We start from the raw sequence: 57,671 nt of genomic DNA, 5'->3' as shown, positions 1-57,671 counted from the left end.
ATAATACTGGTAAGTATTCCTAATAAAAGGGTCAGTAAAGAAAAATAAGTAATGAGTTTCCCTTTAGTATAATTCATGATATGCAAAATAGTTTTCGCAAATAAACAATAAAAAAAGAAATTATATTACTCTCCTTCTTCAAATCTACATACTCCTTATGAAAAAACCGTCAATTCTAAAGACTCAAAAAGTACAACAGAAGAATAAAAACAGGAATAAAGCTCACGGCTCCTCCAATTAAAAAGATATTTCTATAATAAGATTTACTTTTAGGCAATGTTTTCGGAATCATTATATAGGCAATCAATGCAGTAATACCACCTCCAATGATATAGCTCAATACTCCAAATAAAGCAGCCCCCATTACAATATCTGAAGTTTGTATAAATACCTGTAAGAAGTTCATTTTTTATTACAATATACAGTAAAAATTAAGAATAGCAAAGGATAAAAATAGTCACTGAAATAGAAAATCAGACTCCGAATTGTCTCAAATGATGATCCATGTGCTTGTATGCTGCTATGCCCCATTCGTGGGTTGAAATATTTCCAAAAGCAGGGTGAGAAAGGGTTAAAGAGCGAGTATTGCCAGGGAATTTATTAATTAAATTAACAAACTCATTTCTATACTTTTCAAAATCAAGATCATTTGTTTTGCCTTTGGCATTATGTTCCGGTTCACCTTGGATATTCTTTTTAAAATCGGGAGCGATATAAAGAGCGAGAATTCTCAACAGGTACTGTTTTATTTGAGTCTTTTTATTACCTCTGCTCTCTTCCAAGATTTGCCGGTTGCAGGAATTGCAATGATGAAGCATTTCACTGGCTGTCATGGTCCCCCATTGAGGTTGGTGAATTGCTGATAAATTCTTAACTCTTGCAATAATAAGATCAGCAGCTTCCTTTTTTAAAAGATTTTTTTTCATGGTAATGATGGCTATATACTATTAAAATTGATGTGTATCCATTAAAAAGGAGGGCTTCTTTTTCCACATTCTTTCCTCTTTTAAACAATGTAATATTAATATAAATAATTGCAATTTTATTTTTCTAATATAACACACATACGATAAATCAACAAGTTATATTTTAATAATAAAGATATATTACAAATAACATCAATAACTATATACCTGAAAATATCAATGATAAAAATTACTATATTTCGGACTGCTTTTCTTTTTTCAATTTTTACATCAATATTAATTGCCGGACTTCCTGCACTTATTTTCTCCCAATTGCTGTAAAAAGTTCTTTCAAAAACAGTTCTAAATAATGTTGCACTAAAACCAAAATCACCTGTAAATCCACTCATAACCTGTACGGAAACGTAAAAATCTTCTTTATCAATTCAAATAGAATAATCATTTAAATCAACTCTCCTGGTTGTTTATTTTTAATGTTTTATTTTGAGTTACCAATTAATAGTTTTGAATTGGTTGACTTATTGATGAATATCAAATAATCAAAAGAATTAGCAACATTTGTTTTTTTGAATTCATTTTTATCTGTCCCCGATCCCGTTTTGCGAAATAGAATATCTTTCAATACCCAATGGCCAAGTTTGTTGTCATCCTTTCTAATTGCTTTTAAATCCAAAATAAAAATTGGAATGTCGAGTGAATTAAGCTTATATTCTAATGTTCCCGGTCTTGCTTTTTCTGAGTTATAAGTACCTAGTTTGCCATCAATACTTGCAGAATAAGTACCTTCATAAAAGGCAAATCCAAAATTCACAAAATCTTTATTGTACATTTCATTTATCCAATACCCCATTCTATCTGATTTTAACTTGGCAATATGATAATTATGAGCCGAGACAATTACTTTAGAATTCTGATAGTTTTCTTTCATCCATTTAACATTCTCCGCCATAAATTGGTCCCTCTTAATAAAACTGAGTTCAATATATTGCCTGATAATATCTACATTTTGCAGGAAGCGCGATTTCTCTTCTGGATTTTTTATTGAGATAGATTTTTGTTTTATTAAAAACAGATACTCAGATATAGTGTTTTGACCTTTTTTAGAATAAGTTCTAAAGCCTCTATTGTTTTCTTTTAAAGCTTTTTCAAGGTCATTAATCTCTTGTTCAGACCAGTGATTTTCCTGATATATTTTTCTTATCTGATCTATCGCTCCTTTTGCATACTGCATATCAAAACCATCAAAAAATACTTTTGAATCAAGATTTTCATTATATTTTTTTAACCATTCAACAAAATTTAAAGTTTCTTCGGTTTGCCACAGCCAAAAATACATCCCTTTTAGAATATCTTTTGGATTCCCTTTTCCTTCCTGAATATATTGATTCATTAAAAAGCTTTCAGGCATATTGGCTTCGAGCGAAAAGACATTGAAATTTTTATGAGCTATCAAATATTTGCTTATCCTATATTTCATTTGATACACTTCACTCGAACCGTGAGTAGATTCTCCTAATCCTACTATTGTAGAATTTCCAATTAATTTGTTTAAGATCAGCAAATCATTATTGTCGCTTTCTTCCGGATTAAAAGTGTTTATTGGATATATAAACTTTGAAATATATTCTTTTTCTTCAGAATTTAAATCATTTTTTGATTGTGCTCTGATCGCTATAAAAAATATAATCAAAATAAAAGATAATTTCAATTTCATTTGCAACTATAATTAATATGATTTATTGTTTGGAATACAAATGTATATAACTTTTTGACGATATCAATTTATATACATTCTTAAGTTTACCATTATGCTGATACAAATAACTCATCAAAAACACAAAAAAAATAAAATCAGCAAATATCAAAAAACAAAACCGTCTTAGATAGTTATCTAAGACGGTTTTTCTATATTTTATTAACTGTTATTAATCAGTAATTATTTCACTTCTTCAAAAATAACATATACTGAAAGTCAAATAGTTAGAATTTTATGGTACAAATAAGGTGCTGATAATAGACCATTAACATACTCTTCTGTTCAGTAAAAATTAGTGTTCAGTGACAATGAACGTGTGGATCTATTGAACATCACTCACTTCTGGCAACTATTGATTATTCAATTTCTTCATTATCTCTTTCATTGTTTCAATTAAAATCGCAAAACTTGGACTTTCACCTACAATCATGTTACTTTGCATAATCTTATAATCATTTTCCCAGTCGCCAATAACTTTTTCAGGTGGAATAATATTGACAAATCCTTTTTTGTGATTTTCATAATTAATCCATTTGGAACGATTCATCCTCTCTCTAAAAACAACAATCTTCTCAAAAAGTTCATCATCATCCAAAGCGTTTCTACCATATCCTGTATGATAAAGCTGGTACAAGTCGAACAAATGACGACTCATTCTTCCACTTCTGATTCGGTCTTCAGGTTTTGAAAACTCTTCGTGTAGCAAAAGAATTTTCTCCAAAAAAGTTTTTGTTGGTACTGTAACCAAAACTTCAAATTGTGGCAATGAAAAAGGGGCATCTTTATAATAATTTTCAATAAATGATTGAACTTCTCTTTTTTCAGAAGGCTCTGTCATTGCTCTTGCTCCCATTTCAATTAGTACTTTTTGCTGCACATAACTTTCTTGTGGAATCACACTTTTGTAAACCAGCTCCAAATGATTTGGGTCGCTAAGATCGTCAACAATTTCAGAATATTTGATTTCATATTCATTCTCAGAAATCCCTAATTCTCCCAATTGTTTAACCAATTCGTCTCTAAATTCGGAGATTACAAATTTTCCTGCGGTCTTCCGAAGTTTCTTCATTTGCGTTTTGGTTTCTGGATCTTCTGCAAATCCTAATAAATTTTTATCAATAATTAAATCGACATCCTCCGAAAACCGTTCGATAATTTGATAAGCTTTGCTTAAAGAAGTTCCACCTTTGAAAATAATTTGGTCTTTATATTTTGATTGAAAAACAGCGCGTAATACCACACAAACCCACCAATCTTTCTCTATCGCAAAAGGCGCATAACCTGTTGATAGGGCGAGTTGGTTTAAGGTTTCAATTCTTTGTTCTTTAGTAAGCTGCTGATGCCACATTTTTATGAAAGGTATCTGTTTTTTATTCTTTTTTGAATCCAAACTGGTGCATATTTCAATTGAGACATTAATACTTTTTCGTCTATTTTCTTAATATAGACTGTGAGTTTTTCCTCAAAATCTTCTGAAATATTTTTCTCGCCGGTTATTTTATATGTTTGAATGATGAGCTGAAGCAATTCATCCTTAACCGCTAAATTTCTTGGGGCAGTTTTCTTAAATTTAATGATGCTTTTTCTTATTTTAATTTCTCTTTGCGCACCATCTGTAAGATAAACTGCGTGTAGCGGAATTTGGGTAGAAAGTCCCAACAAATACATTGCCATCGCTCCCGTAGGCGCAATTCTGGCTTTATCTCTTTTCGCAATTTCCTTTGCAATTTCCTCAATGCTTGGATAGACCGTTCCTAAAAGCTCATCTTTCTTAGGCACCAAATAAATTCCGTGAGCCAACCGAACCAAAACTCCCTGCTCTTCCAACCGCCTTAGAACCTGCCGAATATTCTCAGCTGAGCCAAATTTCAAAAAATCTTCTGCGAAAAATATTTTCCCCTTAGATGATTTCTTAATCTTATTTTCTATATGATTATGAGTGGTTTGCACAGTTTTTATGAATTAAAATTGTCACAAATTTAGTAAATATTTGTGACAAAATATGGCTTATAAATCTTTAATCATAATACATTAGCGCAACACCTCGTCTTTTGGCAAATTCCTGCAGTTTGATTATTCAAAACAAACCTTATTTATTCAAATGCTTAGCAATAGCGGTGTTTAGCAAATGTTCTTTTTTCCGAAGCTGTTTAGAAAAAATTTTGCTATCGAAAATTTTTTCACACCTTTTAATATAGCTAAAATAGTTTGATTTATTTTTATTTACAGATGGTTTAACGATCATTGAAAACTCATTTCTTTCATTTTCCACAAGAAATGTTCTATTCCGAAAAGTCTGTTTAATTTCTCCATTTTCCCCATCTAAATCCCGTAGCGGTTTTTTGTATAATTTTTTAATTTGATTTTTAAACACTGCTTTTTGAATATTCGGGTTTTTGTTTCTTTTTGCTCGATTAGATCTTCGTCGAACGATAGAAATTAGTCTTCTATAAAATTTAGCAATATTTGTTGATTTTACACAAGTATTGTATCCTCGGAATTCAAATCCAAGGTATATTAAAGGTGCGTCTTTCCTTTCATTACCTTCAACCTGCTTAAAGGAAGTTAGTCTACTTTTTTGTTCTTGATTGTATATTGATTTTCTAAAAATGAAAGATTCGGTTTTTGAAGAACTAATTTTTAGATTACTTTGTTTAATAAGATTTTCAATATAATTCTTTATTTCTCCTAGATCATCTACATTTGCTACTATAATAATATCATCTGAATATCTTCTATAAAATCCACCCTTATCTTTTACGACAGTATCAATAATATGTTTATCAAAATCCAACAAATATAAATTTGCGAGTACGGCACTTATCGGTAATCCTTGAGGAATACCTGCTTGTATTTTTTCTTCACCAATCTGTCTATAGAAAGAATTTTTATAGATTCTTAACTTACCTTGTTTAATAGTATCTCGAAAATCTGCGTTTGACTCAAAAAAACTTTTAAAACCTTTTTCTCTTCTAATTTTTGCTAATTTCTTTTCATTAAAACCAGATCTTTTACCACTTTTTTGCACCCTAATTCGCAAATCATCTCTTAAAACATAACTGAACTTTGTACATGATTTGAATACATTTTTATGGTCTGGAGGTAATTGTTCCTCATTCAACAGATCACTCCACTTTTTCTCTAATAATTGATGGTCTAAGCTAGAAAAAAAACTTTCTATATCGAAAGTTAGCACGCCAACTTCCTCTTGGTCGCCGCTACGATTTTTAATTTCATCAAAAACGTCTTTAGCAAAATGAATTGTACTCTTCCCCTTTCCTGTATCTTCTAAAATAATTTTCCTGTAAGCATTGACACAACCATCAAGTTCCAGGTCTTTTTTTAATTCCGTTTCATACAATTCATTTAGTATTGAGGCGTAATATCCATAAATTAAAGCGTCAAAATGTGTAGCATAATGAAGAGGTCTTTTTTTTGCTGTTTTTTCAAATTTGAAATCATTGAGTTTGAAATTATGCGTCCTCTCTTTTTCATTTAAATGTTTTTCCGAATTTACTTTTTTATATTTCCTTTCTTTAATGATCGAATGGATTAAAGGATAAAAAGCATATTTCTGTATGAAAGAAGGATCTTGGATTTTCTTTTGATAACTTTTCCAATTTTCATTGATGCGTAAACTCGGGGACAAATGCAAATATCCCTTCGTTTTCATCCAATTTGGTTTGTCTGTATTATTTCTCATAAAAACCCCGTAGAAAGTTCTAGCAATAATGATTATTAAATTTACATACCTCCGAAGAGCAGACTAGTACCCATTGACTGAGTCATTGTAATGTTCGTAAACTAGGCGAAGATTTAACTTCAACTGCAAATTATTATCTAATGAAAACAATTATTACAATCCTATTAGCTATCTTTACAGGTGGATGCTCCTTGGTTGGAGATTACCTGCTTGATAAACTTTAATCCTGCAAAAGCAGTAAGACCGAAGTCCTGTAGTCCTGACTAGATGTAAAAAATCAACTTCCTACGAGTACATCAAATATAGGAAAATAAAAAACTAAATAACTACTATGAGTAACTTTCAAATTGGTGATCTTATTTCTTTAAAAAACCACCCTTATTCTTTAAATCAAAAGACGAAAATTGGAGCAAATGCTTTAATGACCCCACCACTTATGGTAGTTACTGAAATATTAAAGCAAAATAAATTCAATCCAGATTCTGAGAATGAAGAAAAACTTTTAGGACAAGTTTTGGGCACTTTCTATAACTCTAAAAATTGTAATTACGAAAAATTTTGGTTTAATATTGACGAAATAATTCCTATTACTAGTGCAGAAAAAGAGAATATAGAAGAGGACATTGCGGGTAAAAAAACAGTTCCAACCGAATTAACTACTGTAAAAAAAGAATATAAAGGAAAACAAGTGATTTTAAGTACTGCTGATGCAGAATTGGGGAAAAAGAAAATCAGTTGGAGTGAAGAAGGTGATAAAGAAAAATTTCGTACTGAGTCCTATATGGATTTCTTACCGCCAGTAATGACCGTAATTGACGTTGTTGAAAATTCTAAATTTTTAAAAGATAGAAGAGATCCAAAAGATGGTACTTTGAAAAAAGATTCTTGCAAATTCTTATTAAAATGCAAATGGTTTAACCCTTCTAAACAATCATTTTCCGAGGATTTTATCCCTTTTAACATTGTAGAGGAAGTTATCTTTGATCAAGAAAAAATTGATATTATACAATTGGGTATGAGTGGAAGTAAATTATTTAAAATTCCAAAAATCACTCCATTTGAAGGACATCCTAAAAGTCAAATTAATAATACGTTAGTTGAAATCATCAACATAATTCTTTTAAATCATAAAGTACGAATCGTATATTCTGACTATTTTTCAAAAAAAGTGAAATCAGCTTATTTACAAGATTTCGATTTTGAATCCACGAAGTTTCAAATTACAGATTTAGCTAAAAATAAATTTCCAGATTATTCGTCGAGCGTCTTTAATGATATAAAAAAATTATCTTGGGAGCAAGATAAGTTTTATGAAATCAACTATACCGACAGAAAAGGAAGATTTACACAAAGAATAATAACCAATTGCTCTACTAGCACATTTGAAAACGAAGATGAAATTGAAGAAACTTTTATCATTGCAAATTGCTTATTAAGAAAAGGAGACATTCGTCATTTTCGTTTAAAAAACATTATTGAACGATCGACTTTAACTAAAGATTTCGAAAACTTAATAATGTAACTTTAAACTAAAAAGTTTAATTCACAAGTAAATTAATTTCTTGTAAATACATTTTTTTATATGAAGAAGAAACTCTGAATGAACTTTCGAAAAGGGGAATTTCTTCAGTTTCTTCTTTTACTTTGAAATCTTCTTGAGTATGCTGATCTTTTTCTGTGAAATTTAAGTTTCCGGGATAAATGAAATATGCAGAAATCACGTCATCATTCTCGATTCCTAACTCTTTATAAACACTATTTAATCTGGTATAGCCAGCCAATTGTCGTGCATCCTCCATCGTAGGATTTCCGTTTGAATAACGTGGTTTGTACTTCGCATCTACAACAGCTTTTATTCCACATTTTGTATCTAGAATAAAATCTGGTTCTTGTTTATTGAATTTTTTATGATATTGCACTTCTCCATCCAAAGAGTATCTGTCACGAAGTTTTCCAAATACAAACAATTCAAATAACTTACTCATATCTATCCAAAATGGAGGATGCAATGTTTTTGCTTTGCTGGAGTTTTTAGAAATATTGTAGTCATTTAACGCCAAAATTTGATTTCCTAATTGAATTGCACGATTATAGTTTTTATAAAATGGATTACTCTCTTTAAAATCTAGTTTCCTGAAAGTTTTATCGCTTACCTGATGGAAACCACCATTGCAGTATCTTTGAATTTCAACTAAGTTTTTATAAATGTCTGAATTTTTCGAATAATCTTCCAAATGGATTGAAACACGAGATAAAACAAATTTCAAAAATTGGTTTAATTCAATATCAAAGCCAAATTCCTGAAATTTACAAATTGTTTTTGTATAACGATTTTTAAGTATATTTTGTTTGATTTGTTGTCCTACCAATACTTTTCCTTTAACTCTATTGTTTAAATTTTCAACTTTTTCGTAATATGATTTTTTCAAACCCTTCTTTACTAAATCTTTTACAACAGATAAAAATTGGGCAATTAAAAAAGGTGTTAAAAGTGGTTGTAAGTGATTGTCAATTTCAATCCAATCTTCATTAAATTTAGTAGAAATTAATCCATCTAAATGTTCAAAGTTTTCTGGTTCTTTCAATGATTCCAAAAGCATTTGAACATAATTTACTTGTTTTTCTTCATTATTAATTTTTGGTTCGACATAGATGTTTGCACCTAAATTTGGAAATCTATCTAAACCAATATAATATGACGAAGAAATGCTACAGAAGTATTTGTTTTCCTCAGAATTTCTATTTAGTGAAATGGAAACACAGTTTTTTTCTTTATCATTTTCAAAATTGATTTTATCTTCTAAAGTTGATAAAGCAAAATAGTTTTCCCAATTTTCAATTTTTTGAAAAATAGAAATATGATCATTATGATAATATTCAAAATGTTCTGAAATTCTTAACATTCTAATGTATGATTAAAGAGAATTAATTATACTTCTTGCCGATTCTTTCAAAATACCATCTTTTATATATTCTTCTAGGATTGGTTTTATTTCGTATTTAATTCTAAAAATAAAATCAACAGGTTTTTCTTTAATATCTTCACCTTTTTCACTTTTTTCATAGTGTTGAATAAAATAAGAATGTCCCAACCAAACATCTTTAGGATCGAAATCTCCAGTCATATATTCTGACTTTTTCATCACCACATTCTCATCCGAATAATCGATAGATGAATCATAATTTTCAATAAATAATGAAGCAACTTTAGCAAAAACATCATCTTTAAAATCATCTTTTAATTCTGATTTTAAATTTTTTGGTAATATATCTACGAAAGCAAAACGTCTTCTGATAGCGTAGTCAATATGACCGACACTTCTGTCTGCGGTGTTCATCGTTCCGATAATACAGAGATTTGGAGGGAGGATCAATTTGTTTGAATTTCCAACTTTGTACATAGATTCTACGTTTTCGCCACGGTATTCTAAAGCATAAATGAGTTCTCCTAAAACAGATGAAAGATTAGCTCGGTTGATTTCATCGATTATTAGGACGTAGTTTTTCCGAGTTTCTGAATAAGTTTCCCCATTATAAGAATAATTTTCAAAGAATTTTTTCAGTAAAGCATTGTAATAAGTATAACGATAATGTGCGTGAACAGAAAGTTCTTTTGGAATCTTTTGTAATGAAATCACTAATTGATTTTCCAGAACTGCTTTTATTAATATTTTGAAATCCGAAAAATTAATTCTAGAAGGTGAAGCCCAATCTTTACCATATCTAAAATTATCAACCTCTACTTTAAACAAATTAATATTTCCAGATAAGTTAATTTCGCTTTCTTCTACATCTTTTTCTATTTCATTTTTAAAATCTTCAAATTTTTCATCAATCCAAATATCTAAATTATTTACAATGGAGTTTTGAGAGCTGATACGATAATTTTTCAATGCTTCTTCTGCAAATAAGCCTAAAGTTTTATTCACATTTTTATATTCAATTTTATCTCCTTTAGACTCCGCTACAATTCCTCGTACAAAATCTTCATAGGTGTAACTTGGGTGGAATTGAATAAGTTTGAATTGTTCGTTGTCTTGTAATTCATTCACATTATTAAGACCCAACATTCCTAATGCTATGTTTTTTGCTAATCTGGTTTTTCCTGTTCCGGGTGGACCTTGGAGGATGATTTGTTTTTTGTATTGAAGTAAGGTATTTATATTTTCCATTTTCTGTATCTCATTTATTCTGGCATTCGAAATATATTCCTGAATAGGAGTTAAATTATCCTGTGTTGGATAGGAATATGATTTGTAAATTTTAAACTGATTAATTGGAATTGGACCAACTTTATAAAACTTATCAATCAAGAAAGTAATTTTTGCAACTTTATTATCGTCCTGCAGTTGGTCATATTTCGGACAATTTTCCTGATTTGTATAATTTTGCTTCCAATTCGCTTTCTCATACTCTTTTTCATTTTCAACAAAATCAATTACTTCTGCAATATAATTAACATTGTAATACGACGTGTAGAATAGCTTAAAATGTCCATTCTCATCAATGCATTCTCGTAACAACTTCAACGTTTTATTAGTTCCAGATGGTCTTTTTGAATTCCAAAACACATCGTATGAATCTTTCATTTGGTGGTTAGAAAGCCAACCTGTACTATCTGATGCCATAATACCAACTAAACTTTCCTTCCATTCTTTTTCTAAAAAGTATGCAATTCTTGTTATAAGATGTGTCTTATTTTTTAAATTGCTTACATCAATTCTAAATTCGTCAAAATATTCTAAAAAACTGTCTTTAAACGTAGTGTTTTTATAAGCTTTAAAAAAAAGATTCTCCGAAATTTGTTGTCTATGATTCTCACTCAACATTGTGAAATTATCTAGAGGATTCAGCATATAGTTAATCGCATTTTTAACAGATCCATCAGGAATATCTTCTCCAAACTTATAAGAGATTAATTGCTCAACCCAATTATTCATTCTAACAAATGCAAATGCTAAAACTCTATTATCATCATACTGATTCAACTCCTTTTTTCTATGTGCATTTGAATCACAATACGACACAATTGTCAGCAACAGCTTCCCAAACTCTGAGAGTTCTGCTGTATCATCAAAAAGTAATTTAAGTTCAGAATATTTTTTTTTATTTAAACGAAGAAAATTTTCAGTTTCTGCATTTACCTCAAATACCAAAAAATCTTGTAAAGCGTCAGTAGCTTTCTGAAAGTAAAATTCATTTGATCTAATAATATCTTGAGCCCAATTTGAAGTGAGCATTTCTGCAACTTTGCTTCGTAATGAATCCTCCATATTTTTCATAGATTATTAAGTTCCACAAAAATACGTTTTTGAATTTAAAAAAAATACGGGAATCCATAGTGGCTTGATTTTAATCGGATAAATGATAATTTAGAGCAGATGGCAAAAACGCTTTATGATTATTGGTTTGTGCAATTTGATTTTCCAAATGCTAACGGAAAGCCTTATAAATCAAATGGTGGAAAGATGGTTTGGAATGAGGTTGTGAAAAGAGAAATTCCGATTAGCTGGGAAGTACGAAAAATTTCACAGATTGCAAAAACGGGTTCTGGTGGAACACCTAAATCTACAGAAAAAGACTATTATGAAAATGGTGATATTCCATGGGTAAATAGTGGTGAGCTAAATAATTCTTTCATTATTTCTACTAATAATTTTATCACTGAAGTAGGAATGAAAAATTCAAGCGCAAAATTATTTCCAAGAAATACAATTTTAATGGCAATGTATGGAGCAACAGCAGGAAAGACAAGTATAATTTCATTTGAAGCAACAACTAATCAAGCGATTTGTGCCGTAATGCCACTAGAAAAAGAAATGTTTCATTATACAAAATTCGTTTTAGATGATATGTACAGATATCTAATCAATTTAAGTACAGGATCAGCACGAGATAATTTATCGCAAGACAAAATTCGAGAATTAAACATTATAGTTCCTAATAATTTTGTTTTAAATCAGCATTCCAAAATGACAATTAAATATTTTGACAAAATAAGAAACAATCTGCAACAAAACCAACAACTTAGCTCTTTACGTGACTGGCTTTTACCTATGCTGATGAATGGACAGGTAAAAGTGGAATGATTTTGTAAAATAAATTATCATTTAGTTTAGTAAAAGATGAACTTTAGCTATTTTTGTTTTTCATTCCTTTGCGGATTTTTAAATTTTAAATAAAGTATAGCAATGAAGGAATTAGTGAAACTAGAGATTATGAATGCAATGAATGCCACTTTAAACTTTCAACAGATGACGATGTTAGAAAAGGTAATTCACCAGAGTTTTCATAATGTAGAAATAACCAATCAAAACAAAGAAAATCAACACTTTATAGATAACAACGAATCGATTCTCAATCTATTTATTTCTTCCAAAAAAGTAGAAGGATGTTCGGAGAAATCTCTAAAATATTATTTTTCAACAATAGATACGCTTTTCAAAAAATTAAGTAAAAAAGTGACCGAAATTTCCACTAACGATCTACGAATTTACCTTTCTGATTATCAAGAAACGAAGAATTCCAGCAAGGTTACTATCGATAATATTCGGAGGATATTTTCAAGCTTTTTCTCATTTCTTGAAGATGAAGATTATATATTAAAAAGTCCGGTAAGACGAATTCATAAAGTTAAAACAGGAAAGATTATCAAAGAAGTTCTCAGTGATGAAGAAATAGAAGTTTTGAGAGATAATTGCAAGGAAATTAGGGATTTAACCCTTATCGAAATTCTCTGCTCGACAGGAATAAGAGTTGGGGAGCTCGTAAAAATCAACCGAAAAGATATTGATTTCCACGAGCGATCGTGTATTGTAACAGGAAAAGGAAATAAGGAACGTGAAGTTTATTTTGATGCCCGAACCAAAATTCACTTAAAGCACTATCTTGAAACCCGAACCGATGATAACGAGGCTTTATTTGTTTCTTTATCTAAACCGCATCAGCGACTGTCGATTGGTGGCATAGAAAATATTCTGCGTAAACTGGGTCAAAAAACACAAATCAACAAAGTTCATCCGCATAAATTTAGAAGAACATTGGCTACAATGGCTATTGATAAAGGAATGCCGATTGAACAAGTACAAAAATTATTAGGTCACGTAAAAATTGATACGACTTTGCATTATGCAATGGTGAATCAATCGAATGTGAAAATTGCACATCGAAAATTTATAAGTTAATGGTGAAAGAATATTTTCTAAGAGATTTAGTTAAGATAAAAAATGGAAAAGACCATAAAACCGTTTCAAATGGAACGATTCCGATTTATGGAAGTGGTGGAATTATGCGTTATGGTAATCAATTTTTATATGATAAACCAAGTATTTTGCTCCCAAGAAAAGGAACTTTAGATAACATCCAATTTTCGAAAATTCCCTTTTGGACAGTTGACACCATTTATTACACTGAAATAAATGAGGATGTAGCAGAACCGTATCTTCTTTATAACTATCTGAAAATATTAAATTTAGAAAATCTAAATACCGGAACTGGTGTACCGAGTATGACATTTGACAGTTACTATAATTTAAAAATACTGTTGCCAAATCTCAATGTTCAAAAGAAAATTGCCAACATCCTAATGGATATTGACAATAAAATTGAATTAAACAATAAACTAAATGATAATTTAGAGCAGATGGCAAAGACGCTATATGACTATTGGTTTGTACAGTTTGATTTCCCAAATGAAAACGGAAAGCCTTATAAATCAAGCGGTGGCAAGATGGTTTATAATGAACTTTTGAAAAGGGAAATCCCGATTGATTGGGAGGTTAAAAAATTAGGCAAGGTTCTTTTAACTTATTTGGGAGGAACGCCTTCTACAGAAAACAAAGATTACTGGAATGGAGATATTCCGTGGATGAATTCTGGAGAGGTTGCGAATTTTCCATTACTCTCAACAGAGCAAAAAATAACAAAAGAAGCTATCACAAATTCATCAACTAGATTTTTACCTAAAGGAAGTGTTATATTATCAATAACTAGACATTTACGTGTGAACATTTTATGTATTGATGCTTGTATTAATCAGTCTATTGCAGGAATTAAGGAAAATGAGAAATTCAAAAATTCTTATATTTATTTTTCTATATTAAATGACATAGAAAGATTAATGACTTTGAGAACCGGTGCACAGCAACCTCACATTAACAAACAAATTGTAGATAATTCCAATTTTGTTTTACCCGTAAATCAAGTTTTAAGTAGATATTATACAGTTGCCAAACCTATTATTGAAAAAATAATCAATAATAGCATTCAAAACCAGGAACTTAGTAATTTACGCGATTGGCTTTTGCCAATGCTGATGAACGGGCAAGTAAAAGTGGAGTGATTTTGTAAAATAAATTATCATTTAGCTTATTATTTAGCTCAATTTTTTCATCTAAGATAGAAAGTACTTTTGCTATTTCTTGTTGCACATTCAAGCTTTCTGGTAAATGAATATCTAAATTGTTTAAATCTGATATAAAGAAGCATTTTTGTACAGCTCCTTTTGATAAATCGTTGATTCTTTTACGTACAAATTTTGTGTTTAAATAGTAATACAGATATTCATTATTTAAAAGTTTTAGGTTAGGCTTTATAATCCCTACACTTCTTTGAAAATCATAATTCACAAAATCTTTAATAATTGCAGATTTTCCCAGTATTCCGACTGTTGAAATAACGATATCTCCTTTTGACAACTTTGTTCGTTTATTAATTTTTTCGAAAGATTCTTTTGATATTATCCTATCTTTATTATCTATTTTAATATTTCCGCTTACAATATTTTTGTTACTTAACAAATAATATTCTCCATTAGGATCATCAATAACAGATCCGTGTTCACCGTCCGTAATATGAAGTGATAAATTTTTCAATTTAAAACTTTCCATACCTCAACTTTTTCAAATTTTCCTGTATCTTCTTCTCCAGCTCTGCACTTTCTGCAAACATTGCTGTCAAATTGTTTTCAAAAGCAGTCATCTTATTTTGAAATTCTTCTGCAGTGATTTCCACATACTCAATTTTTACTTCAAAATATTGTCCTGCACTAAAACTGTAATTCTTTTCTTTAATTTGTTCTGCGGAGATAACCACCGAGAAATCTTCTTCCTGCAGCTTTTGATTCATTGCGTTGATGATTCGCTCCTCCTCTTCTCTTGTTAAAACTGTTCTTTGGTTTTTTCCTTCTTTTATCGTTTTTCCCAATTTAGAAGAATCTACCAAAACTATATGTTCATTGTCGGCTTCTTTGTCAATGAAAATTACAGACACGTTGGTTCCGGTACTTGCAAAAATATTACTTGGCATACTTACCACACCTCGCAACCAACCTCGATTGATTAACGCTTCCCGTATACTCTTTTCGATTCCGCTTTGCGCCGTAATAAATCCGGTAGGAACAACAATCGCGGCTTTCCCAGTCGCACTTAAGCTGTGCATAATATGCTGAATGAAAAGCAAATAAATCGACATCGAATCTTTTTTTGCTTTCGGAACATTGGGAATTCCTGCAAAAAATCTTTCCTTGAAACTATCCTTATCCAAATCGTTTCTAAAATCTGAAAAATCTAATTTGAAAGGCGGATTGGAAACAATGTAATCAAACTTTTCTTTTAAATAGGAAGGTTCAGAAATCGTATTTCCTTTAATAATATTTGGGATAGAATGCGAAAGATTGTTAAGAATCAAATTCAACCTCAACATATTACTCGACTTTTGAGAAATATCTTCGGAATAAATCGAACAGTTTTTTTCTCCAATTGCGTGAGCAATATTCATCAAAAGTGTTCCAGAACCCGCACTCGGGTCATACACTTTCACATTTGTTACAGCATCTTTTACCAAAATAGCTGCCATAATTCTGGCAACTGCGTGAGGTGTATAATATTCGGCATATTTTCCGCCACTGTCGCTGTTGTAATCTTTGATCAAATATTCGAAAATGGTCGCAAAGAAATCATATTTTTCTTGGAACATTTTCTCAAAACTGAAATTCACTAATTTATTAACCAACGCTCTTGCAAAAGCATCTCTTTGGGAAGAATCTGTAATGAATTGGCTGAGATCATCAAACATCTTATCTTTTACACCACTTGCGGTTTTAATCGAATATAGATTGGAATTATCAAGACTGATATTCCGCAATGTTCCATCAAAATAAGTTTCTGCAAAGTTAGCTTTGGTAGAGTTGTTGAAAAGATAAGAAATCAAATGTTCAGGTTGAAGCTTAGGAGCTTTGTTCCCGATTCGCGCGATTAAAAATTTTCTTTCCTCGTCTGACAGTGTTTCGTATGCTTTCTGAAAATCTTTGGCTTCAGCTAGGGATTCATTAATTTTCTTTGCTTCATAACTGAACTTATCGTTCATATATTTATAAAGGAATGTTTGTGAAATAATTTTAAATTCGTTTCCGTCGTTTCCTAAACCATAATTGGCACAAACACTTTTAAGGTCATCAATAAGTTTTTTTGTGTTCGATATAAATTCTAAATCTGTCATTAGTTGATATAAGATTGTTGTCTGTATTCGTTTACAACCAACTGGTTAATATTTTGGGTCGTTTCGAAGTCAAGTTTCATTTTTTTGTTGTCTATAAATTTTTGTATAATGATGCTCAATACTTCATCACTAAAATAATCATTCCCATCTTTCAGGATATTGGTATTGCTTAGAACGAGAAGATCAACCATTATTTTGGTATCCATCAATGCTTCGTGGATTTGGGTTTCCTGAGCAGAAATACTTCCTTTTTCCATTATTCTTTTGTGGATTCTGGTAAATTTGTCGTCGTTGTTATATTTTGAATTGATATTGGAGTTTTTATTATTAAGCTCATTTACTCGAGCATAAACAGATTTTAGCAACGTAATATTGCTTCTCATATCTTCTTGTGAAACTTCGTCTAGGTTTTTATTTTTAAAAATCCTTTCTAGTTCTTCTCTTAATGTTATAAATTCAGGATCTTTCTGGTCAATGTTTCTTTGTAATTCCTCTCTGGTCTTGCGAAGGTCATTTCTAAGTTGATCTGCGATAATCATTTCTTCTTCAGAAACTTTTACGAATTGAAAATAGATGTCTTCCAGAGCTACATTCAGCAGATTATTGTTCTCGTCTTCATTGTCAAGGTTTTCTACAAAATTAATACTTGCCAACCTGTCTTGTACAACTTTCAGAAGTTGATTTAATTTAAAGAAATCTATTCCGTTTAATAAATCATCATCACCTTGTAACCGAATGATGTTTCTTAATTCTTTTGCAGAACTGAGAATATTAATAATATCCTGTAATCTTTTTTTATCTGAAATCTGAATGATTTGGTCAGAAAAATTCTCAGCATTCCTGGTATCGTATTGAAAAAGAAATTCTTTTATTCTTGATTTGTCTTCTTGTATTTCTTCCCGTGTTTTAAAGAGATTGCTGTAATTCTGCATTTCATCTCCCAACTCACTTTGTAATTCCTGAAAATAATTATCGTTGGTAATTTTGAATTCTTTAGAAATATCCGCAAAATCGACTACATATCCGAATTTATAGTTTTTATAAGGTCGATTGACACGAGTCAGAGTTTGCAGTAAATTTTGATGCTTGACCACTCTCGCCAAATATAATTTCTTTAATCTTTTCGCATCAAAACCAGTTAACAGCATATTGTAAACAAAAAGAATATCAATATCTCCTGCCTTAAAAGACTTTACATCTTTTTTCCTATACTCTTTATCATTGATGTCGTGCAGAATCAACGAGGCTTTCAAAGAATCATTGTTGCCATATTTCGCTTTTTCTTCTGCTACACTCAGATAATCTTGAGTTTGTGTTCCGTATATTTTTTCAAATTCTGCAAAGAGTGCTTTTGCCTGATCAGAACTATCGCAAACCACCATTGCTCCTAGCGAATCATCTTGGTGGGTTTTTCTGAATGCTTTTAAATCTGTCAGAATATATTCTAACATTGGTTCTGCAAATTTTGGATGTGCAAAAATATCACTTTTGCTAATCGTTCCTTTTTTCAAAATCTCATCCATAATATCCTGCATCTGTAACTTATACTGCGTATTGATACCTTCTCGTATCAATCGCAAAGTATAACCATCTGCAATAGATTTGTTGTAATAATATTTATGAATGTAATCGCCGAAAATTGCTTTAGAATCGTAATCTTTGGCAACCTCTTTCAAAAGCGGAGTTCCTGTTAAAGCAATTTTTATAGCATTTTCATCTGATTTTAAAAGATTTATAAGGTAATTTCCTTTCGGATTATAACTTCGGTGTGCTTCATCAATAAAATAGATTCGTTGGATATTAAGGTCGTAATCCAACACTTTTTCAACCGTACTTTCTTCCGTGAATTTCTGGATATTAATTACAGAAATCTCTGGTTCGCCTGTGCTATTTTGTAATGCACTTATGGTTTTTATATCTTTTAAAAATTCAATTCTGGAGTTTACTCTTTTTACAATTAATCCTCTCATTCCAAATTCAGATGCTGCCTGATTGGCTAAATCTAATCGGTCGACCACAAAATAAAACTTAGGAATAATATTTTTCTTCTGATAATAATCAGTCAGAAATTTCACATTGTAGTATGCTAAAGCCGTTTTACCACTTCCTTGCGTATGCCAAATAATTCCTTTTTTAATAGATTTATCTAAACTTGCTTTAATTGCCTTAGTCGCAAATATCTGGGGATAACGCATAATGTGTTTCTGAATCACATTCACACCATCAATTTCTTCTTCTACATAAGCCAAACCAAATTGTAAAATAAAAGCCAATCTATCTTTAGAAAGAAGTGAGGTTAAAATTCTATTGGTCGGTTTGTTGTAATCTTTATTCGTCAGAAACTCATCTGTATTTTTAATTGCAACAATATTATTATCTTTTAAGATTGAGTTTTCCAAATCCTCATTCTCAGGTTTTAATAAATGGGTAAGATTAAGATTTTCTTCTTCTCTAAAATAATTAAAATGTAAATTTCCATTAGCAGAAGTAGCATAAAAAGCGCCATAAACAGGGTCAATAACGCCATCTTCATATTCCATATTATTGGAAAAAATCATTAATTGCGTAATGTTCGTAAATGTTTTAAAAGCTGCATTGGTAAAGCGTCTGTTGATACGATTTCTTTCATCAATTACGCCTTGTTTATTATTAGGTTTTTTAACTTCAATAAAAACCAACGGCATTCCATTAATTAAAACAGTAATATCCGGACGAAATTCTTCTTCTCCATTTTTATAAGTCAATTCTGTAGTAATATGAAAAGAATTATTCTCGAAATCATCAAAATCAATAAGTTTTATTCCTGAAGTATTAGTCAATTGCTTAAAAAAGTCTCTGCCTAAATCGTCATTTTTTAATTTAAAACTGACATCTTCTAAAAGTTTAGTTACCTCTCCCGAAGAAAGTTCCGGATTTATATTTGAAATGCTTTCTTTAAAAATATCAGAAAATATATTGTTTTCTTCCAACCGAAATTGCTTTGACCTTGAGATATAAGTATAGCCTAGTCTTGCCAAATGCAATAAAGCTGGTATTTTAACTCGTGAGTCTTCGTTGAATTTCATAGTAAATCTTAGGTTTCTGTAAATATAACAAAATCAAATAAAGGAAACTAAAGGAAAACCGTAAAAGAACTAAAATCGAAAAGCTCCTACCATCAATTCCTGCTCTCCTCTCGAAATCCCGATTTCAGTTGCAATATCTTTCCAGTTACTGACTGCATCTTGAATTTTGACAATGATAGCATCCATTTCAGAATCATTTAATCGGAAATAAATACCTACACTTTTGGCTAATTTGAGATCCAAAGAATTATCGTCCATATCAATATTTAAAGACAATCCATCTTTCTCAACAGAAGGATTTAAATCATAAGCCGGAGATAAAATCCAGCCGTTTTCGGTTAAAATAAAACCGTGATTCCGAAGATGGTCGTCAGTATTGGAAATACAAATGTTGAAAACAATTCTTCGCCATAGTTGATGAAGATTTTCGTTGACATTTGCGCCATTATTCATTACAAATTCGGCTATATCGAGATAACTTGCAGTGTGAAATCTCAAATTTTCTTCACTATTTCCCGTCATCGTCATTGCTGAAGCAAAGTGAATCCTACTCTCGCCTTCTCTATCGAATCTTTTCGTGAAAAAAGTATGGTATTTTCCTGTGATTTTTTCAATTTTACATTCAGTCATTTCTATACCACTTTTCAACGCTAATTGGTACGCTAAAAATTCCCAAGCTCCTTTGTCGATGGTATCATTTTTAGAAGGAAATTTTGCAATCCACAAATCTCCGTTTTCATCTACAATATTGGCTTTTGGTCTTGCTCCACCCAACGAAGAACCTGGAGCCATAAGAATCGCCAACCATTTTTTGACATCGACATTCTCATCATCTTCCAAATTTTTCGCAGCGGCTTGAAGCTCTCGAATAGACGACCAAGGCGGTGTAGAATGTTCGTGATCATCATCAAGAAACTCGCCATCAAAAGAAGTTTTGAACCTCAAAGCGCCCATTCTGGTTTTGTCGTAAACGCCCAAAAGATAATTAATATCATAAAGTGTTTGCTGCTTTTCAGCGTTTTCTCTGGCTTGTTGTGCGGCTTTTCTTTTCATTAAAGTTCGTCCCCAAGTATCGGGCATACTGTCTAAAAAAACGCCAAAATTTTCTTTATTATTAGGAAATTGCGCACCCGAAAAAAACTGAATATCTGGATCAATTAATCTTTGTGATTCCGTTTTAATCCAATTTTTATCGTATTCAAAACCAAACGCTTTTTTTCCTTTTCCGTAATGTGCGGAAAGAATTCCCATCATTTTTGGTTCTAGCATTCCTTTCCAATGTGCAAAAACGTAGATGTCAAATTTTCCTTGTTTCATAATATTAGCCGTTTATTTCAGCAATTCCAAATCCTGTAATTTTCTACCGAACTCGTCATCTGCAGCTAATTTCAGGAAATCATTTTGCAATCCTAAAACTCTTAAGACATTAAAATATGCACCCATCGAAACACTAGAATCGCCTTTTTCAATCAAATATAATGTTGAACGAGCAATTCCAGCTCTTTCCGCAACTTGTACTGCAGTGAGTTTTCTTCGCTTCCTCGCGAGTTTTATGTTTTCTCCCATTTGTTCTAATAATTGATTGAATTTGGGAAGGATTATTTGTTGTTTCATTCTATTAATGATTGTTATTTCATACAAATATAATTATTTTGAATGAAATAACGAACATTTAAAAAATAAAGAATGATTATTTTGATTTCAAACTCGCTTCAAACCCATCCTTAAATCTCAAAAAATCTTCCCCTTTTTTAGGATTATTCTTAATCCAAAGCTGCATAATTTCAGTATTTTCACTCAATATTTTTATCTCCTTTTCATCATAGATTTTTTTTCCTTCACCAGCAATTTCATTTAGAATATCTTGGCGCAGTTCGCTTTTTGCTTTGATGCTTTCTTTGTACCATTTGGTTGCGAAATTGATGGAAATTATCAGCAATAAAACCGAAAAAACAGTAACTCCAATTCCACTCCAGATAAATTTTTCTAGTCTTTTAACTTTGTTTTCAAAATTATCATAAAAATCAATGGTTTCTTGCGAAAGAACTGTTTCTATTTTGGTGGGAATATTGGCAAGAAATTCAGTTCTTTTCACTTGCTCCAATTCATACAATTTCTCGACATCATCATACTTTGCACTTACATCACGCAAACCAGTCTGGATATGTTTTGACGAATTGATAAAGTCTTCCACAACAAATTCAACTTTTACAAATTGTTCGATATTTGCTTCGTTTGAAGCAATATTTTTCTCGTTAGATTTTATCACGTTTTCCAGCAATTCCATTCCGTTGCTTTTCGTTCCGTCGTTTTGTTTTTGATTTTCCATTTTTTTTGATTTATTTTTTTAATTATTATCTCGATTTCCACTTCTTTTTCTTTAACAATTCATCATCCGAATTGGAGGTGTACGTTGGTTTTAAAAACTGCTCAATTGCTTTTCCAACTTCGCTGATTACGGAGTTGTTTTTTTGTATATTTCCATTGTTTTCTTGGTTTGAATTTTCAGAAAAAACAGTTTCATCATCCAATTTTCTCTCTTTATTTTCATTGAGAATTACTTTGATTTCTGCAATTTTTAACTTGTTGGTAATTTCAGAAAGTTTGTAGCCTGCTTTATAAATTCTGTCTGTATTGGGGTTTTTATCTTTCTCCATCACGATTCGCATTCCCGAAACGCCGTCTTTCACATTCTTGGATAATTGAATTTCAAAACCTCTTTCTTTCATTTTAAAAATAAGTTCATCAAAATTTTTCGCTGTTTTTAGGCTTTCTTTTAAATTTTTCAGCATTTCTGCTTTTTTCTGAATTCCAATTTCCACATCGGTCAACAACCCTTTTTCTTTACAAACTTCCCGAACTGCTTCTCCAAATCTTCTTCCTACATCGTGTGATTTTACCGTACATTTTCCCGAAATATCAATCCTATTGACGATAAAATGAATGTGTTTTTGTTTCGTACTGTTATGAATATCCAATCGAAATTGATTCTTATCGCTCACTCCAATTTTTTCTAAAGCTTTGGTAGCGATTTCTGTAAATTCTTCATCCGTCAACTTTCTTCCGATTTCGTCGGGTTGAGAAATATAGCCTGTCAAAGCCCATTTTTTCACATTCGTGTTTCGGTCTGCAACGGTTTTCATTTCCAGAAACTGACCTTCAGAAGTTGAACTCAAAAGACAATTTGAAGCCACCATTTCTGCAGTTCCTTTGTCGTTTCCATTGTATTCTAAAGCAATTTTGGTGATGGTTCTTGTGGTTGCAGAATTATTCATTTTTCTGAGTTTTTGAATATAAATATTGATGAATCAAATCAACCGTCATTTCAATTTTTGCTAAAATTTCTTTCTTATTTTCAAAAACAGTCCATTCTCGATTTCGCAAAAGATTGGTTATTTTTTTGAAATGAGTTCCAAATTGAAGCAAGGTTTCATCAGTTTTAAATTCATTGATTTTTAATTCTTTTTCGAACAAAACATTTCGGATATAGGTCGATAATTTGAGCGGATATTTTTCTTGTTTTTGAATCAATAATTCATATTCAGCATTGGTCATTCTTATCGAAATCACTTTATCCAGTTTTTTGTTTTCTTTAGTTTTTAAACCACCTTTTCTGCCTAATTCTTGAAAATGTTTTTTCCTTTTTTCCTGAGCAATTTTGGCTTCATTTTCTCTGGTGGCTTGGTTTATAAATTCTTGTAAAAAGTCGTTTTCCATTTCATTAAATTTTGTGTATTTAAAAACATTTCTGACGATAGGAAGAAATCAAAAATCCCAATTTTACGATCAGCGACCACGCTTATTGTAAACTTTGGGTACTTTTTGCACTAGCATCCCATCATATTTACCTGTGTTTATTTCACTCACCTTCTCCTTTGCTGCACTTGTCTTTCATTTGATGGATTTTTGTGAATTAACCAATCATTTAAGTCTTTAAAACCTGAATACAAAATCCGACAATCTTCTACATTTTTGTTTTCACTTTTCAGTATTTCAACTGCCCTATTTCCGGCTTCATCATTATCTAAATAAAGCTCAATATTTTCATAATTCCCGAGTGAATTTTTAATATTATGAATCATCGAAACGGAATTCAAAATGATATAATCAGAAGGTTCTTTTTCTAAAAAATTTTCTACATTTTTAAAGGAAAGAAAATCAAAAAAACCTTCGAAAATCCTAACTGAATTTGAACTGTTTTTAATTGTAGAAACATCTTTTTTACCCAAACAAATTTTGGAGTATTTATTGCGAATTTCGTAACCGCCAGAATCATTTTTAAAACCAATTCCGAAGTAATTTTTATCATTCATTCGATAATGAATTTCTTGTAAAAATTGAGTTTGATTTCCAACATTTCTTTCCTTTAAATATTCTAAAAGTGCAGGATGCTGAACATTTTTAATTTCAATGATTTCATAGTTTTTAGAAAGATTTTCCAATTTACCATTGGAAGTTTCTTGCTGTTGAAAAGAAGAAAAACTCTGATTTTCTGCCCATTCTAAAACTTCTTTTACAGAAGCATTTAGATATTTCTTCATAAAATCGATATTGTTTCCGCCAATTCCTTCTGAAAAGAGATACCAAATATTTTGATTTTTATTAATTTTAAAAGAGGCGTGGTTTTCTTTGGCAAATGGATTGAGAAACCACGCTTCTTTTTCCGTTTGTTTTGTCGGAAGGTGTCCGAGAATTTGGAGGACTTCTTCCAACTTTATGCTGTTAAATTGTTTGCAATTCATCTTGTAGATTTTTCGGGTATTAATTATTGTTATTTGTTGTGTAATTGTTGAGAAAATGTATTAAATAATTGATTTTTAAACAGTTAATTACTCAACAAAAGCTCAACAATTCAACAAACTTGATTTTATTTGCTCAACAAACATTCAACAAAAAAGTGGGTTTAAAAGTTTGTTGAGGATTTTGTAGAGAACTAATTGATTGATTTTCTTTTCATTATCAATTAATTCAACGTTTCAACATATTTTTGAAGAATGAAATCTTTTTTAACGGTGAAAAATCGCCCAACGGAATTGTTTTGATAGAATGTTCCTGCAAAATCAATGTCGTATCTAATGTAGGTTAAGCCGTTATTTTGGGGATTTAGTTTCCACATTTCCTTTAAAATATTTCGAATATCGTTTCTCGTCCAATAAGTTGGTCGAAACATCCTGTTCATCATATTGAGAATATCTTGCGGGACGACATTGATTTCTTCATCGTTGTTACTTTCAAAAAACTCGTACAGCAACTCAATCATTTTAGATTCTAGCTTATTGTTATTCTTGAAAACCAGTTTTTGGAGTGCTTTTGTCCTGATTTCATCGGCAGAAAACCACATTCTTGTTTTCTTTTCTGTTGAAAAAGGTCTCTCGATTAAAAACCGAAGAAAATGAGGGATTTCTGAAATGAGATTGTCGAGAAACTCTGTATTTTCAACTTTTATCGGATTTATTTTTAGAATCCAAAACCGAATTTCGTTTTCATCAATTTGAATAAAATTTTCTTCGTTATTGGAACACAAAATAAACTTGGCGAAAAAATCAATTTCTTCTCGGTCTTTTCCTTTGGCTTCCAACTTGTCTTTGTTGGTGGTCGATAGATATTTTAATCTTTCTGTAATCTCTTTTTTATCAAAAAACACTTCATCAATCGCCACAACCAACATTGCTGCCCAATCAGAATTAAATTGACTTCCGAATGAATCTCCTTTAATGTAAGTCATATTTAACCCGAAAATTTCTTTCAACCATTTGATGAACGTTGATTTTCCCGTTGCTCTTTCTTTGCTTACCAAACAAAGAATCGGTAAAATTTGGGTGGGATACTGCAATAGAATTTTCAAATAATCTAAACCCAATTCGAACTGTTCGCCGAAAATATGCTTCACAAAATTCAGAGAAAAAGGAACTTCATTTTTGAAATTTTCGTTTTCAGATGAAGGCGAAAATGGGATTTCATTGTAAATATTATAGAAACCTCTAACGATTTGTTGATAATCTAAATGTTCCGGAATACAACAAAAACCATCATATTTTGGAATCGAGGAAAGAAAAGCTTTGCCGTGGTCACTAATGATTGTTTCGCGATTCCAACGAACCAAAACTGTGGTTGTGTCGCCAGAGATTAATGGTTTTTCTATTATTTTGTAATAGGTTGTGCCGACTCGGATGTAGGGGATTTTTTGGCTCATCGTTGTGAATTTTGATTAAACTCACCATTCGATTTCCTGAAATTTTTCTTGAAATTGGCGTCGGCTTCAGATTGAATTTCTTGTAAGGTTTTCTTTTTTCCTTGGGAAATCCACTCTAATAATTCATCTTCAAAAAAATAGAGTTTTTTACCATTTTTGTAACACGGAATTTTTCGAGTTCTTACTAAAGTGTAAACCGTTGGTTTGGCTTTTCCAATTAATTCGCACGCAGCTTCAATGTCGATTGGAATTCTTTTTGGAGGAATTGTAGTTGTTTCTTTTCTTTCCACAAGAAATTTAATTTCGGCTATTTCGTTAGCCAAATGTGCCACTGCTCTCGGCAGGTTTTCGAATGAAATTTCATTGCTGTCCATAAGTATCGTTTTTGATTGTTATGGTGCAAAGAAAAAAAGTGATTTCTCTGTGACGCCTATAAACACGCAATCACAGAGAAATCACTTAACTTACACTTCGTTTTGTAATTTTTTATGTCTTTTGTTAGTCTGCCAAGTTTTCTTGAATTGTGATAATACCTTTTTTAGGTTCATCTTTCAAATGTGATTTGATACTATCTAAATCAATATCATCAAGCGAAACAAAAACAGTTTTTAATAATTTTGAAATTTCTTCCTGTTTTATTGGTCTAAAATGATTCCAAATATTCCATCCGAAATGATAGAGGTCTAGATTAGAAAGTCCAGCTGTTTCTATCAATTTTGAATTTGAAATTTCTTCCTTCTTCGAGTAAGAAATAACAGTATTGCAAAGCAAACCCAAATCTTCATCCGAAACGTACAAGGCAAAATGATTTCTTGTGTAGTGAAGGGCGATTTGTAATTTTTCGTTTTCTTGTTGAACTTTTTTCTGATGTTGAAATGTACGGATTGCATTTGTATCGATATTATTTTCAACCAAAATCTCTACATTTTCAGCTGAGTTAATCTTCGCCGTATTGTCTATCTGAACAACTTTTTCATTAGCCTCAGTATAATTATTAAGTTTTTTTGAATTTTTCTTATTTCTTAATTGCTTGTATAATTCAAATAATGAAACACCTAATAAAACTAAACTTGTGTAAAACACCAATCCTATAAGTATGACAATCCAAAATATACTATTTGCAGTAAATTGATCTGCGCCTTTTTCAAGCATCACAAATCTTATTACTAAACCTGTAATTGCGCTCCCAATGACAACAGAAACATTCTGAATAATTATATCTTGGTAATTATGTTTCATTTTTTAATCTTTGAGAGTGTATTTAACTGAATGGCTTCTGCCGCAACATTTTTCTTTTCATCAACCACTTTTGCGTAAACTTGTGTAGTTTTTACGTTCGTATGACCGAGCATTTTACTTACTGTATAAATATCAGTTCCGCTGGAAAGTTGCAGCGTTGCAAAAGTATGTCTGAAATTGTGAAAAGTTATTTTTTTGGTAATTCCTGCACTTTCAATCCATTTTTTAAGTGGTCGAGAAATCCAAGCTGGGTTCGTTAAATCTTTAAAAACCAAATCAGTTGGAAGACCTGCTTCACCACAAAGTTGTAATGCTTGTTTAGAAATCGGCATATATTCTACGCCTTTTGTCTTTTTTTGAGTAAAATTTATTCTGGCTTGATCGTTTTCAATATTGATTTCATTCCACGTCAATTTTTGAATATCGGAATGTCGCAAACCTGTCAATGCCGAAAATAGTGCTGCTCGTTTTAAAACATCAAGTTCGCAAGGTGTTTCAACCAAAGTATTGAGTTCCTCTAGCGTCAAATATTCTCTTCTCGATTCTTCGTGTGGAATTGATTTTATTTTAGCCGAAATATCAGTTGTAAAATATCCATCAATAAAAGCTTGTTTTAATGCAGCTTTGAAAACAGAAAAATAAGTTGAAGCTGTATTTTGAGAAATAATCTCTTGCTTATTGCTACCACTTTTTGCCGTCAACAAATACGATTTGAAATTTTCACAGAATTTTGTGTTGATCTGCGAAAACATAATTTTTTCGCCTCCAAAATCTTTTAGAAATTCTATCGAACGATACCAATTTATTTGAATAGATTCGGAATTGTTTTTATGTCTTTTATTAACCAACAAATCAAAATATCTCACAAAATTTTCCTGCGATTTTTCTTTTTGTTCTACTTGAATTTTGTCGAGTTCGCTGTAAAGTTCAATATTGTCATATTCTCTCTGACGTAATTTACGCATAGAATCTGCATATAACATTGTTTCCCGATCATTTTCGCTTTTGCAAACGATGATACCATTGTCATCTCTTTTAGGTTTAAATGAAACAGATTCTTGGGTTGTTCTTGCAGGTCTTTTCTTATCAAAATCTACAGTTGTGATACTTCGGTTTAAATATTCCCGGATTCTTTGAACTTTATCTTTACCAGGAATCATCACAGGATAACTTTCCAAATAAATAAACCATTCTTTTCGGAATTCGGCTTTTCGTAATCGTACGGTAACTTTGGTTTTTAGTAACTCTTTCATTTTCCTGCAAAAATTTTATCAATTAAATTTTTAGGTACATAAACGAAACTTCCAACTTTTTTTGTCGGAATTTTGTTTCTTTTAATTAGGTTTGTTACAGTTCCTGGATCAGCGTGGAATTTTGAACTAATTTCGGAAATTGTATAACAATTACCAACTTCAAAATTGGGTTTCTCAGGTTTTTCTTTAGATTTATCTGGTATTTCAACTATTGTAAACATTTTTTCTATATCTACTTTGCTTACACGAGTAAGTCGCTCTCCTAAATTGATTGAAGGTATTTTTTTATTTTTAATTAATCTATGAATCGTATTTTTTGAAATTCCAAAAAGCATTTCAGCTTCGCTCACAGATATATAAGGTCGTGTTTGCAATTCAGCAATTTTAGAAACTGAGTTTTCTAACAGTGTTTTTTTTGCCTCGATTTCTTTTGCCAATTGTTTTTGCCTTTTCCCCAATTTTTCCGAGCAATACTTACTGCAAAATCTGGTGGCAACTGTTTTTGCTTCAAATGGTTTCTCACAAAATTCACAAAGTTTCGGGATTTTAAGATTACTGAAGCCCATAATTCAACTATTTTTAAATTTAAAAATACTCATTAGCACATTTAAGATACAATAAGAGCCACATTGTCCGTCATTAAGATGCGGTACAAATAAGATACAAAAATACAACAAAAATCCATTAAAATCAACTATTGTTTAAAAATGTAAAAACAAAAAAATCGCTGTAAACATAATGTTTACAGCGATTTACTAATTTATTTCAATCGATGTTAATCGATGATAATTGCTACTTACTTCACTTCTTCGAAGTCTGCATCCTGTACATCTTCACCTCCAGCATTATTTCCACCAGGGTTTTGAGCACCTGCATCAGCACCTGGCTGTTGACCAGCTGCATATAATTCTTCAGAAGCTGCCATCCATGCTGCATCTAACGCTTCAGTTTTAGCTTTCACGTCATCAGAATTTTTAGCTTCGAAAGCCGTTTTTAATTCTCCGTGAGCTGCTTCAATTGCTGCTTTTTTATCAGCAGAAAGTTTTTCACCGAATTCTTTTAATTGCTTTTCAGTTTGGAAAATCAATCCATCAGCTTTGTTGAAGATTTCAACTTCTTCTTTTCTCTTAGCATCTGCTGCAGAGTTTTCCTGAGCTTCTTTCTTCATTCTTTCGATTTCTTCGTCAGAAAGACCTGAAGAAGCCTGAATTTTAATAGACTGCTCTTTACCAGTTCCTTTATCTTTAGCAGATACACTTAGGATACCATTCGCATCAATATCGAAAGTTACTTCAATTTGAGGAACTCCTCTTGGTGATGGTGGAATATCTGTAAGGTCGAATCTACCGATTTCTTTGTTATCGTTGAACATAGATCTCTCCCCTTGTCCTACTCTGATGCTTACTGCTGGCTGGTTATCAGAAGCTGTAGAGAATACTTCAGATTTTTTAGTTGGGATGGTAGTGTTCGCTTCAATTAATTTAGTGAATACAGAACCCATCGTTTCAATACCTAAAGAAAGTGGAGTAACGTCAAGAAGTAATACGTCTTTTACATCTCCTGTTAATACACCTCCCTGGATCGCTGCACCAATTGCTACAACCTCATCCGGGTTTACTCCTTTAGATGGTTTTTTACCGAAGAATTTTTCTACTTCTTCCTGGATAATTGGGATTCTTGTAGAACCTCCTACCAAGATTACCTCATCGATATCAGAAGTTGATAAACCTGCATCTTTTAATGCTTTAGCAACCGGCTCCATAGATCTTCTTACAAGATCAGCAGATAATTGCTCGAATTTAGCTTTAGTTAAAGTCTTCACTAAGTGTTTAGGACCTGTAGCTGTAGCTGTGATATAAGGTAAGTTGATTTCAGTCTGTGCAGAAGAAGATAATTCGATTTTTGCTTTTTCAGCTGCTTCTTTTAATCTTTGAAGAGCAATAGCATCTGATTTCAAATCTACCCCTTCTTCAGCTTTGAACTCGTCAGCCATCCAGTTGATGATCACATCATCGAAGTCATCACCTCCCAGGTGAGTATCACCGTTTGTAGCCAATACTTCAAATACACCATCTCCTAAATCAAGGATAGAGATATCGAAAGTACCTCCTCCAAGGTCATATACTGCGATTTTCTGATCTTTATGGCTTTTATCAAGACCGTAAGCTAATGCTGCCGCTGTAGGTTCGTTGATAATTCTTTCTACTTTAAGACCTGCAATTTCACCAGCTTCTTTAGTCGCTTGTCTTTGGGCATCGTTGAAGTATGCAGGAACAGTAATTACCGCTCTTGTTACTTCCTGACCAAGGTAATCTTCAGCTGTTTTCTTCATTTTCTGAAGTGTCATTGCAGAAATTTCCTGTGGTGTATATTCTCTGTCGTCGATTTTTACTTTTACGGTATCGTTTGGTCCAGCAACAACCTTATAAGGTACTCTTGAGATTTCGGCAGCATCTTCTTTGAAGTGTGTACCAATAAATCTTTTGATAGAGTAAACGGTCTTTGTTGGATTCGTTACAGCCTGTCTTTTTGCAGGATCACCCACTTTTCTTTCTCCATCTTCTGTAAATGCTACAATAGAAGGAGTCGTTCTTTTACCTTCTGCGTTAGGAATAACAACAGGGTCTTTACCCTCCATTACAGCAACACAAGAGTTGGTTGTTCCTAAGTCAATTCCAATTATTTTACTCATAATATTTTATTTTTTTCTAATTTTTATATTTAATTTACACTCACTATTTCACAACATTTGTACCATATCCCTTTTTGTGACAAAATGACACAATCAAGACAAAAACCCTGAAATAATCAAGGTTTCATTTTATTTAATGTGGAAATTTTTTCTCTTATGTTCCGAAAAAGGTTTAAAAAGGGAGTGTTCTGACAGATGCTTTAAAAGAAAAACTGATCGAAAGACTTACCTATAACTTTCCTTATAATCCCCTGACCATTGGTAAATACGAATACTGTCTGTTGCCAAAGGCTTACCATTGAGTAAAATTTCTATAGAATCATTATCCGGAGCAATTTTCACCTGCATATCGATCTTATTTCCTGCTTGTTTGAAGGCTTCATTGGTCTTTTCCCAGTTGAAAAAAGCACGTGCGTTTCGCTGTTCCTGCTTTTCTTTTCCGGTCTCCCATGTAAATACCATTTCTTGTGGAATAGCCCTTTCTTTGTAAGGTATATTTAAAACCCAGGGTCTCAATGCCCCTTCTTTCTCTCCATTATAAGTATAATTGAGTACTTCAAACAACCTGAATTTAGGATTTGTAGAAGTTACCACCGGACGCCAATGATAACGCTGTCTGTAATCATCCCATTCTTTAGGACTGGCATCAGGAATAGATAATTCATTCTTGGCTTCTTCGTAACGTTCCGGACTTATGCGATACATTGCCATGTATTTTTCTTTTGCTTTGGCAATTTCTGCTGAATCTGTAACAGGCTGTGCCTGGTAACGCCCCAGTTCAATACGGGTATTTCCAAAATTAAGCCATACAACGACCATCCCTTTAGGAGCAAAACCAAAAACCAATGTAGAAAAGCTATCATAAGCCTTTCCTCCTCCAGATTCAAAGCCTCTTCCCAGTCTTTTATACTCCTGAGTTTCTCCTTCTTTATCTTCTACTCTGGAATAAGCCCGCTCCATATAATCCTTTATAGTATCCATCGGAAAGTCTACATCCAAATGATAATAGAGATTTTCATATCTGGAATAGTAAGTAATATCTGCTCCAATAGGAGTTCCATATTGTTCTGTCCAAGTTGAGCCTGAATCACCCCATCTTCCCGATGAGCTCCCATAAGGCAAGCCTGCACGATTTCCTTCCAATGTTTTTATTTTATCAAATACAGGGGTAACTTCATATTTATTATCAGGCTGCGATATTTCCACATGGAAAGCCATTTTTTTATCATTCATCTTTTGACAGTGTGTTAAATTGAAGCATAATACAGTATATAATATGCTTTGTATGAGGTATTGTATTTTACGATTTATCTTATCCATCTTGTATATTTCTTGTACGCTCTTTAGCATTAGTTATTTTTCCTACTCTTGGCCCATATCCCATTTTAGTAGCACTGGCAGACCAGTGAAGGTATTTATTTCTCAATATTTTAAGCTGATCTAAATCTACAAAATCTTCATAATGTATAGCTTTTAATTTCTCAAGATAATCTCCTGATGAGTGACTTTTATTGAATTCTTCTACATAAGTATTTCGTAATGTACTACAAGCATTTATATAATTTCTTAACTGATTATGTATTTCAATTAGGAAAGGATCTGCTATTTGATTATCATTTATTCCATTTGTCTTATACTTCACCCCAAATTGCTCTTGTCTTGAGTAAAAAAACATTGTATTAAGAGAGACTTTATCATAGGTATTAAAAGGTCTTCTCGTTCCTACCAATATATATTTGGTATTAACTCCATATTTATAAGCCGAGATAATTTTTTTCACTATAATTTCTTCCGGAGTATACCAGCCTTCTTCTATCAGTATTTTTCTAAATTGTTCACATCTTCTGCCTTCATTTTCTCTTTCTTCATACAATTCTACTTTTTCTTCAGCCTGATTCACATAGCATCCTCCGATATCAGAATGTACACCGGGGAGTGTAAATTGTAATCCCGCGGCTTCTGCACTGTCAATGTTCGTTAAATCGAAATTATCACGATATTCGTTATCAGCAGCAATCTGCAAAGTGAAATAGGATTTTTTCACAGCCTTCAGCCCAAGTTGTTCAGTATCTCCAGGAATTATAGTAATATCTCCTATGTTCTTTGGACGGTGATCCAGCCCATAGGACGCTACCGTATCATATAGCCCGGCAAAATTGAATGATATTTTTTTAGGCGCAACATTCCAATATCTTAAACAGGCTCCAAAATACCCATGATTCAGGATAAGCGGATCATCCTGACTGACTTCTATTAACCCTCCTTCAGCCGGATGTGGGGGAACAGCCATTCCTTTATTCCTTGATCCTTTTAGAACGGTAGCCGGATTAGTTGCAATATGCAGAAAATGCCTTGCTGCGGTCGCCCCACGGCTAAAACCAAACACGTTTACTTTCAGATGAATGTCTTTCTGGGTATATTTTGCCAGTTTCTTTCCTGCTTCTACACATCCTTTGGTTACTTTTGCCTTTACCCCACGTCCGTTAGTCCCAAATAAAATTCCTCTATTTGGAACGTTCCCCCATAAATGCATTTCACTTTCCCCGTCTTTCGTTCCAATTCCTTCTATATAAATCCTGTATTGATGTTCAGCGTTGGGATCTATAGCATCAAAGCCCCTGGCTACATTAGAATAATCATTGGTATAGCTGTCATCATCGTGATTAGATTTCTCATAATCCTTTCCAAGATCGGTATTGGTTTTATTGTTCTGGGTGCCATCAAAAAAAAGATTGAGACTCACTTCCAGCAAATTAACGGGCTTATCATTAGGATGTAGTGTTTTGGCTTTATTATAGCTAACTCCGGATTCTTTCCCGGATTGTTCCAGAGAGTTTTCGCTATTGTGGGTGATATTTTCCTTAGAAAATACCAGATAATCTCCTTTTACCTGAGTTTTTATCTTCCCTTCTACTATATATTCTATACTCATGATAGCGGTATTAAAAATTCTTCCTTACTAAATTGATTAGTGGTTTTTAGACTGCTCATTGCTATTGTTGTTGATTTCCTTTTCAGCATGATGCTCTATTTTGTTTCCACTGCTTACTTCCATCCCTTTTAAGGAAATGGTTTTATGTCCTTTTTCACCATAGGTTTCCATATCTCCTTTTACGTAATGCGTAAGTTTTCCAATGACATTGGTGACAAAATCTTTTCCTACAGTAAGCATATTCATCATTCCTACACTGGAAGATTTATTAATTCCTATAGATTCATTTGAGCTCATTTGAACTGTAGTATTCATATTCTGTCCAACATTCATTGATAAATTTCCACCTGCATTGAAGGTAATATCATTAGGTGCTGTAATAATAATATTTCCCTGTCCGTCCATCAGGTAATTATTTCCGCTAGGATCTATAATATTCACGCTCTTTTCATCATCATTCATCAGAATTTTTATTCCGGATTTGGTCTGTATGGATCTCATGTGATTATTAGCACCGCCTCCAAGACCTGTTCCGCCATGAAACATTCCTCCCATCACAAAAGGTCTGTCAGGATGTCCATGTTGGAAGTTAACCATTACCTGATCTCCTACTTCAGGGATCGCTACATATCCTCGATTTTGTGTAATCTGGTCTGTTCCTCCTGCATCAGGGCTCATCATCCTGATAAAATCAGTGGTTTCATTAAGCTGCCAGTCAAATCTTACGCTGATTCTCCCTTGTCCTGAAGGATCAGTATTGGAAACTACCGTTGCAATCTGTGGCTCTGGTCTTGGAATATAAAATTCCGGTTTTGGCATATAGCCTGTTCCTTCAGATATAGCTTCGAAGCTTCCGGTATAATATCCTCGGGCATTTACCTCATGAACCGTTTCGGTAATCATAAGGGTCGTAAGGTGGTTCGTTTTGTTGGAATCCTGCTCTCGTATTTTTATATCTGCCACACATCCCGGATGAAGGAAAGGAATGGAAGTTGAGCCTGAAACATTCATGACCTCTACGGCTTTACTTCCAGAAGCACTTTTTTGGGAATATTCTACATCAAGATGCGTAACGGCCCTTATGGGAGCTACTCTTAAAGAAGGAGTCTTATAAATTCTTTTATTATTTTTATAAGCTGTCTGGGCTAAATCTCCCAAATGTTTTACAGATATTTCTCCTGAAGTCAGCTTTTCATTTTCACTACTGTTATAACCATAAAATTGTGGTTTGATAGGAACTGCCCTGAGTTCTATCCTTACATCATTCACATTGCTACCTTCAATTAACTGGATGTGTTGATTACCGGATTTTAGAAGCTTTCCAAAATGCAGAACATACCCATCATAAAAGAACTGTTCTCCATACGCTTCAGCCATTCTTGCCAGATAATTATAGTGTGTTTCATCATACTGACTGCTATAAAGAATCTGAGAGGTATCATTGGTATCAATATTAAAATCAAAATCAGAGCTATCAAGTCCCTGTTTAAGGATTTCATTAGCAATAATTCCCATATTTACGGGTTGGTTTCCGCCAAAGCTTTGGGTATGGGAAGCTCCATCCAGCAAAATCGTTGGGCTTTGCCCTTTAAGGACAATATCTCCAAGACTGGTCTTTTCCCGGCTGAACCCAACCCGAGTAATTACTCCTACAAATGACATGTTGGGTGTATCTTCTACATCTTTGTAAGAGAAAGTAGCGGTTAATCTTTTCCCCAATAGCTTATGGGCATCTTCCAGGTTTTGAGTCTGTTTGTTTTCCAGACTGTCATGGGCAAGGATAATTTCAAATTCATGATGCCTTACGGCACTTTGTATTAGTTTGAAGTGTTTGAAATGCGTGACAGGTTTGCCATTCGCATAAACTTCAAGTTTTACCACTCGATTAATTCCTGCTATCTGATTTTCCGAAATAGCTTTAGCATTGCTCACGTGGGTAAAGGCTCTTTTTCTTAATTTTGAATACTCCTCATTCGAGGGAACTTCATTGGTGTTGTTTTTCATTTGTGTGTTTTTTAAATAGTGAACCAATCTCCCAAAAGGAAACTTTTATTCTTAATATTCGTTAAATATTTGATGGGCAATTGTCCTTCTCAAAGAATTAGGGACGATCTCATGTAGATGAGATTAGGGAGTATATCATTTGTGTTGTTTTTAGTGTTTATATTCAAATATAATAAAATCCCCAAATAAATCACACATCATAGAAAACATATAGACAAATAATACTATTCAGTAAATAATATCATTAAGATACGATCATAAAAAGTTGACAGTGCCTCTCTATTTTTCATCTATTAAAATTAATCAAAGTTTAACCTAAAAAATAGAGCCAGAAACTGGACGAATTATTATTTTTGATAAAATATACACATTTAGAATGTCATTACACTTTAATCCACGAGATATTACATGGTTAGCCTTTAATGAAAGGGTTTTACAGGAAGCCATGGATGAAAAAGTTCCTTTACATTTAAGAATACGTTTTCTTGGAATCTTTTCTAACAATCTGGATGAGTTCTTCCGGGTACGTGTTGCCGGATTAAAGCGTGCCATGGACTTTAAGGAAAAGGTAATTGCCGAGTCCTTTTATCAGCCTCCCTCTAAAATTCTTCAGCGAATCAATGAAATTGTGATGAAGCAACAGCTGAATTTCGATAAAACCTGGAAAACTATCCAGACTGAAATGGCAGATCATAAAGTCTTTATCAAAAATTCTAAAAACCTGACAGCATTGCAAAAAGATTTTGTCAGAAACTACTTTGACGAAGTGGTGGAATCTAATGTAATCCCTATTCTTCTTCATGAAAATACCCCAATGCCTTACCTCAGAGATAAAAGTCTCTATCTTGGAGTGGCCATGAGGAAAAAAGACTGGCAATATTCCAGCAACTACGCCATTATTGAAATTCCTTCCCGATTTGTAGGAAGATTTGTATTGCTTCCAACTGAAAATCCTGAAGAAAAAAATGTAATGCTTCTGGAAGATGTAATTACCTTCAACTTGCCCCACATTTTCTCTTATTTCGGATATGATGAATTTGCAGCTAATGCTTTTAAAGTAACCAAAGATGCTGAACTGGATCTGGATAATGACATCCGTACCAATTTCGCAGAAAAAATAGAAAAGGGACTTAAAAACCGTAGAAAAGGAAAACCTACCCGTTTCGTTTTTGATAAAGATATGGATAAGGCACTGCTGGAACTTTTGATCAGAAAACTAAACCTGACCAAAAAAGACAGCATTATTCCCGGAGGAAAAATCCATAATTTCAAACACTTTATGGACTTTCCTGATGTTTTTGAAACCTATACAAGACCTATTGAAAGAACTTCTTTCACCCATCAGGCCTTTGAACATGGCGAAAGAGTGACAGACGTCATCATGAAGGAAGATGTACTGCTTACTTTCCCCTATCATAAATACAATCCGGTGATTGATCTTCTGCGTGAAGCAGCCATGGATCCGGATGTAAAATCCATACAGATCACCGCGTACAGGCTGGCCAGTAATTCAAAAATAAGCAATGCATTAATCTATGCAGCCAGAAATGGTAAAGAAGTAACAGTAATGCTTGAGTTGCAGGCAAGATTTGATGAAGAATCCAATCTGGAGTGGAAAGAGATGCTGGAACCGGAAGGAATTACCGTTCTGATAGGGCTTCCAAACAAAAAGGTTCATGCAAAACTTTGTGTTATCAAAAAGAGAGCCCACAACAAAACCATCCAATATGGATTTGTAAGTACCGGAAACTTCAACGAGAAGACAGCAAGGATCTATGGAGACCATTTGCTTCTGACTTCTGATCGTGGGATAATGGCAGACATCAACAAAGTATTCAATGTACTGAAAAAGCCAAAAGATGATTATCTTCCGATTTTGAAAACCTGTAAAAATTTATTGGTTTGCCCTCAATTTATGCGTGAAAAGATTGTTCAACATATTGATAGGGAAATTGAGGAAGCTAAAGCAGGAAAAAAAGCTGAAATCATCGTTAAGGCCAATTCTTTAAGTGACCGATTATTAATTGAAAAATTATATGATGCAGCCACGGTAGGTGTAACCATAAGACTGATTGTAAGAGGAATTTATTGTGCCGTGAATCAAAGGGAATTTAAAGAAAAAATTAAGGCCATCAGTATTGTAGACGAATATCTGGAACATGCCAGAGTTATGTATTTCTACAATAAAGGAGCTGAAGATATGTATATTTCTTCTGCCGACTGGATGACCAGAAACCTTGATTACAGAATTGAAGCTGCAGCCAAAATAACCGATAAAAACCTTAAAAAAGAATTAAAAGACATTCTGGATATTCAGCTTAGAGATAATGTAAAAGCAAGGATCTTAGATAAAAAGCTGAGCAATGAATACATAAGGAATGATAAAAAGGAATGTAGATCACAAATAGAAACCTATAACTATCTAAAGGCTAAAACGAATAAAAAATGACAAATTTTTAAATGATAAAACTTCTTTTTTTCTGATGCCTGTTGTTTTCGCCAGTGCTCAACAAAAGGCAATTTATCCTTTTTCTATTGAGGGCTATAAAGAATGAAGAATAAGCATAGGTTATACATTTGTAAATAAAGAGAGGAAACCTCTTTATAACTATGAAGAAGACCCCACAACAGCAGAATTTTCAGAAGGAAAAATTATTTTTATTATATGATACGATCAGTACCAGAAATAATGCTACTGATTTCTATTTTTTTGATAATTTTGGAAACTTTTTAGGTAAAGATTTACCTTTATATAAACAACCTCTAAAAGAGTATTAAAAATATGAAGATAGCAGCGATAGACATAGGGAGTAATGCAGCCCGCCTTCTCATCAATGAAGTAAAGATAAATAATAAAAAGCCGGAATTCATTAAACTCAATCTTCTTAGAATCCCTCTGAGATTGGGTATGGACGTATTTACTATAGGAAAAATAGGTCCTGAAAGAGAAAAAATGGTTGTTGATTCTATGAAGATTTTCAGCGACCTGATGAAGATCTACAAAGTAGACCATTACAGAGCCTGTGCCACCAGTGCCATGCGTGATGCTGCCAATGGTGATGAAATTATCAGGCAAGTGCAGGAAGCTTCCGGTATCAATATTGAAATTATTTCCGGAGATGAAGAAGCTACCTTGATTTATGAAAACCATGTGGCAGAAGGTCTTGACAAAGAGTTTGCTTATTTATATATTGACGTAGGAGGAGGTTCCACAGAGCTTACCTTCTATGAAAACGGTAAAATGGTCTATGAAAGATCTTTCAATATTGGAACAATCCGCCTTCTTAACAATCTTGTTACCATGGATAACTGGAGAGAGATGAAGGAAGAAATTAAAAAGAATATTGTCAGCAAAAAACCAATTGTAGCCATCGGATCAGGAGGAAACATCAATAAGGTATTCTCCATGAGCAAAACTAAAGACGGTAAACCAATGTCTTTAGCCCATCTGAAAAAGGTTTACAAAGAGTTCAATGAGCTTTCTGTAGAAGAAAGAATGACAAAACATAGCCTTAGGGAAGACAGAGCCGATGTATTGGTTCATGCTTTAAGTATTTTCAACAACGTAATGGCCTGGTCGGATATCAACAAAATTTTTGTTCCGAAAATTTCCGTAGCAGATGGATTAATCCAGAATATTTTCAGCCAGTTACAACACAAGAAATAGTTTTTAAAACATACTTTCATCAAAACCGGACAATTGTTGTTCGGTTTTTTTAGGAGCTATTCCTGCTTTCCACTATATCTTTTTCGCCCTCACCTTTCAAAGCCAGACAGAAAAAGGATGCCGTTTCAATCAGGGCTAAAATATTATCGTTCATTACCTACTTCTGCCGTTCATTACTAATGTAGCGAAGCAATCTCAACATCATCACAAACAGAAAATTACATCCAAAATCATCACGTTATTTAGGTTTTGGCTAAAGCCTATGGATTTTTTTATTTTTTTAGATGGGCTAAAGCCCATCCCTCTTGATATTGATTTCCGTATGGAGAATAGATATTTAATGGTATTACTTTTTACTTTTTACTTTTTACTTTTTACTTTATCTAAAAAAAATAAAGTAATTCCTTACCCTTATTCGTCATACAACTATCAATAGCAAAACTATGAACTCAATCAAAATAATTCTTACAGGAGCTACCGGAATGGTAGGCGAAGGCGTTTTAATGGAATGCCTTGAAAATCCCAATGTGTCTGAGATCCTGAGTGTCAGTCGAAAACCATCAGGAAAAAAGCACCCTAAACTGAAAGAATATCTCGTTCCGGACTTTTTATCCATCAAGAGTAATGATGAAAACCTAAAAGGTTATGATGCCTGTTTCTTTTGTGCAGGAATCAGCAGTGTGGGGATGAATGAAGAAGATTACACCAGAATTACTTATGATACTACGATACATTTTGCAGAAACTGTTTTACATCAAAATCCCGAAATAGTATTCAATTATGTATCCGGAGCTAGTACCGACAGCACTGAAAGCGGAAAATTGATGTGGGCACGAGTGAAGGGCAGAACAGAAAATACTTTAAAAAGAATGAATTTTAAAGGAGCTTACAATTTCAGACCTGGATTTATGAAACCTGTTGAAGGCCAAATTAATGTGAAATGGTTTTTCAAACCTTTTATTTGGTTTTTTCCTATTTTTTTACCGTCAAAATCATTAACTTTACATGAAGTTGGAAAAGCAATGATCAATACTGTAAAAAAAGGCTATCCTTCTTCAACTTTAGAAATTCGAGATATTAAAAATTTAGCGATATGAGAGACATGTTAAAAAGAATTGTTCTGGTTATTTTTGTACTCTTGCTTTTGACTGCAGTTTCAGGGTTTTTGTATATGCAGAAACATCCTCTGGAAGGAGCAAAGTCAGGGACCATGTTAAATTTTTCCGGAAAGCCTGCAAAATAGCGAACCCAACACCTAAATTCCATTTTTTATCAGAAAAAGACCTATTTTTTAAACATTTCTTAAAATTCTATTAAAATAGTTATCAAACATAAAGTTCATTTTTGTAAAAATCTAATTGAAGTCAAAAATGATCAACAACTACCTATTAAAAGGGTCTGTTGTAGCCGCATTCTTTTTTCAGAGCGGACTATTCGGACAGACGCTTATCCATTACTGGAATTTTAACAATAATTCATCTGAAGCTGCCATCACTGCACCTTCATCTACATTGGCCAACGGCTCCCTTATCTCTATAGCAGGCGGTACAAGTGTAATAGATTTTGCAGGTGGTACCGGACAAAATTTTAATATTGATAATCTCAATGCCAGAAACGGAGATCTATCCGGAACCCATTTAAGATTCAACAATCCTATTGGGGGTGCCTTACAGTTTAATCTGCCAACAACAGGTTACAATAATGTCATCGTAAAGTTTACGACCAGAAGATCAGGACAGGGAGCCGGAACGCAGACATGGTCTTATACAACGGATGGAACTACTTTTGTACCCTATCAGGTCATAGCCCCTCAGGATGCCAATCCACAATTGATTAGTTTTGATTTTTCTTCAGTGGCAGGTGTTTCAAATAATCCCAACTTTAAATTAAAGGTTGAATTCTCTGCAACGGGAGGCGGAACAGGTGGTAACAACCGTTTTGACAACTTTACAGTAGATGCAAGTCCGGCCGGAGGTGGTGATACAACTCCACCAACCACCGCGTATCTTCCAACTAACAATACCAATAACGCTTCAAGTACTATTAATCCTACAATTTCCTTTAATGAAAATGTAAGATTGACCGATAATTCTGCGATCACCGATTCTAATGCACAAAATCTTGTAGATTTCCGTCTAGGAAACGCTACAGGTACCCAAGTTCCCTTCACAACAATTTTTAGCAACAACACCATCACGATCATTCCAACTTCCGGCTTAGTGCCGGGCCAAACGTATTATCTGGCGCTTAAGCCTAATACGGTTGAAGATTTCAGTGACAATGCAGTAACAGCCATAACATCCTCTACATTTACCACTGCCGGGACCTCTATTTCTCTTGAGAAAAACTTCATCAAAGTGGAAGAAAATGCAGGGACATTGGCTTTCAAAATTAACGTAGCAAATCCTTCTACAGCAACAGTGAATCTTGTTGTAAAACCTGCTCCTTTCAGTACAGCAGACAGCAATGATTTCACACTAGCAAACCAAACCATCAATATCAATCCTTCCACCACGAGCTATACAGTTAATATTCCTATTATTGATGATACACTGGAAGAACAAAAAGCAGAATATTTTGTAGTAAGTCTTGAAAACCCAACAGGCGCAACCATTTCAGGAGATAGTTCTGCAACCATTTATATTGTAGATAATGATAAGCCAGCACCTGTTCCTTCTCATGAGATTAAACTGAATTATATTGGAAGCTTTGATCCTTCCGGAAACAATAACAGTTCTACAGAAATTGTTGTCCATGATCCGGCAACTCAAAGGCTTTTCACCATCAGCTCTCTTACAGATGTCTTTGATATTATTGATTTCAGTAGTCCTACTACTCCATCGGTAATTAAGACCGTCAATATGGCTTCCTACGGCGGTATCACCAGTATTGCTGTAAAAAATGGAATTATTGCAGCAGCCTCTCCAAATACCAACCCACAACAAAATGGCTCTGTCGTTTTCTTTGATATTAACGGAAATTTCCTGAAACAAGTAACCGTAGGAGCTCTACCGGATATGGTAACCTTTACTCCAGATGGAACAAAAGTGATTACAGCTAATGAAGGAGAGCCTAATGATGCTTATACGGTAGATCCTGAAGGAACCATCAGTATTATTGATATTTCAGGAGGTATTGCTAACCTTACCCAAAGTAACGTCACTACTCTGAACTTTAATAATTTTGATTCTCAGGTAGCTGCTTTAACCGCTACAGGTTTAAGAAAAGTAAGAACCAACAATACGCTTTCACAAGATCTGGAACCTGAATATGTTACAGTAAGTACTGACAGCCAAAAAGCCTGGGTAACGCTTCAGGAAAATAACGCCATTGCTGAAGTAGATCTTACCACTAAAAATATTACGGGAATCTGGGGCCTAGGTAAAAAGGATATGAGTCTTCCGGGGAATGGTTTTGATGCATCAGATAATAATGGAGAGATTCTTATTGCCAACTGGCCTGTAAAAGCGTACTACCTTCCTGATGCTGTACAAAATTATAAGGTAGGAAATACCAACTATATTGTAACCGCCAATGAAGGAGATGAAAAAGATCTTCCCGGATACAGCGAAAGAACAACTGTGGGAGCCAACAATTATACTTTAGATCCTGCAATTTTCCCTAATGCTGATATATTAAAGGCTTCTTACAACCTGGGAAGGTTCAGAGTTTCGTCGGCTACCGGAAATACTGATGGTGATGCCGATTTTGAAGAAATTGCAGCATTGGGAGCCCGTTCGTTCTCTATTTTTAATGCGGATACGAAACAACAGGTGTATGACAGCGGAGATCAGTTTGAAAGATATATTGCTGCTAATCATCCATTAATTTTCAATGCAGATAATGAGTCTAATACCATTAAAAGCAGAAGCCGGGCAAAAGGTCCTGAGCCGGAAGGAGTTGCTCTTGGAAAAATTAACGGGCAGACCTATGCTTTCATTACCCTGGAAAGAACAGGCGGCGTAATGGTTTACAATATCACCAATCCAAACAATCCTACTTTTACAGATTATAAACACTCCCGTTCTACCTCAGCGTACGGTGGAGATAACGGTCCTGAAGGAATCATTTATATTGCTCCGGAAAATACCACGACTCAGAAAGGGTATGTTATTATTGCCAATGAGATCAGTGGAACTTTATCTATGTATGAAGTGGCCCAGTCACCTACTTTAGCAACCGGCGAAGTAAAATCTGAAAAAGAGACCTTCAATCTATTCCCAAATCCGGTGAATAAAGGAAATACTTTATATTTCAACAGAAAACAGGACTATGAACTCTATGATATGTCCGGAAAGCTGATTGGAAAGGAAAAAAATGCTTTGCTAATAAATACCTCAACCCTTTCTACAGGAGTTTACCTTGTAAAAACCTCAGAAGGACACCTTAAAAGAGTTATTGTTAAATAATCTACATTTTACGATTTGATTAAAGCCTCTATTTTAGAGGCTTTTTTTATGATGATGCCAACTCGAAGTTAGAAATGGCTAATATCCTTGTTAAGGTTTTAAACCTTGACAAGGATGATTCCGGAAAGCTTTCTCTTTACCATAAAAAGTTCACTGAGTAAATCGTTGGATTTAAATTAAGAGTACAAATAGTGTTCTATCTACACTTTTGAAATAGCTTAGTTTCTTCCTCAAAAAAAGCAATCATTTAACTTTTGATTAACTATGAGAAAATTATTTTGTACTTATATTTACCCACAACAAAAACCAAATTCAATATGAAAAGTATTAAAACAGCAGGTATTCTAGCGATTCTGTTACTCGGAACAGGCACTGCATTTTCTCAATCCAGAAAAACGGAATCTACAAAAGGTGTAGAACAGTCTAATGGTAAAATAATACAGGTAGACGGTGTAGGTCATACTCTTAATTATACCCTAAACGGGGGAAATGTTGAGGTTTCAGGAGGCGATAATACGGTAACCGTTAAAGGAAGTGCAAGAAAAGTTTCGGTCTCAGGAACCGGTAACAAAATATACATTGATAAAGTGGATAACGTTACTATAGAAGGTGGTAATAATACAGTTTACTATAGAAGTTCAGGAACAAAATCAGGAAAACCTAATACTTCTCTTACAGGAGTAGAAAATAAGGTGGTAAAACAATAAAACGTTCGGTATAAATTATATGTTTGGATTTGAATTAGATCAGGGTGAACATTCTAAAATCATTAGCTTTATAGATGATGTAAAAAATATTGAAGGAACTCATATCATTGCTTATAAAAAGGTAAAACTTATCAATGTTAATGATGTGGCTGGCTTTAAATCTGCTATAGAAAGTTCTTCAAAAACTTATGGCAACCATGGTTATATATCTGTATTGGATGAACAAAAAAATATTGTAGCACGTACTTTCATAAGTAATATCAAGATCATCAAATCCAAACATAATAATATCACTTTTGTGGGTCATGTATGGCAGCATCCTAAAGGCTTTCAAAGAGCTTTAGATAAGAAAATCAATAAAGAAATCACTGAAAAAAATATTTGGAAGACTTTCAAAAAAGATGAACTACAAGGATGGCTTGTATGTGCTTTAAACTCCAACAATATTGATAAGCCAAAGACAAATATTACCATTCAGATTGATGGAAATGAATTTCATAATCTGGATGGTTTCCTCTGTACTTTGGGAGAGGAAATTCATAGGTCTGGAGGATATTTCGGTCGTAATTTAGCTGCATTATATGACTGTCTTGGTGGTAATTTTGGTGTAGAATCCGTTTCAGAATTAATTTGGATAAATCATCAAAAAAGTAAAAAACTATTCAAATCTAAATTCAAAGAAATTCTTGAAATTTTTGAAGATTATAATGTAAAGATTTCACTAAATTAATTTTATACAAAATAAATAAAACCTTTAAAATATAAACTTCTTCCATAATTCTATAACACGATGGCTCGGATTCATTTTAATTTTATCCCACGAAATGAAAAGAGTCTTTCACATACTGTTTATCCTCCTATACATTGTAGTTTCTTCAGGGTTTACTACCAGTAAGCATGTATGTAAAGGGAATGCAAGTGAGGTACATGTAGGCTTGAAAAAGCTCTCAGATTTAGACTGTCCGAAATGCAGTACCAATAAAGAAAAAAATCATAGTAAATGTTGTAAACTGGAAGTAAAAAAGATCTGCAAAGAAGATAATCTTCCTCATTCTTACAAAAACTCGCCGGTTAAGTTTTTATCAGCATCTATTCCCTATTATAATCTGGGAGCTGTATTTGATCTTTCATTAGCTATTGATCCGGAAAACCATACTTTTTATTTTGATCCTTCACAATACCATCTTAACTACCCTTCCCTTTTCATTCTTCACTGTGTTTATAGAATTTAGAATAGATTGAATCATATCATGATCCCGATCGGGACAATTATTTTTCAATTTTAATTCTAAAAATATTCTATGAATTTATCATTCAGAGCACTCATCTTATGGCTGAGCTGCCCTGCACTGTCCTTTGCTCAGTTGACGAGTCTGAAGGACGTACTTCTCAGGGCCGAAAAAAATTACCAGTCTATTCAAAAGAAAGAGATCAGCATACAGGCTTCAAACGAAAGGCTTAAGCTTCAAAAAACATACTACCTTCCAGAGATAACCTTAATGGCTCAGCAGAGTTTTGGGACTATTAATGCTCAAAATGGACCTATGTACAATATGGGTGGATCCGGTTTTGCTTCCACTTCTATGCCCTTGGCAGAGCAAAACTGGAACTCAGGTTTCGGAAGCTTATATTTAACCAATATCAATTGGAATGTTTACACATTTGGAAAGCTTAAAACCAAAGAAAATGTAGAAACCGCTGATACTGAAATTCAAAAAGCTGATCTGAAACAGGAAATTTTTCAGCATCAGATAAAAGCAGCTGCCGCTTACTTCAATCTCCTGGTCAGCCAGCGGCTTGAGAGTGTACAACTTGAAAACCATAAGCGTTCAGAAGTTATTTATTCTATTGCCCAGGCAAGAGCTAACAGTGGCTTGATCCCTGAAGTAGATGCATCCTTAGCAAAAGCAGAAATGTCAAATGCCCAGACTGCTATCATCAATGCTAACGATCATGTCCTGGAATACAATAAAAAATTATCGGACCTGTTGGCAGAAAATTTCACTGATTATCAACTGGATCATTATTTCAGCAAAAATACGCCATCTTTAATTCAGGAAACCTCATCTATTGACAGTCATCCAACCACTCTTTTTATTGTTCAGAAAATTAATAAAAGTAAACAGCAGGAAGCCTATTTACACACTTCCGGACTGCCTTCTCTTTCGTTTTTCGGGGCCTTTCAGGGACGAGGATCAGGCTTTGGTTGGAATTACGTTCAGGACAATTCCGCCTATTCTCAATCGTATCTAAAAGGAGTTGGAATAGACCGAATGAATTATATTGTCGGGCTGAACCTCAGCTGGAATCTTACGGATTTTTACAGAAACAGTTCCAGAGTTAATGAACAGAAATTAATCACCAAAACGCTGGATCTTGATTACCAGCAATTGCAGCAGGAACTTTATAATCAGCAAAACCTTTCGGAACTGAAATATAAAAATGCTTTGTCAAAAATAACCGAGTCCAAAATACAATTACAGGCTGCCACAGATGCTTTCAATCAACAAAAAGCTTTGTATGAAAATGGGTTAACCACGATTGTTGACTTCACTCAAGCATTATACCTGCTGAACCGTGCTGAAATCAATTATGAAATTGCTCAGAACAATTCCTGGCAGGCTGTTGTATTAATCGCTGCTTCTACGGGAGATATATCAATGATTACAAAAGCAATTACCCATTAACTTAAAAATTTAAACATGAATCTTATAAAGTTTGCATTACGCAGACCAATATCTGTAATGGTATTGGTATTGGGGCTGTTGTTTTTCGGAATCAAAGCTGCCAAAGAAGTAAAAGTAGATATTCTCCCTGAAATGAATCTTCCTGTAGTGTATGTTGCCCATTCCTTTAATGGGTATACTCCACAGCAGATGGAAGGATATTTTACCAAAATGTATGTCAATATGCTTTTATTTACCAATGGTATTAAAAGTATTGAATCTAAAAATACCCAGGGACTCACCCTCATGAAAGTTAATTTCTATGAAGGCACCAATATGGGGGAAGCTATAGCACAGATCAATGCGCTTTCTACCCGTTCACAGGTATTTTTGCCACCCGGTGCTCCACCACCTTTTATTATCCGTTTTGATTCTTCATCACAACCGGTAGGACAACTTGTGTTCAGGAGTAATACAAAAAACAATAATGAACTACAAGATATTGCCAATTTTAATGCCCGTCCTTTTCTTATTGCCATTCCCGGGCTTACCACTGCTCCGCCGTTTGGAGGAAGTCCGCGTACGATTGAGGTAAATGTAGATCCCATCAAACTGCGCGCACATCAATTATCTCCGGAGCAGATAGTAGAAGCCATCAGCAGAAATAATATTACTTCACCATCAGGGAATGTTTATATCGGCGAAACCAATTATCTGACGCCTACCAACAATACCGTAAAAAAAGTTGAAGAACTTGGAGATATTCCTCTGTTCAAAGGCACGGCAGACAATGTTTACGTCAAAGATGTGGCTACTGTTAAAGATGGAGCAGATATTGCCACCGGATATGCTTTGATCGACGGAAAACGTTCCGTATACATCAATATTGCGAAAGCCAGCAATGCATCTACATTGGAGGTTGTAAATAAACTGAAAGAATCCCTACCTAAAATCCAGCGGAATATGCCGGATGATGTAGAAATTTCCTATGAATTCGATCAGTCTGTATATATTTCAAATGCCTTGAAAAGTTTAGCGGTTGAAGGGATTTTAGGAGCTTTGCTTACCGGATTGATGGTAATGCTTTTCCTTAATGACCGCAGAGCGGCATTGATCGTTATTATGACCATTCCCATTTCGATTATTTCCGGAGTACTATTCCTGAAATTATTCGGACAATCCATTAATATTATGTCTTTATCCGGGCTCGCTCTCGCGATAGGAATATTAGTGGATGAAAGTACCGTCACTATCGAAAATATCCACCAGCATTTTGCTATGGGAAAAACCCGCGCACATGCTATTTGGGATGCCTGTAAAGAAATTGCATTTCCAAAATTGCTCATCATGCTTTGTATTCTTGCCGTGTTTGCTCCGGCGTTTATGATGAGTGGCATCCCAGGATCTTTATTTATGCCTTTAGCTATGGCAATAGGATTTTCAATGATTGTATCTTTTATCTTATCACAAACCTTTGTCCCGGTGATGGCCAATTGGATGATGAAGCATGATCCTAAGACGTGTGAACATCATAAATCTGATTGGTTTACCCGCTTCCGTGATCGTTTCACTGTATTTTTATCCTCTCTGATGAAACGCAGAAAGATCATTGTAAGTGTAAGTCTTGTCGCTGTTTTAGGAATAGGTATCGGCCTTTACCAGATAACAGGAAAAGACGTTCTACCTTCTGTTAATTCCAGACAGTTTCAGGTTCGTATAAAAGCAGCAGAAGGAACCAGAATAGAAGTTACTGAAATTAAGGTTAAAAAGTTTTTGGAACATCTTAAACATAAAGTAGGGAAAGACAATATTGCCATTTCTTCCGTATTTATCGGACAGCATCCTTCTACTTTTGCGGTAAGCCCGATATATCTTTATAATGCGGGTCCACATGAAGCTTTAATGCAGGTTGCCTTGAAAGAATTTAAAGGAAACTCTGATGAACTCAAAGATGAATTACGAAAGTATTACAAAGAAAAAATGCCTGATATTCAAATTTCCTTTGAACCTATTGAGCTTACTGAAAAAATTCTAAGTCAGGGAACGAATAATCCTGTAGAAATAAGAATCTCAGGAATGATGAAAAAGATGAACCGGATGTATGCAGAAAAACTTTTAACCAAAATAAAAGAAATTGAATATATGCGGGATCAGCAAATCCCACAATCTATGAACTATCCTGCTTTACAGATCAATATCGACAGGGTAAAAGCGGCTCAGTTAGGATTGGATGCACAGGATATTGCCAAATCACTGGTAACCGCAACAGCATCTACTCGCTATACCAACAAAAATTTCTGGGTAGGAGGAATGATGGGAATTGCGTATGATGTACAGGTGCAGACTCCTCAGAATATTCTTAACAGCAAAGAGGAACTTGCCAATATTCCATTGTCCAAAAACTCTGACAGACCAGTTTTAGGGGATGTGGCTTCCATAACTTCAACAAAAGAATTGGGAGAAAGCTACAACTTGGGGACTATGGGGTATACCACTGTTACGGCCAATATCCACAAAAAAGATCTTGAACAGGCTTCCCAAGATGTACAGAAAGCCATCGAATCTCTTGGTGAGCTTCCAAAGGGAATTAATATTGAAGTTTCCGGAATGGCTCCTGTGTTGAATGAAACTATGAACAGTCTTTCTTCCGGACTTCTTATTGCTGCTGCAGTCATTTTTCTGATGCTTGCGGCTACTTTTCAGTCGTTCCGTGTTTCGTTAGTTATTTTAACAACGGTTCCTTTTGTCATTGTAGGATCACTGACATTACTGAAAATTACAGGCTCTACGCTAAATCTTCAGTCTTATATGGGATTAATTATGTCTGTCGGAGTCTCTATTGCTAATGCTGTGCTATTGATAAGCAATGCTGAAACCATCCGAAAATCGACAGGAAATGCATTGGATGCCGGCATTGAAGCTGCAAAACTTCGTATCCGTCCCATTATTATGACAACTCTGGCTATGGCCGCGGGAATGCTTCCTATGGCAATCGGTTTTGGAGAAGGCGGTGATCAGGTATCTCCGCTAGGTCGTGCCGTGATCGGAGGACTTATTTTTTCAACCTTCTCTGTTTTGATTATTCTTCCTCTTGTTTTTGGATGGATTCAAAAAAATGCCAGCATTATTTCTCCTTCCTTAGATCCTGAGGATGAAGAAAGTATTCATTATTATAATTCCAACCCTTAATTTTTATCCTCAATGAAAAATATATTATATACCGCTGCCCTCTTAAGTCTTATGATTATTCCGGCTTCCTGCAGCAAAGAAAAAGCAGTACCTCAACAAGAAGCTAAGCCCATAATGATGGCTAGCATGGAAACAGTAGCTATTAAAAAAAGTAATCCCAAAGTAGATCTTAAACTGCCCGGAGAACTCATTCCGGATCAGGAAACGGCATTATTTGCCAAAGTACAGAGCTATGTCAAAAAGATCAATGTTGATATTGGCTCTTATGTAAGTGCAGGACAGGTTCTCATGGTTTTGGAAGCTCCGGAAATACAATCCCAGGCGGCTAATGCAAAAGCAAAATGGCAGTCACAGGAAGCCATCTATGCTTCCACAAAATCGAGCTATGACAGAATGTATAAAGCCAATGAAACCAAAGGAGCTATTGCAAGAGATGCTCTGGATCAGATCACTGCCCGTAAACTTTCAGATCAGGCACAGGTAAATGCGGCAAGGTCAGCGTATCGTGAACTTCAGGATATTAATCAATACCTGGTGATCCGTGCTCCTTTTAGTGGGATCATTACGGAAAGAAATGTAGACTTGGGAGCTTATGTAGGACCTATGGGAGGAACTCCACTCATGGTTATTCAGAATACTTCAAAGCTTCGCCTTAGCTTATCGGTCTCTGAAGCCAATGTTCCTTATCTCAATGTGGGTGATACCATCTCATTCCGTGTCAATGCTATTCCTGAGAAAAATTTTAAGGCTATCATATCCAGGAAATCAGGATCATTAGATCTTAAGCTTCGTTCGGAGAAGATAGAAGCCGATTTTATCAATCATTCCAGAATGCTTACACCTTTCATGATTGCAGAGTCTATGATTCCTTTACAGAATAAAGAAGCTACATTTTTTATTCCAAGATCTGCAGTAGTAGAAAGTAATATGGGAATTTATATCATCAAAAAAGACCATGGAAAAGCCAAATTCATTCCGGTAAAAAAAGGAAGAGTCCTGAATGATACTATAGAAGTTTTTGGAGATCTATCAGAAGGAGATCAAATCATTAAAAAAGCAAACGAAGAAATTACAGAAGGAAGTTTAATTAAATAATATTATCATGAAATTAATAGTTAGAAACACATTTTTAATTCTTTTCAGTGCTATAGCTTTATATGCCTGTAATAAAGAGAAAACAAAAAGTCCGGAAACTACAACGGTACAGCAACAACAACCTCAGCCTGCATCTTCCGGAAAATATGTAAAAGGCAGTCATGTTCCCAGTGAAACCGTCTGCATGGTCAATAATGCCTATATGGGCAAAAAACAGATTGAAGTTCCCCACAACGGAAAAATGTACTATGGATGTTGTGAAATGTGTGTAAAACGTATTCCATCTGATAAAACAGCCAGAGAAGCTATTGATCCATACACTGGAAAAACAGTGGATAAAGCTGATGCTTATATTGTCATGATCAGTGATGAAGGTGAAGTAGCTTATTTTGAAAATGAGGAGAATTATAAGAAATTTCTCACTCAGAATTCATAATGATATTTGGTAATTATATACAATTTTACACTCATCGTGATATCTTAGTTATTATGAGTCTGTCATTCTGAATACAACGAAGTAAAATGAAGAATCTAAGCCATATATGAGATTCTTCCTTCGTCAGAAATCGAAGATTCGACGTAGTCAATGACAGCAGAGTAAAATTGTATAGAGTCACCTTATATTTTTAGATTATTTGTTTAAGGCTTGATAACCATTCTTTATCAAGCCTTTTTGAAACAGAAAACAAAAAAGACAGGCCTTATACAAAAGCCTGTCTTTTTAATATCTCAGATAGAGTTTTATTCTACGTTTACTACTTTTTCAATTTCCGGAGCATGTTGTTTGATTGTATTTTCCACCCCTAATTTTAAGGTTGAAAAATTCAACGAGCATCCGGAACAGTTACCCAGAAGTTTTACAAAAACCTGATTATCCTTCACGTCAATAAGCTCAATATCACCTCCGTCTTTATTCAAAAACGGTCTGATGCTTTCCAGAGCTTCCATTACTCTTGTTACTGTATCTTCGTGCGTTATGTTTGTTTCCATATTTTTTCAGTTCAATTCGGTTTTTTCAATTTGATTGAAAGTTATTATTATTTTGCTTTTGGAGAGCAACCTGCCATTGTGGAAATCTTCACAGCCTCCGTTGGAGGAAGGTTTTTATTTCTCTCTACAAGGCTTTCTACCATTTTTCTTGCCGTTTCAGTGTAGATGTCTGCAATTTTAGACCCTTCCTGAAGGGCTGCCGGTCTTCCCACATCTCCCGCTTCTCTGATACTTTGAATCAATGGAATTTCTCCTAATACCGGAATTCCAAGATCTTCAGCCAAATATTGTGCTCCCTGGTTTCCAAAGATATAATATTTATTGTCAGGAAGTTCTTCCGGTGTAAAGTACGCCATATTTTCGATTAATCCAAGAACCGGAATATTGATGCTTTCCATTTGGAACATCGCAATCCCTTTTCTTACGTCTGCCAAAGCAACGTGCTGAGGTGTACTTACAATCACTGCTCCTGTTACAGGAACTTCCTGGATGATAGATAAGTGAATGTCACCTGTTCCCGGAGGAAGGTCAATCAATAAGAAATCCAATTCTCCCCATGCAGCATCTCTGATCATCTGGTTTAATGCCTTTGAAGCCATAGGACCTCTCCATACTACTGCCTGGTTTGCCCCTGAGAAATATCCTATGGAAAGCATTTTTACCCCATAATTTTCAACAGGTTTCATCAGGTTTTTTCCATTCACTTCCACAGAAATTGGTTTTTCTCCTTCTGTATCAAACATGGTAGGAACTGATGGTCCGTAGATATCAGCATCCAATAAACCTACTTTAAAGCCCATTTTAGCTAAAGTAACTGCCATATTTGCAGAAACAGTAGACTTCCCTACTCCTCCTTTTCCGGAAGCAATAGCGATAATATTTTGAATTCCTGGAATTTGTTTTCCTTTGATCTGACTTTGCTGAATTTCACTAGGTTCCGGAGAAACGATTTTAAGTTTTAAATGAACCTCTTCTCCAAACTCACTCGCAAAAGCCTGCTTCATGGCAGCTTCCAGCTTTTTCTTTTCATGCATTGCAGGTGAATGAGCCGTCATGTCAATATAAACATCATTACCCATAATCTGAAGATTATTCACCAAGTCTTCTACTTCTATTTCTTTAAGGAATTCCTGAACCTTTTCTTTCGTCAACATATAAATATAAATTGTTTACAAATTTACGTTTTTTTTCGGTAATTTAGAATCAATAAAATCTATAATATCAGGTGATAAATCAGATCGTTAAAAATTTTGTTTATCTTCTTTTTTCATCATGAAGGATCACCCGACACCAAAACAAAATCTATGGAAACTATTGCTTATCCATCTAAATATGCATTACCGAAGGAAATCTTCAGGATAGGAAAAACAAGATTTAAATGGTATGATTTAGCCAATAATCCCTCAGAAATTTCTTCAGATGATATTCAAAATGCAAAAATATGCATTGAAAATGCCAATGAGAACTTTCAAAATATCGAAGATCTTGGATTTGTGATTATGCATCGATGTGGCGAAAATTACCTTCTTTTGGTATGTACATGGCGAAGTGAAAATGAATTATGGGAAAGCGTCTACTATGACGGAAGTGGAAAATTTGAAATATGGGACAGAAATAAAACCCACCTCCCGACTTACTGTGTCTGGGAAATGGGCATTGTTTACCATGAGTCCCAGGCATGGAAAAAATACCTGGGAACTACAAGGTATGAAAGTCATAAGTTGGAATATCTTAATAACTTGTTTGAAGGCGAGGTGTAAAAGGAAGGAAGCTGGGAGAGGGAGGCTGGAAGTTATAGTAGTGTATTAACCACTGAAATTTTATTTAACTGAAATATAAACCTTTACATAAAAGGTCAATTAATTGTTGTAAAATGAAAAGTACCTCCAACATCCCTCTTCCAGCTTCCAGCCTATTTCTTTTCCAAAATCTGTCAATAAATTGCAATCAAAAAACTACAATTTATCAATAGCCTGATAGTACATCCTTCTTCCAGCTTCCAGCCTTAATTCGCTCTATCTTTCTCGTCAAAATTCACATTACGGCGTACTCCTTTTACCTTTTTATTTCCGAAAGTATAGGTTACTGATACAGTGAGCCTTCTGGCATCATAGTAATTATTAAAATAATGTGTTCCAGTTGTAAAATAGATTTCTCCTCTACTTCTTGCCTGCTTGAAAATATCGGAAACAATGACACTCATCTGCAGATTTTTATCCATAAGGTTCATCTTGAATCCTGCTACAAAATTTCCTACAAAAGCAGAATATTTATTTCCAAAATTGGAAGGAAGACGGAGCCAATAGTTGGCAATAAGCTGAATATTTTTTTTCTTATCCAGTGATATATTATTCTGAAAATCGAACACATAGCTATATCCTTTCTTTGTTAAGGCATCTGTAGCAAACACCTCCATACTGCTGTAAGCAATATCTGCAGAATAATTGGTTTCCCAACGTTTAAAGAATGTATTGGAATAATTTATTGTAGCACCTATACTGTTTTGGTTATAGTAATTGAAAAAAGTACTCGTTCTGCTTTCCCCGGACAGGCTGGCCAGCTGTCCAAATCCATCCAATGTTCTCTGAAAATAAAGTGTGGTGGATAATTTCCCTTTGTAGACATGGGAAAATTCAAAATTATGATTGATAGACGGCTGTAAGAAAGGATTCCCGGTAAAATAAGAATTTATATTGGTGTACCAGCGATACGGATTGATGGCACGAAACCCAGGTCTATCAATCCTTTTGGAATAATTAAGACTGAATGTATTATTCTCATCACTCTTATAACTCACATAAGCGGTAGGGAAAAAATTCCCATAGGAACTTTCCGATTGTTGTCCGGAAGTGAGAGAATTTCCGTTCACTACAGAATATTCATAACGAAGCCCTGCTTTTACAGACCATTTCTCATTGAAGGATTTTTCAAGACTGAAGTAAGCAGCATAATTTTTCTCATTGTACTTAAATTCATTACTCTTCGAAACATCCGTTACATAGCTTCCATTCTCAAGGTTTTGGTAAAAGATACTTGAATTATTATCGAAATTGGTGAACTTTATCCCAGCTTCTGTTTTAGCAAATTCATAAGGTAAAGTAAGATCCGTTTGTCCAGAATAGATTTTATAATCTACCACTGATGGTGACTTTACAATAAACTGATCTCCGGAATTTTCTGTTGTAGTAAAATCAATAGTAGTCTTGGGTAGATTAGAAAAATAATTTCCCGTAATACTTAGTTTATTGTCCCGTTTTCCAAATTTGACATCATAATAGGCACTTATTGTCTGCTGTGTGGATTTTCCTCTATGTTCTGCATAAGTAGACAATGTATTGGTATAATTGTCGTTCTGAAAATAATCTGAAGTATTCTGAATGTCCATATTAGAATGCCCAACTCCATAATCATAGATAAACCCGATATTTGATTTCTTTCCCAGCTGATAATCAACACTTAGATTAGCGCCTAATCCATCCCCAAAGTCTATTCTGTCATCATGACTTTTAAGCCCCTCTGCACCTGTTATCCTATAATTTTCAAAAGAATGTTTTTGATATTTGCTTTGTCTTAATTTCAAAGAGGAACGTAATTTTTCATTCTGATAATTGATCGTTGTGCTGTTTGAAAAGCCTGAATAAGTCTGTTGTTGAAAACCTGTAGTAAAACTTCCGTTCCATCCCAGATTCTGATTCTTCTTCAGAACGATATTAATAAGCCCACTATTTCCCTGAGCTTCATATTTAGCAGGAGGAGCAGTAATCACTTCAATTTTTTCTATATTTTCTGATCTCAGGCTTTTAAGATACGTCACAAGTTCCGCTGAAGACAAGTTCAGAATTCGTTCATTAATCATAATAGCAACACCACTTTTCCCGGCAATAGAAACTCCGGCATTCTCATCAACTTTCACTAATGGCGTTGTAGCTAACGCATCTGCTCCATCCATTCCCTGAGAGGCAACAGAATTGGCAACATTGAAAACCAATCGGTCAGCTTTTCTTTCAATCAGTTTTTTTCTGGCTGTAAGAGTAACTCCTTCAATTTGCTTTTCTTTTTTTTCTTCAATGAAAAAGTCCTGTTTTACGTCTCCATTCACAGCAATATCTGTGTTGGAAACTTCCATTCCATCCTGAATCAGTTTTATAGTATAATTCCCATTTTCAGAAAGATGTAGCGAGTAATTTCCTTTTTCATCAGAAATGGCAGTCTGCTTTTTCTGATCTTTTACAGCAATCACTTCTACATAGGAAATGGCTTTTCCGGTTTGTGTAATTTTCCCTGTAATAGTTTGAGAAAAAAGAGCTGCTGGTAACAAAATAATAGCTGAAAGTAATATCTTCTTCATGTAATTTGATAATCATAGTTTTATATAGGACAACTTAAAATTGGGTTTTATTACATTTGAAGAAAAGAAGCAAGGAAGAGGGAGTTTATTGAAATCTGCTTACAAATGGTATTTCTTTAATAAAATTTTCAAAACTTATCAATTAATTATAATCAACAGACCGCAAGTTATCTATACCTTACAGTACCTTCGGCTTCCCTCTCCCAACTTGAAGCCCATTCTATCTCAATTTTTTCATCCTTCTCCTCATATTTGGTACTGTACTTGATTTATTCACCCATTATAATATCAAAACATGAAAAAAGGACTGCTTGTATTGTCTTTATTGATGACCCAGATT

At 33.8% G+C, this 57,671-nt stretch carries 50 protein-coding genes and 1 pseudogene (2 of these 51 only partly in view); 19 read left to right on the top strand and 32 right to left on the bottom strand.

The window, feature by feature from the left end:
- The 8 genes from EG344_RS16765 to EG344_RS16730 all read right to left on the bottom strand — a co-directional run.
- Positions 1 to 77, bottom strand: partial view of an RDD family protein gene (locus EG344_RS16765; RefSeq protein ID WP_123910544.1) — the start only. 1,645 nt of this gene lie to the left of the window's left edge; 77 of the gene's 1,722 nt are visible here — the first part of the coding sequence; it begins with the start codon at positions 75 to 77; its stop codon lies beyond the left edge, outside the window.
- Between the two features lie 98 nt (positions 78 to 175).
- Positions 176 to 406: a hypothetical protein gene (locus EG344_RS16760; RefSeq protein ID WP_123910543.1), complete on the bottom strand. Its 231-nt coding sequence runs from the start codon at positions 404 to 406 to the stop codon at positions 176 to 178.
- A 67-nt stretch (positions 407 to 473) separates the two neighbouring features.
- Positions 474 to 926 carry a DUF1569 domain-containing protein gene (locus EG344_RS16755; protein ID WP_123910542.1) on the bottom strand — a complete coding sequence of 151 codons (453 nt, stop codon included), beginning with the start codon at positions 924 to 926 and terminating at the stop codon, positions 474 to 476.
- 116 nt (positions 927 to 1,042) lie between these two features.
- Complete coding sequence (locus EG344_RS16750; RefSeq protein WP_123910541.1) at positions 1,043 to 1,315, bottom strand: hypothetical protein; 273 nt, start codon at positions 1,313 to 1,315, stop codon at positions 1,043 to 1,045.
- A gap of 89 nt (positions 1,316 to 1,404) precedes the next feature.
- Positions 1,405 to 2,640, bottom strand: coding sequence for an erythromycin esterase family protein (locus EG344_RS16745; protein WP_123910540.1), 1,236 nt, complete (start codon positions 2,638 to 2,640; stop codon positions 1,405 to 1,407).
- Positions 2,641 to 3,031: 391 nt separating this feature from the next.
- Positions 3,032 to 4,030: a nucleotidyl transferase AbiEii/AbiGii toxin family protein gene (locus EG344_RS16740; RefSeq protein WP_123910539.1), complete on the bottom strand. Its 999-nt coding sequence runs from the start codon at positions 4,028 to 4,030 to the stop codon at positions 3,032 to 3,034.
- Positions 4,031 to 4,032: 2 nt separating this feature from the next.
- Positions 4,033 to 4,632, bottom strand: a complete 600-nt coding sequence (locus tag EG344_RS16735) for a DUF6088 family protein (RefSeq protein WP_123910538.1) — start codon at positions 4,630 to 4,632, stop codon at positions 4,033 to 4,035.
- Between the two features lie 139 nt (positions 4,633 to 4,771).
- Complete coding sequence (locus EG344_RS16730; RefSeq protein WP_123910537.1) at positions 4,772 to 6,385, bottom strand: reverse transcriptase domain-containing protein; 1,614 nt, start codon at positions 6,383 to 6,385, stop codon at positions 4,772 to 4,774.
- A 331-nt stretch (positions 6,386 to 6,716) separates the two neighbouring features.
- On the opposite strand from EG344_RS16730, the gene EG344_RS16725 reads away from it, so the two are divergent.
- Positions 6,717 to 7,907, top strand: a complete 1,191-nt coding sequence (locus EG344_RS16725; protein ID WP_123910536.1) for a hypothetical protein — start codon at positions 6,717 to 6,719, stop codon at positions 7,905 to 7,907.
- A gap of 16 nt (positions 7,908 to 7,923) precedes the next feature.
- Here EG344_RS16725 and EG344_RS16720 read toward each other — a convergent pair whose 3' ends face one another.
- Positions 7,924 to 9,288: a 5-methylcytosine restriction system specificity protein McrC gene (locus EG344_RS16720; protein ID WP_123910535.1), complete on the bottom strand. Its 1,365-nt coding sequence runs from the start codon at positions 9,286 to 9,288 to the stop codon at positions 7,924 to 7,926.
- 12 nt (positions 9,289 to 9,300) lie between these two features.
- Positions 9,301 to 11,658 carry an AAA family ATPase gene (locus tag EG344_RS24290; RefSeq protein WP_228412753.1) on the bottom strand — a complete coding sequence of 786 codons (2,358 nt, stop codon included), beginning with the start codon at positions 11,656 to 11,658 and terminating at the stop codon, positions 9,301 to 9,303.
- A 108-nt stretch (positions 11,659 to 11,766) separates the two neighbouring features.
- On the opposite strand from EG344_RS24290, the gene EG344_RS16710 reads away from it, so the two are divergent.
- The 3 genes from EG344_RS16710 to EG344_RS16700 all read left to right on the top strand — a co-directional run bounded on the left by EG344_RS16710 (position 11,767) and on the right by EG344_RS16700 (position 14,726).
- The gene (locus EG344_RS16710; RefSeq protein ID WP_123910533.1) at positions 11,767 to 12,474 is read left to right on the top strand and encodes a restriction endonuclease subunit S; all 708 of its coding nucleotides are present in this window, start codon (positions 11,767 to 11,769) and stop codon (positions 12,472 to 12,474) included.
- Positions 12,475 to 12,576: 102 nt separating this feature from the next.
- Positions 12,577 to 13,569: a site-specific tyrosine recombinase/integron integrase gene (gene xerA / locus EG344_RS16705; protein WP_123910532.1), complete on the top strand. Its 993-nt coding sequence runs from the start codon at positions 12,577 to 12,579 to the stop codon at positions 13,567 to 13,569.
- On the top strand, positions 13,569 to 14,726 hold the full coding sequence (locus EG344_RS16700; RefSeq protein WP_123910531.1) for a restriction endonuclease subunit S: 1,158 nt from the start codon (positions 13,569 to 13,571) through the stop codon (positions 14,724 to 14,726). Before xerA ends, EG344_RS16700 begins: the two co-directional genes overlap by 1 nt.
- On the opposite strand, the gene EG344_RS16695 is transcribed toward EG344_RS16700, so the two are convergent.
- The 19 genes and pseudogenes from EG344_RS16695 to EG344_RS16610 all read right to left on the bottom strand — a co-directional run bounded on the left by EG344_RS16695 (position 14,665) and on the right by EG344_RS16610 (position 36,260).
- Positions 14,665 to 15,273, bottom strand: a complete 609-nt coding sequence (locus EG344_RS16695; RefSeq protein WP_123910530.1) for a restriction endonuclease subunit S — start codon at positions 15,271 to 15,273, stop codon at positions 14,665 to 14,667. The genes EG344_RS16700 and EG344_RS16695 overlap by 62 nt on opposite strands.
- On the bottom strand, positions 15,260 to 16,882 hold the full coding sequence (locus EG344_RS16690) for a class I SAM-dependent DNA methyltransferase (protein WP_123910529.1): 1,623 nt from the start codon (positions 16,880 to 16,882) through the stop codon (positions 15,260 to 15,262). Before EG344_RS16690 ends, EG344_RS16695 begins: the two co-directional genes overlap by 14 nt.
- Positions 16,882 to 19,947, bottom strand: coding sequence for a type I restriction endonuclease subunit R (locus EG344_RS16685; RefSeq protein ID WP_123910528.1), 3,066 nt, complete (start codon positions 19,945 to 19,947; stop codon positions 16,882 to 16,884). The genes EG344_RS16690 and EG344_RS16685 overlap by 1 nt, the downstream gene beginning before the upstream one ends.
- 69 nt (positions 19,948 to 20,016) lie before the next feature.
- Positions 20,017 to 21,264, bottom strand: coding sequence for a type II toxin-antitoxin system HipA family toxin (locus EG344_RS16680; protein WP_123910527.1), 1,248 nt, complete (start codon positions 21,262 to 21,264; stop codon positions 20,017 to 20,019).
- Positions 21,265 to 21,276: 12 nt separating this feature from the next.
- Positions 21,277 to 21,561, bottom strand: a complete 285-nt coding sequence (locus EG344_RS16675; protein ID WP_123910526.1) for a helix-turn-helix domain-containing protein — start codon at positions 21,559 to 21,561, stop codon at positions 21,277 to 21,279.
- Positions 21,562 to 21,637: 76 nt separating this feature from the next.
- Entirely contained in the window at positions 21,638 to 22,276 is a 639-nt protein-coding gene (locus tag EG344_RS16670; RefSeq protein ID WP_123910525.1) for a hypothetical protein, read from the bottom strand.
- Positions 22,277 to 22,301: 25 nt separating this feature from the next.
- A complete protein-coding gene (locus EG344_RS16665) occupies positions 22,302 to 23,222 on the bottom strand; it encodes a relaxase/mobilization nuclease domain-containing protein (RefSeq protein ID WP_123910523.1) in 921 nt (306 codons plus the stop codon).
- Positions 23,215 to 23,664, bottom strand: a complete 450-nt coding sequence (locus EG344_RS16660; protein WP_123910521.1) for a plasmid mobilization protein — start codon at positions 23,662 to 23,664, stop codon at positions 23,215 to 23,217. The genes EG344_RS16665 and EG344_RS16660 overlap by 8 nt, the downstream gene beginning before the upstream one ends.
- Positions 23,665 to 23,810: 146 nt before the next feature.
- Positions 23,811 to 24,488: a toprim domain-containing protein gene (locus EG344_RS16655; RefSeq protein ID WP_262697351.1), complete on the bottom strand. Its 678-nt coding sequence runs from the start codon at positions 24,486 to 24,488 to the stop codon at positions 23,811 to 23,813.
- A gap of 6 nt (positions 24,489 to 24,494) precedes the next feature.
- A pseudogene (locus EG344_RS24530) lies at positions 24,495 to 24,689 on the bottom strand (DNA primase); the annotation flags it as partial.
- Positions 24,690 to 24,910: 221 nt separating this feature from the next.
- On the bottom strand, positions 24,911 to 26,140 hold the full coding sequence (locus EG344_RS16650; protein ID WP_123910517.1) for a primase-helicase family protein: 1,230 nt from the start codon (positions 26,138 to 26,140) through the stop codon (positions 24,911 to 24,913).
- A complete protein-coding gene (locus tag EG344_RS16645; protein ID WP_123910515.1) occupies positions 26,137 to 26,514 on the bottom strand; it encodes a helix-turn-helix domain-containing protein in 378 nt (125 codons plus the stop codon). The genes EG344_RS16650 and EG344_RS16645 overlap by 4 nt, the downstream gene beginning before the upstream one ends.
- Positions 26,515 to 26,638: 124 nt before the next feature.
- Complete coding sequence (locus EG344_RS16640; protein WP_123910513.1) at positions 26,639 to 27,379, bottom strand: mobilization protein; 741 nt, start codon at positions 27,377 to 27,379, stop codon at positions 26,639 to 26,641.
- A complete protein-coding gene (locus EG344_RS16635) occupies positions 27,376 to 28,632 on the bottom strand; it encodes a site-specific integrase (RefSeq protein WP_123910511.1) in 1,257 nt (418 codons plus the stop codon). The genes EG344_RS16640 and EG344_RS16635 overlap by 4 nt, the downstream gene beginning before the upstream one ends.
- Entirely contained in the window at positions 28,629 to 29,198 is a 570-nt protein-coding gene (locus EG344_RS16630) for a helix-turn-helix domain-containing protein (RefSeq protein ID WP_123910509.1), read from the bottom strand. Before EG344_RS16630 ends, EG344_RS16635 begins: the two co-directional genes overlap by 4 nt.
- Positions 29,199 to 29,428: 230 nt before the next feature.
- Entirely contained in the window at positions 29,429 to 31,324 is a 1,896-nt protein-coding gene (gene dnaK / locus EG344_RS16625; RefSeq protein WP_123857315.1) for a molecular chaperone DnaK, read from the bottom strand.
- A 225-nt stretch (positions 31,325 to 31,549) separates the two neighbouring features.
- Positions 31,550 to 32,557 carry a DUF2931 family protein gene (locus EG344_RS16620; protein ID WP_228412752.1) on the bottom strand — a complete coding sequence of 336 codons (1,008 nt, stop codon included), beginning with the start codon at positions 32,555 to 32,557 and terminating at the stop codon, positions 31,550 to 31,552.
- 79 nt (positions 32,558 to 32,636) lie between these two features.
- Positions 32,637 to 34,256 carry a phospholipase effector Tle1 domain-containing protein gene (locus EG344_RS16615; protein ID WP_123910505.1) on the bottom strand — a complete coding sequence of 540 codons (1,620 nt, stop codon included), beginning with the start codon at positions 34,254 to 34,256 and terminating at the stop codon, positions 32,637 to 32,639.
- A 36-nt stretch (positions 34,257 to 34,292) separates the two neighbouring features.
- Positions 34,293 to 36,260: a type VI secretion system Vgr family protein gene (locus EG344_RS16610; RefSeq protein ID WP_123910502.1), complete on the bottom strand. Its 1,968-nt coding sequence runs from the start codon at positions 36,258 to 36,260 to the stop codon at positions 34,293 to 34,295.
- A gap of 376 nt (positions 36,261 to 36,636) precedes the next feature.
- Here EG344_RS16610 and ppk1 point away from each other — a divergent pair, with 376 nt between their 5' ends.
- The 13 genes from ppk1 to EG344_RS16555 all read left to right on the top strand — a co-directional run bounded on the left by ppk1 (position 36,637) and on the right by EG344_RS16555 (position 52,429).
- Positions 36,637 to 38,709, top strand: coding sequence for a polyphosphate kinase 1 (gene ppk1, locus EG344_RS16605; RefSeq protein ID WP_123910501.1), 2,073 nt, complete (start codon positions 36,637 to 36,639; stop codon positions 38,707 to 38,709).
- Positions 38,710 to 38,870: 161 nt separating this feature from the next.
- Positions 38,871 to 39,038: a hypothetical protein gene (locus EG344_RS24005; protein WP_164464454.1), complete on the top strand. Its 168-nt coding sequence runs from the start codon at positions 38,871 to 38,873 to the stop codon at positions 39,036 to 39,038.
- Between the two features lie 4 nt (positions 39,039 to 39,042).
- Positions 39,043 to 39,927 carry an exopolyphosphatase gene (locus EG344_RS16600; RefSeq protein WP_123910499.1) on the top strand — a complete coding sequence of 295 codons (885 nt, stop codon included), beginning with the start codon at positions 39,043 to 39,045 and terminating at the stop codon, positions 39,925 to 39,927.
- Positions 39,928 to 40,370: 443 nt separating this feature from the next.
- Positions 40,371 to 41,024, top strand: a complete 654-nt coding sequence (locus EG344_RS16595; protein WP_123910497.1) for an NAD-dependent epimerase/dehydratase family protein — start codon at positions 40,371 to 40,373, stop codon at positions 41,022 to 41,024.
- Positions 41,021 to 41,170: a hypothetical protein gene (locus tag EG344_RS24000; protein WP_164464453.1), complete on the top strand. Its 150-nt coding sequence runs from the start codon at positions 41,021 to 41,023 to the stop codon at positions 41,168 to 41,170. The genes EG344_RS16595 and EG344_RS24000 overlap by 4 nt, the downstream gene beginning before the upstream one ends.
- A 127-nt stretch (positions 41,171 to 41,297) precedes the next feature.
- Positions 41,298 to 44,336: a choice-of-anchor I family protein gene (locus EG344_RS16590; protein WP_123910495.1), complete on the top strand. Its 3,039-nt coding sequence runs from the start codon at positions 41,298 to 41,300 to the stop codon at positions 44,334 to 44,336.
- 317 nt (positions 44,337 to 44,653) lie between these two features.
- Complete coding sequence (locus EG344_RS16585; RefSeq protein WP_123910493.1) at positions 44,654 to 45,043, top strand: DUF3060 domain-containing protein; 390 nt, start codon at positions 44,654 to 44,656, stop codon at positions 45,041 to 45,043.
- 19 nt (positions 45,044 to 45,062) lie between these two features.
- The gene (locus tag EG344_RS16580) at positions 45,063 to 45,773 is read left to right on the top strand and encodes a barstar family protein (RefSeq protein ID WP_123910491.1); all 711 of its coding nucleotides are present in this window, start codon (positions 45,063 to 45,065) and stop codon (positions 45,771 to 45,773) included.
- 94 nt (positions 45,774 to 45,867) lie between these two features.
- A complete protein-coding gene (locus EG344_RS16575) occupies positions 45,868 to 46,275 on the top strand; it encodes an HYC_CC_PP family protein (RefSeq protein ID WP_123910489.1) in 408 nt (135 codons plus the stop codon).
- 69 nt (positions 46,276 to 46,344) lie between these two features.
- Positions 46,345 to 47,730: a TolC family protein gene (locus EG344_RS16570; protein ID WP_123910487.1), complete on the top strand. Its 1,386-nt coding sequence runs from the start codon at positions 46,345 to 46,347 to the stop codon at positions 47,728 to 47,730.
- 15 nt (positions 47,731 to 47,745) lie between these two features.
- Positions 47,746 to 50,898, top strand: a complete 3,153-nt coding sequence (locus EG344_RS16565; protein ID WP_123910485.1) for an efflux RND transporter permease subunit — start codon at positions 47,746 to 47,748, stop codon at positions 50,896 to 50,898.
- 12 nt (positions 50,899 to 50,910) lie between these two features.
- Positions 50,911 to 51,993 (top strand): efflux RND transporter periplasmic adaptor subunit, encoded by a 1,083-nt coding sequence (locus tag EG344_RS16560; RefSeq protein ID WP_123910483.1) that lies wholly within the window; start codon positions 50,911 to 50,913, stop codon positions 51,991 to 51,993.
- A gap of 7 nt (positions 51,994 to 52,000) precedes the next feature.
- Positions 52,001 to 52,429, top strand: a complete 429-nt coding sequence (locus EG344_RS16555; RefSeq protein WP_123910481.1) for a hypothetical protein — start codon at positions 52,001 to 52,003, stop codon at positions 52,427 to 52,429.
- A 305-nt stretch (positions 52,430 to 52,734) separates the two neighbouring features.
- Here EG344_RS16555 and EG344_RS16550 read toward each other — a convergent pair whose 3' ends face one another.
- On the bottom strand, positions 52,735 to 52,983 hold the full coding sequence (locus EG344_RS16550; protein WP_045500144.1) for a NifU family protein: 249 nt from the start codon (positions 52,981 to 52,983) through the stop codon (positions 52,735 to 52,737).
- 47 nt (positions 52,984 to 53,030) lie between these two features.
- Positions 53,031 to 54,137 carry an Mrp/NBP35 family ATP-binding protein gene (locus EG344_RS16545; RefSeq protein WP_123910479.1) on the bottom strand — a complete coding sequence of 369 codons (1,107 nt, stop codon included), beginning with the start codon at positions 54,135 to 54,137 and terminating at the stop codon, positions 53,031 to 53,033.
- 150 nt (positions 54,138 to 54,287) lie between these two features.
- On the opposite strand from EG344_RS16545, the gene EG344_RS16540 reads away from it, so the two are divergent.
- Positions 54,288 to 54,743 carry a hypothetical protein gene (locus EG344_RS16540; RefSeq protein WP_123857327.1) on the top strand — a complete coding sequence of 152 codons (456 nt, stop codon included), beginning with the start codon at positions 54,288 to 54,290 and terminating at the stop codon, positions 54,741 to 54,743.
- Positions 54,744 to 54,988: 245 nt separating this feature from the next.
- Here EG344_RS16540 and EG344_RS16535 read toward each other — a convergent pair whose 3' ends face one another.
- Positions 54,989 to 57,331: a TonB-dependent receptor domain-containing protein gene (locus EG344_RS16535; RefSeq protein ID WP_123910477.1), complete on the bottom strand. Its 2,343-nt coding sequence runs from the start codon at positions 57,329 to 57,331 to the stop codon at positions 54,989 to 54,991.
- 295 nt (positions 57,332 to 57,626) lie between these two features.
- Here EG344_RS16535 and EG344_RS16530 point away from each other — a divergent pair, with 295 nt between their 5' ends.
- Positions 57,627 to 57,671: the 5' end (the start) of a hypothetical protein gene (locus EG344_RS16530; RefSeq protein ID WP_185145567.1), read on the top strand. It continues 771 nt past the right edge of the window; the window shows 45 of its 816 coding nt (coding positions 1-45); the start codon lies at positions 57,627 to 57,629; its stop codon lies beyond the right edge, outside the window.

The sequence above is a fragment of the Chryseobacterium sp. G0162 genome (assembly GCF_003815715.1).
Taxonomy (GTDB): Bacteria; Bacteroidota; Bacteroidia; order Flavobacteriales; family Weeksellaceae; genus Chryseobacterium.
Note: the sequence above shows the minus strand (reverse complement) of the source record. Positions and strands in the feature narration are given on the sequence as shown.

Coding starts and splice junctions, on each gene's coding strand:
- EG344_RS16635 (WP_123910511.1), bottom strand. CDS start 28,632: ATGAAAGAGTTACTAAAAACCAAAGTTACCGTACGATTACGAAAAGCC.
- EG344_RS16710 (WP_123910533.1), top strand. CDS start 11,767: ATGGCAAAAACGCTTTATGATTATTGGTTTGTGCAATTTGATTTTCCA.
- ppk1 (WP_123910501.1), top strand. CDS start 36,637: ATGTCATTACACTTTAATCCACGAGATATTACATGGTTAGCCTTTAAT.
- EG344_RS16585 (WP_123910493.1), top strand. CDS start 44,654: ATGAAAAGTATTAAAACAGCAGGTATTCTAGCGATTCTGTTACTCGGA.
- EG344_RS16760 (WP_123910543.1), bottom strand. CDS start 406: ATGAACTTCTTACAGGTATTTATACAAACTTCAGATATTGTAATGGGG.
- EG344_RS16595 (WP_123910497.1), top strand. CDS start 40,371: ATGAACTCAATCAAAATAATTCTTACAGGAGCTACCGGAATGGTAGGC.
- EG344_RS16655 (WP_262697351.1), bottom strand. CDS start 24,488: ATGAAGAAATATCTAAATGCTTCTGTAAAAGAAGTTTTAGAATGGGCA.
- EG344_RS16685 (WP_123910528.1), bottom strand. CDS start 19,947: ATGAAATTCAACGAAGACTCACGAGTTAAAATACCAGCTTTATTGCAT.
- EG344_RS16675 (WP_123910526.1), bottom strand. CDS start 21,561: ATGAAACAACAAATAATCCTTCCCAAATTCAATCAATTATTAGAACAA.
- EG344_RS16600 (WP_123910499.1), top strand. CDS start 39,043: ATGAAGATAGCAGCGATAGACATAGGGAGTAATGCAGCCCGCCTTCTC.
- EG344_RS16560 (WP_123910483.1), top strand. CDS start 50,911: ATGAAAAATATATTATATACCGCTGCCCTCTTAAGTCTTATGATTATT.
- EG344_RS16720 (WP_123910535.1), bottom strand. CDS start 9,288: ATGTTAAGAATTTCAGAACATTTTGAATATTATCATAATGATCATATT.
- xerA (WP_123910532.1), top strand. CDS start 12,577: ATGAAGGAATTAGTGAAACTAGAGATTATGAATGCAATGAATGCCACT.
- EG344_RS16660 (WP_123910521.1), bottom strand. CDS start 23,664: ATGGAAAACGACTTTTTACAAGAATTTATAAACCAAGCCACCAGAGAA.
- EG344_RS16745 (WP_123910540.1), bottom strand. CDS start 2,640: ATGAAATTGAAATTATCTTTTATTTTGATTATATTTTTTATAGCGATC.
- EG344_RS16540 (WP_123857327.1), top strand. CDS start 54,288: ATGGAAACTATTGCTTATCCATCTAAATATGCATTACCGAAGGAAATC.
- EG344_RS16670 (WP_123910525.1), bottom strand. CDS start 22,276: ATGGAAAATCAAAAACAAAACGACGGAACGAAAAGCAACGGAATGGAA.
- EG344_RS16545 (WP_123910479.1), bottom strand. CDS start 54,137: ATGTTGACGAAAGAAAAGGTTCAGGAATTCCTTAAAGAAATAGAAGTA.
- EG344_RS16550 (WP_045500144.1), bottom strand. CDS start 52,983: ATGGAAACAAACATAACGCACGAAGATACAGTAACAAGAGTAATGGAA.
- dnaK (WP_123857315.1), bottom strand. CDS start 31,324: ATGAGTAAAATAATTGGAATTGACTTAGGAACAACCAACTCTTGTGTT.
- EG344_RS16725 (WP_123910536.1), top strand. CDS start 6,717: ATGAGTAACTTTCAAATTGGTGATCTTATTTCTTTAAAAAACCACCCT.
- EG344_RS16695 (WP_123910530.1), bottom strand. CDS start 15,273: ATGGAAAGTTTTAAATTGAAAAATTTATCACTTCATATTACGGACGGT.
- EG344_RS16565 (WP_123910485.1), top strand. CDS start 47,746: ATGAATCTTATAAAGTTTGCATTACGCAGACCAATATCTGTAATGGTA.
- EG344_RS16665 (WP_123910523.1), bottom strand. CDS start 23,222: ATGAATAATTCTGCAACCACAAGAACCATCACCAAAATTGCTTTAGAA.
- EG344_RS16755 (WP_123910542.1), bottom strand. CDS start 926: ATGAAAAAAAATCTTTTAAAAAAGGAAGCTGCTGATCTTATTATTGCA.
- EG344_RS16570 (WP_123910487.1), top strand. CDS start 46,345: ATGAATTTATCATTCAGAGCACTCATCTTATGGCTGAGCTGCCCTGCA.
- EG344_RS16535 (WP_123910477.1), bottom strand. CDS start 57,331: ATGAAGAAGATATTACTTTCAGCTATTATTTTGTTACCAGCAGCTCTT.
- EG344_RS16640 (WP_123910513.1), bottom strand. CDS start 27,379: ATGAAACATAATTACCAAGATATAATTATTCAGAATGTTTCTGTTGTC.
- EG344_RS24000 (WP_164464453.1), top strand. CDS start 41,021: ATGAGAGACATGTTAAAAAGAATTGTTCTGGTTATTTTTGTACTCTTG.
- EG344_RS24290 (WP_228412753.1), bottom strand. CDS start 11,658: ATGGAGGATTCATTACGAAGCAAAGTTGCAGAAATGCTCACTTCAAAT.
- EG344_RS16575 (WP_123910489.1), top strand. CDS start 45,868: ATGAAAAGAGTCTTTCACATACTGTTTATCCTCCTATACATTGTAGTT.
- EG344_RS16690 (WP_123910529.1), bottom strand. CDS start 16,882: ATGACAGATTTAGAATTTATATCGAACACAAAAAAACTTATTGATGAC.
- EG344_RS16590 (WP_123910495.1), top strand. CDS start 41,298: ATGATCAACAACTACCTATTAAAAGGGTCTGTTGTAGCCGCATTCTTT.
- EG344_RS24005 (WP_164464454.1), top strand. CDS start 38,871: ATGAAGAAGACCCCACAACAGCAGAATTTTCAGAAGGAAAAATTATTT.
- EG344_RS16620 (WP_228412752.1), bottom strand. CDS start 32,557: ATGAATGATAAAAAAATGGCTTTCCATGTGGAAATATCGCAGCCTGAT.
- EG344_RS16730 (WP_123910537.1), bottom strand. CDS start 6,385: ATGAGAAATAATACAGACAAACCAAATTGGATGAAAACGAAGGGATAT.
- EG344_RS16750 (WP_123910541.1), bottom strand. CDS start 1,315: ATGAGTGGATTTACAGGTGATTTTGGTTTTAGTGCAACATTATTTAGA.
- EG344_RS16615 (WP_123910505.1), bottom strand. CDS start 34,256: ATGAGTATAGAATATATAGTAGAAGGGAAGATAAAAACTCAGGTAAAA.
- EG344_RS16700 (WP_123910531.1), top strand. CDS start 13,569: ATGGTGAAAGAATATTTTCTAAGAGATTTAGTTAAGATAAAAAATGGA.
- EG344_RS16555 (WP_123910481.1), top strand. CDS start 52,001: ATGAAATTAATAGTTAGAAACACATTTTTAATTCTTTTCAGTGCTATA.
- EG344_RS16740 (WP_123910539.1), bottom strand. CDS start 4,030: ATGTGGCATCAGCAGCTTACTAAAGAACAAAGAATTGAAACCTTAAAC.
- EG344_RS16630 (WP_123910509.1), bottom strand. CDS start 29,198: ATGGGCTTCAGTAATCTTAAAATCCCGAAACTTTGTGAATTTTGTGAG.
- EG344_RS16645 (WP_123910515.1), bottom strand. CDS start 26,514: ATGGACAGCAATGAAATTTCATTCGAAAACCTGCCGAGAGCAGTGGCA.
- EG344_RS16580 (WP_123910491.1), top strand. CDS start 45,063: ATGTTTGGATTTGAATTAGATCAGGGTGAACATTCTAAAATCATTAGC.
- EG344_RS16650 (WP_123910517.1), bottom strand. CDS start 26,140: ATGAGCCAAAAAATCCCCTACATCCGAGTCGGCACAACCTATTACAAA.
- EG344_RS16680 (WP_123910527.1), bottom strand. CDS start 21,264: ATGAAACAAGGAAAATTTGACATCTACGTTTTTGCACATTGGAAAGGA.
- EG344_RS16610 (WP_123910502.1), bottom strand. CDS start 36,260: ATGAAAAACAACACCAATGAAGTTCCCTCGAATGAGGAGTATTCAAAA.